Genomic DNA, 46,004 nt, shown 5'->3' with positions numbered 1-46,004 from the left:
TTGTCCACCCCCGCGAGCCCCCCCCCTACTTTAAACCATCATGCCCCGCCCGGGCGGGGCCAACTCACCCCACAATACCAAACCAAGTTCAGTCCCCGCTTCAGTTGGCTGTGACCGCGCTTCCGTGATGGCTACGCCTTGGCGGTGAGGTCGGCTCGACAGGGGGTATGCGGCCGCCCATCAACTAGGGAACTTCGTTTGGATCTGGGAGTCCTGGTGTGTGATCGCGCCGTCTGTGGCCCTGTTCGCGTGCTGGGCAATGTAGATCCAGTCGAAGCCGTCGTATCCCTCGGTGTCGAGATGCTGTGCTCGGCTGAGCCCGGCGCGCATCGCCACGCGCTGAGAAGCGAGGTTGGCTGGTCGAACACGGGCGATCAGCGGGAGGTCGGGCAGGTGATGGGAGGCCCAGGTGGCAACTGCGGCTGCGGCTTCACCGGCGAAGCCTTGGCCCCAGGCTGAGGCGGCGAAACGGTAGAAGAGGTTCAGGACTGGGACCCCGTGCAGTTCCATGGACTTGATTCCGCAGAATCCGAGCTGCTGAGCGGAGCCGTGGTGCCGGACGACCCAGTACCCGTATCCGTACTGCCGCCACTGGTCGTCCCAACGCTGGTAGAGCGCCTCTGCTTCCTCAAACCGGGCGAGTGCATCGGAGGGGTTGTGCGTGCAGGTCTGAGGATCGCGGTGGACGGTGAAGATCGCGTCGACATCGGCTGCGGTTGGGCGTCTCAGGAACAGCCGGGCGGTCTGCAGCTCCGCGGCTGCTGGTCTCCGGTCACTCATGTCACGACCGCATCACCGGTGCGGAAGATTCGGTTCAGATGGTGGTCCAGGACTGCGGTGGCGGACTCCGGGCTGCGCTGGCCGACGAGGATGCTGGTGCCGAGTCCCGCAGACATGGCAAGCAGGCCGGCCGCCTCCAACCGCGCGTCCACACCGGGCTCAAGCAGAGCTGCCTCTTGCGCCTGCCGGAGGAGTTCGGTCAGGGCGTCCTCGGCGGCATCAGGGTTCTTGATGAAGGGCTGGGCTGCGAGCGCCGGGTCGTTCACGGCCAGAACCGCGTATGAGGTGTAGAGGTGGTGGAAGGTGCGGCTCTCGTCGTCCGTCGGCAGCGCGGCCATGAGCAGCGCCTCGATCATCGCGCGCGGACCAGGACTGTCCCCGGCGGCCCGTATCCGGGCGGAGACCCGCTCGCCGAATCTCTCCGCCAGAAGTTCAAGTCCGAAGAGCAGCAGCTTTTCCTTGGTCTGGAAGTAGTACTGCACCAGCCGCAGTGATACGCCCGCCTCCGCTGCCACATCGCGCATCCCGACGGCATGCAGCCCGCGTCGTCCAGCGACCCGGACGAGGGCCTGGGCGATCTCGGTGCGCCGTTCTGCGTGGTCCACGCGCTTGGGCATCGACCGGTTCTCCGCTCGTCGTTCCTGCTACCGCTCCCATGAGGACCTTTTGATGATACAGCCGTACCAACATCGTGGTACGTTCGTATCACGAAACCGAGACGCCGGAGGTGGCCATGCCCGAGACCGCTGCCCGAACCCAGGCCGATGTCGGCCGCTACGTGAGTGATTCCTGGCGGGAGCGCCACTTCACGGCCTGCGACGCGCTCTACGCCCTGGGAGCGTCCGCGCTCGCGGAAGAGGACGTGGAGACGTCCTTCGGCACCACGCACGTCTACCGCTACGGCCCCGCGAACGAGGCCGCCCGATCCCGCACCCCCGTCGTCCTGGTGCACGGGGCGGGTTCCTGCTCCGCCATGTGGTATCCGAACACCCCCGCGCTCAGCGCGGACCGCCCGGTCTACGCGATCGACACCCCGGGTGATCCCGGCCACAGCGTGCAGCGCGAGCCGATCCACCAACCCGAACGCGCCGCACAGTGGCTGGACGAGACGCTCGCCGGGCTCGGCCTCGACCGCGTGCATCTCGTCGGCTCCTCCTACGGCGGATGGCTCGCCCTCAACCAGGCGCACCGCAGGCCCGAACGCCTCGCCTCGGTCACGCTGCTCGACCCCGGCGGCCTGGAAAAGGTGGGGCTGCGCTTCTTCGTCTGGATCTTCGCCGGCCTTTTCGCGACCTTCGCGCCCAAGGCGCTCCGCCCGCGGCTGGCGGCCTGGCTGGAACAGCCTGTGCTCGTCGTGCCGGAACTGCGCGCGATGATCAGAACGGCCGTGCGCGCCTACCGCATACGCCGCCCGTCGCCGCTTCCCCTGTCCGAGGAGGAGCTGTCCACCATCCGGACCCCGCTCTATCTGGTGCTCGGCAAGCGAAGCCTTCTCCTGCACCCGCAGCGGCAGGCGGAGCGGGTGCCGCGCCTGATCCCCGGCGCCCGAGCCGAGATCATCTCCGACACGGGCCACGGGCCGCAGATCGACCACGCGGAGGAGATCAACCGCAGGATGCTGAACTTCATGGCCACCGTCGACTGACAACCGCCCACGCCGACGGGACAGGGCGGTGCCGAGGGACGGCCCGGCCAGAGCCCGGGCCGGTAGCGCCTGGACTGCAGGACCCGTTCCACCTGGGCATCCCTGCGTCATGCGAGTAGAGACGCTTGAGGACCTCCATTTGCCCGGCCTGAATCTCATGGTGCGGCAGCTCATGACCGTCGATGGCAACTTGGCGGTCGACGCGGCGGGATGCCGGCCGCCAGGCAGGTGTCCGCAGTGCACGCATCCTGCCACGCGGGCTCACAGCCGGTATTGGCGTCAGATATCCGAGTTACCCATCGGCGGGCGGGGGTTGATCGTCCGTCTGCACATGCGTCGGTTCCTCCGTGATCAAAGCCAGTGCCCACGCCGGACGTTCGTGGAGCAGATGGCGGGTCTGACCGAATCGCCTCGCCGTTCTTCACCGGCGGCAGGGTCGGCGATGAGGGCCGTGGCGATGGAACTCGGTGGGCGCCCGGGTCAGCGTCTGTGCGCGAAGCTGCGGCTCCCGGGCCGACGAACTGCTCTGCCGAGTCAGCTGGTCGCCCCGCCCGTACCGCGGCCCAGGCGCCGCGGACACCAGGCACCGATGAGCTCGCGTTCCGTAAAGGGCGGACCTACGGCACCGTCCTCGTCGACATGGGGACCTCCAGGCCCGTAGACGTCCTGCCCGACCACTACACCGGCTCGGTTGCCGCCTGGATCCAGGAGCACCCCGGCGCCGAAATCGTGTGCCGTGACCGCCTGATGGCCTTCACCAAGGCCATCAGGCAGGCCTGCCCAGCGCCCCGAACGCCAGCACTTGGGCAAGTACCTCCCACATTCGCTCGATGTCCTCGTCCGGCACGTCGAGTTCTGCCTCGATCTCGGCGTCGTCCAGGCCCAGATCGCCCAACGAAGCGGGGTCTAGCGACACGGCGAGCAGCTTGTTCGACAGAGCGATCTCCCGGACGCAGCCATAGGCCGTTCCCTGGTCCTGCGTCACAAGGCAATGAGTGTCCAGCCCGAGCGACACGGCCTGACGGGAGGGTTCGCTGATGTTGCTCAGGAACAGAAGGATGAAGCCCTCACCGTCCCCGTCTTCGGCAACACCGGCCGTCATTACGTCGTTGTCGGGGTCGACCTCTGCCGCCACTGCACGAGCGGTGAACCGGTACGTCATAGCTGGGTTCTAGCAGGAGACGCATGCTGGCCAGCACGCAGGTCGACCACCATCAGAAACGGCGTGCAAGTGTCACGGACGTCCGTGGACCGCATCGGCGCCTGGCCGACCGATCGCCGCACTGGGCCCGGCCCGACAACCCGGCGGGCGGTGGACGTGGACGGCAAGAGCCTGCGCGGCGCCGCCAGAGCCGACACACCATGATCGTCACGGGGGTGGGTGAGTCGGCGATGTCGTGCCTGTGGAGCCGGAAAACCTGAGGTCAGCTGCTATGGATCAAGGTGACGGGCACTGGTGCGGAACGGTCATGGTCCGGTCACATTCGCCGCACGAAACGGTCATGGGCCGCTGTGAGCCTCCTGTGTGTCCCCGCGACAGGTCCGGGGAGAAGGAAAGGCTCAGACTGTGTCAGCGCTGCTCGTTCTGCCCCTGCCACGTGCGCCATGCAGGGAACCGGGGTGTGGTCCTGCGAACCATCACGCGCAGACGCACCGCGCCTTCCTCGCGCTCCCCGACGGCGCCGCCCTCGGCGCCGTTTGGTACGCGTAGCTGCGAGGGTCCAGCCGTTAATGATCAACATCTGGGGGATTCCATGTTGAAGTCACTTCGCCTGTTGCTGCTCACTTCACTGGCAGTGGGCACGCTGATGACCACTGCCGTCGGGCCGGCCAGCGCCGCGCCGGAGAAGATCAACCGGGATCAGGTGCTTTCGATCTCGGACAAAAAGACCGCCGAGTGGACGCCGATCGGCGGGTTCCAGGTTCAGCTGCGCTATGGCACCTACGACGGTTCCCAGTACGGCTGGGCCAAGTTGGACAACTTCCCGGCGGACCGGCAGGGTGCCATCTGGCTGGAGACCAGTTCCGACGGCGGCTCGAACTGGGTCACCCGGTCCATCTACAGCACGACGGTGAGCGTGTTCACCGAAGGTGTCCAAACCAGGTCGGACAGCAGCTTCGTGATGCGTGCCTGCTACCGGGGCCCGGAAACGAACAAGTGGTGCACCGACAAGTGGTGATCGGCTAACTCGATCGTTCATGAGGGGCCGTCGGCTTGCTGACGGCCCTTTGTGGTGGGTGTCGTTAAGGATCTTCGGAGTATGGGCAGGCTGATGGCCCGGTTGTCGCGTCGGGTGGGCGCCGGGTTCCACGGCTCCGGAGGGTGGTGGTGTTCGCAGAGACGGGACGCTGCTGGTCAGCCGGGGTTCGGGAGGGCATGGAGCCGTTCCAGGACATGAGTGATCACGTCGGTCCAGGGCCAGTGTCTGGCGAGGCGGAGGGAGCGGCGGCGGCCGGTGGTGATGAGCTCGACGTGTGTGGAGTCGGATGTGGTGTCGAGTTGACGACGAGAAGTTCTGATGCCACTCCGGCGGCCGGGGTTCGGTTCTGGGCTGTGTGGAGGGATGACCGGAAGTCATCTGCTGGGCAAGGCCATCCTCGTAGGGTTGGATGTGTGATCCTCTGGCTGAACGGCACCTTCGGTGCGGGCAAGACCACGACCGCCAAGGAACTGACCTCGCGCATTCCGGACTCCAGGCTCTTCGATGCCGAGAAGGTCGGCGAGATGCTCTGGCATGTGCTCGGGGTCCCTGAACGTGACTTTCAGGATTTCCCGCCGTGGCGAGGGCTCGTGGTGGAAACCGCACGGCAGGTTCTCGACTACGTGGGTGGCACTCTGGTGGTCACCCAGACAGTGCTGGTCGAGCAGTACTGGCAGGAGATTCATGACGGTTTGACTGCAGCTGGCGTTCCCGTGCACCACTTCCTGCTGGACACGGACCAGGACACGCTGGTCGAACGCATCGAGACCGACACCAAGCCAGAGAGCATCAGTGCTCGCCAGTGGCGCCTTGATCACCTGGGCGAGTACCAGCGCGCCCTGTCCTGGCTCCGTCGGGAAGCCCAGGTCATCGACACCACCGATGTCGTTCCCGCCCGCGTCGCGGAGATCGTCATGGAGAGGGTTCCAGTCGGCTGACCGGTCTGGCGAATTATCGGACGGCTTGTCCTGTGGAAGCCTGGTTCAGCCAGCTCCCGCTCGTTCCGCCTGGGCTTTGGTATGGGCGAGGCGGTAGGACTCGGTGCCGGTCTGGATGATGGCGCCGTTGAAGGGCAGCCGGTCGACAATGGCCGCGCAGAGCCGCTTCGAGGGCGGTCGCGCCGGGGAAGGCGCCCAGCTTGCGCAGGGGTTCACGTCCGCTGGAGTGCCGTCAGCCGTTTTACGGCCGTGAAACTCGCCCTGCGTGGTCGGCGCCGCGCATGTCGATGGCGGAAAGTCTCATGCGCCGAGCCCGATCCGGTCGGTGGGGTGAATGAAGGTGAAGTCGCGGGCGTCGAAGCGTGCCACCTGCGTGCGCAGCCGGCCGGTGGACCAGGGCCAGCTGAAGCTGTTGCGGCCATTGGCGTCGAGGTAGTAGCTGCGGCATCCGCCGGTGTTGTAGACGGTGCCCGCGAGGGCGGCCTGCAGTTCGGTGTTGTACGCGGTCTGCACGTCGCGGCGTACCTCAACCGACGCCCACCCCTCGGCGCGTGCCGAGCGGATCACGGCGAGGACGAGATCGAGCTGGGCTTCGAGGATGGTGAATGCGGAGCTGTGTCCGGTGCCCAGGCCGGGACCGAGAAGCAGAAACGCGTTGGGGAACCCGGCGGTGACGGTACCGAGGTACGCCTCGGGGGAGCCCTGCCACTGGTCGGCGAGGGAACGTCCTGCGCCGTCGTGGATGAGGTTCGACAGAGGCATGTCGAGGATGTGAAAGCCCGTGCCGAGGATTATTGCGTCCACTTCGGCGCTGCTGCCGTCGGCGCCGAGCACGGTGCTGCCGTCCACCGTGCGGACCGCGCAGGCGTGCACGTCCACGTTCGGGCGGGTCAGGGCCGGGTAGTAGTGGTTGGAGAACAGGATGCGCTTGCAGCCGATGGTGTAGTCGGGGGTCACCTTGCGGCGCAGTTCACGGTCGCGGATGGTGGCGCGCAGGTGTGCGCGTGCCACGGCCTGTACGCCGCGTAGCAGCGAAGGCCTGCGGAATCCGCAGCCCAGCAGTTCCATGGCCCGGTACTCCACCGCAGCCAGCGCGGCCCGGGCGCCGGGCACGTGCCGCATCACCCACCGCTCGGCCTTCGGTATGCGATGGTCCGGCTTGGGCAGCACCCACTGGGCAGTGCGCTGGAACAGGTGGAGCCGGTCGACCTGCGGGGCGATGGCCGGGACGAACTGCACGGCCGACGCCCCGGTGCCGAGCACCGCGACCCGCTTGCCGCGCAGTTCGTAGTCGTGGTTCCAGCGCGCGGAGTGGAACACCTCGCCGGGAAACTCCGCAAGGCCCGGGATATCGGGGATGCGTGGCTCGTTCCACGGCCCGGCACCGGCGATCAGGAACCGGGCGGTGAACTCGCCGGCACTGGTACCGATCCGCCATCGGGCCGCGTCGTGCTGCCAGTGCGCCTCGGTCATGCGCACGCCGAACCGGGTGTGCTCGCGCAGCCGGTGCCGGTCGGCGACCCCTTGCACGTAGGCGAGGATCTCCGGCTGATGCGCGTACACCCTCGCCCAGTCCGGGTTCGGCGCGAACGAGTAGCTGTAGAGCCGGGACGGCACATCGCACTGGCAGCCCGGATAGGTGTTGGCCCGCCATGTGCCGCCGAAGTCGTCGGCGGCCTCGATGATGAGGAAGTCCCGAATCCCGGCCTCGCGCAGCCGGACCCCCGCGCCGACCCCGGAGATGCCGGCTCCGATGACGATGACCTCGAAATGGGTGCTCATGCCGTGGTGCTCCTGTCGATGGCTCGCCGGACGCGGTCGGGTGCGGTACGCAGGGAGACGTCGAGGGTGGCCGGGCGGCGGGCGATGTCCATGAAGTTGAAGCCCATGACGGCCAGTTCCTCGGGGCCGGGCTCGATCCGGACGACGCGGGTCCCCGCTGCCCGCAGCAGGTGTTCCTCCGCGTCGAGGGTGCGGGTCATCCAGCGTCTGAGGACGCGTTCGAGGCGGCTCAGCCCGGTGGCGGGCGCGTCCTGGGACGTCGTCATCGGGGCGACGATCACCACTTCGTCCAGGCCGAGCGGGGCAACGAGGTCTGCCGACGTCGGCGACAACACCCCGCCGTCGAGGTAGGCGCGCCTGCCGATCCGTACGGGAGGGAACCACCCCGGGATCGCCCATGAGGCGGCCATCGCGCTGCCGATGTCGGCGACGGGGGCGTCGGGCGAACCGAACGCGACCCGTCTGCCGGTGCGCGTCTCGGCCGCCACCAGCCACGTATGCGACGAGTCGAGCCACGTGTGGCCGTCCGCCAGCGCGGCGCCGAAGCCCCGCAGCCACCCCGCATCCCCACGGCCGCGCGGCAGGAGGCCGAGCAGCCCCGAGCCGAGCGGGACACGGCCCCGCGCTGCCGCCGCCGCCAGCCCGGCGCCCGGCAGGCCCGGCCACGGAACCGGTGGCAGGGCGCCCGGGTGCGCGCCGACGTGCCGCAGGAGCAGCGGGTCCGCGCCGGACCGGCCCTGCAGTGCCGCGAGCAGGTCGGAGACCGACCGGCCGGACCCGAGCACGGACACGACCTCCGCCCCCGTCGACGTCCCCACCAGCACCTGTGCCGTGCGGGCATCCCAGTCGAGGCGCTCCTCCACCGCGGCCAGCGCCGCAACCGCCCATGCGAAGCCGAGGGTTCCGCCGCACCCGACGACCAGTCCGCGTCGCTGACAGTCCGCCATGGATTCTCCTGGTATTGGAATTCCAATGGAATCTGAAAGCTAGCGGTATCCTGCGGGGGTGGCAAGACTGACCCGGGCCGAGAGCCAGGCCCGCACCCGCGAACACCTCCTCGACACCGCCTACACGCTCTTCCTGGGCGACGGCTTCACTGCGACGTCAATGGAGCGTGTCGCCGAGGCGGCGGGCTACTCGAAGGGGGCGGTGTACTCCAACTTCGCCACGAAGAACGAGCTGTGCCTGGCCGTGCTCGACCGCATCGCCGCGGAACAAGTGACACAGCTGGCCTCCGCGATGGGCGACGCACCCCGCTTCGAGGACCGGATCGCGGGATTCGCCCGCTGGGCCGACGAGACCATCGGCGACAGCTCGTGGACCTCGCTGGAAGTCGAGTTCGCCACCGCCAACCGCCGCGACAAGCGGGTGTGCGAGCAGCTTGCCCAGCGTCGGCGCGCCGTCACCCGCACCCTCGCGGACCTGATCCGGGCGCAAGCGGACGAACTCGGCATCACACCTGCCCTGCCCGCCGACACCGCCGCCCTGACCCTGCTCAGCCTCGGCATCGGGCTCGGCGTCCAGCGCGCCTTCGACCCGACCGTCCCTGTGCAACCCCTCGTCGACCTGCTGCGCAGCGTCATGAGCGGGCACCCCTGAGGGTCCCGTGCTGCTGCGCCGACGGACGGGCACCCGACCGGAAGGGGCGACTTGGAGGCTAGCGGGGCGATCGGCGCGAAGGCCGCGTTGCCGAGGACGCGCCGGGGGCGTCGCACCGCTCACGGAGCCGTCGCCGACCCGGAAACCCCTGCGGGTGGCCTTGGCCATCATCTCCCGGCGCTTGCGCGTCAGCAGCCCGTACGTGACACCCCCCACGGTCAACGCGGAGGCCACGCCGATGCCGCCGGTCTCCGGCGCGGCGAGGGCCTGGTCCCGGTTCTCCCGCAGATCCTGGGCCATCTGCCAGTTGGTGTCCGGGTGCCTGCCGACCAGGTAGGCGCCCTCCCCCGCCGCTGCGAGCCAAGTGATCCGGAAGGCCGGGCGCTGCCACCCGGCCCGGTGGGAGGAACGCCCCACGCGGCGTTCGGCCTTCGCCAAGACCCGGGTACCCGAGCGTCAGACCGTGGCGTCGGTCCGCTTCACCCCGCCCCGTCCATGGGGCGCCCGGCCAGGAACCGGCCCGATACCGAACGCGAGGGATTCGGCGGTCACTTCCACCTGCTTGTCGAACCTCGTCTGCGCCATGCAGTGCCCCGGCGGTGCACTGTGTGCGGATCAGCGGGCGACCGAGATCGCGAAGGGCGCGAATCCGCTGGACCGAATCACGTGCGGTACGAAAAGTATCGCGGCCTCCGTGGCGCGGGCGGTCTGGATCCCGCCGAGATCAGTGATCCACTCCTTGCGCCAGCCGAGGTTGAGGAGCAGTTCACGGACGGCCTGCTTGGCCTGCGGGTCGTCGCCGGAGAGGAAGGCGTCGGGCGCCTGGGTGAGCGTGGCCGGCGCGGTCATCACCGGGAAGAGCATGGTGTTGAGTGTCTTGACGACGCGCGTTTCGGGGAGCGCTTCCTGAAGTTGCTCGGCGAGGCTTGAGCCGGGGTAGATCAGGTCGGCGGGCAGTCCGTCCGGTCCGTCGACGGTGGCGTTGGAGACGTCGACGAGGATCTTGTCGCGCAGTTCCTCGCGCAGGGCGACGAGCCGGTCCAGCGAGCCGGCTCCCGGGGTGGCGTTGATGACGATCTGGGCTGTCCGGGCAGCGTCGGCGGCGGCGCCCGGCGCGCGGTCCGCCACCCTCACCTCATGCCCTGCCCGGGTGAGGGCTGTGGCCAGGTTGCCGCCGACGCGGCCGTTTCCGAGAACTGCGATCGTGGTCATGATGATCTGGTCCTTCCGTGCGTGCAGGTTGTGGTGCGCGGTCAGCGGGAGAGCGTGGCGACGGCCTCGGCGTGGACGCCGGGCGCGGCGGCCAGGAAGCTCTCGCTCTGCGGGGTCCAGGGGCGGCCCTCGGCGTCGGAGATCTGTCCGCCGGCCTCGGTGACGAGCAGCGCCCCGGGCAGCAGGTCCGCGCGGGCGCCGGCGAACTGCCAGAAGGCGTCGATCCGGCCGGCGGCCACGTTCAGCAGGTGCAGGGTCGCGGGTACGGCGGTGCGGACGACGAGCGCGTCGAAGAGCATCGCGGTGATCGAGGAGCCGACGCGTCGTACGACCTTCTCGTCCTCGTCCGGCCGGGCCTGGCTGGTGGCCACGATGCTCAGGCCGAGGTCCGCGGTCCGGGAGACGTGCAGCGGACTGCCGTCGAGGTGGGCGCCCGCGCCGGTGAGCGCGGTGTAGGTCTCGCCGGTCAACGGCAGGTGGACCGCGGTGAGCACCGGCTGGTTCTCACGTACGAGGGTCGCGGTCACCGCCCACTCCGGCAGGGCGTGCAGGTGGTTGACGTTGCCTTCGGCCGGATCCACGACCCACCATTCGCCGGGTGGCAGCGCCCCGCCGCCCAGTTCGTCCTCCACCCAGCCGGCGTCCGGCCGTAGGCGCGTGAGGCGGGGGCGCAGGATGTCGAGGGCCGTGTCGTCGTTGGCGGCGAGCGCGCTCATCAGCTCTTCGCGGGTCTGGTAGCGGACCACCTCGCCGAAGCGCTCGCGCAGCGCCGAACCGGCCGCGCGCACGGCGATCGCGGTCTGGGCGAGCAGGTCGGCGTCGGAGGCTGCGACATCAGTGGTCTGAAGCGTTTCGGACATGGCAGTACTCCCGTGTGAGGAGGGGTGTTGAGGCCGGTCGGGGCAAGCTGTGCGTTCCGTCTTGCGCTCTCGTCTCGACGGTATAGAGGCCCTTCATTAACATCAAATGCATGTCAAGCACGTCTAGGATTACTCCCATGCAATTGGATTTGAACCTGCTCACCGCGCTCGACGCGCTGCTGGAGGAGGGAAGTGTGGCGGGGGCTGCCGCGCGCCTGCACGTCACCGCCCCCGCGATGAGCCGGAGTCTGGGCCGAATCCGGCGCACGACCGGGGATCAGATCCTGGTGCGCACCGGGCGCACGATGACGCCGACGCCGTATGCGATCGCCGTCCGGGAACAGGTGCACGAGCTGCTGCACCAGGTCCAGGGGGTGCTGGCACCGAGCCGTGAACTCGATCTGGCAACGCTGGAGCGCACTTTCACACTCCGCTGGCACGATTCCCTGGTCGCCTTGAGCGGCCCCGCACTGCTCACGGCCGTGCGCGGACAGGCGCCGGGCGTGCGATTGCGCTTCGTCGCGGAATCGAGCATCGACACCCCCGAGTTGCGGCGCGGCGAGGTCGACCTGGAGGCGAACGCCAATCGCCCGAGCGCACCGGACATCCGCGCCGAGAACGTGGGCGAGACCCGCCTCGTCATCGTCGTGAGGCAAGGGCACCCTTTCACCCGGGTCAGGACCGTCACCGCAAAGCGGTACGCCGCCGCTGAGCACGTCACCGTCTCGCGACGCGGAAACCTCAGCAATGCGATCGACGACGCCCTCGCGCGGCTCGGCCTCACCCGCCGCGTGGTGGCGACCGCGCCCACGGAGGCCGCCGCGCTGGAGTTCGCGCGCGGCTCCGATCTCCTGATCAGCGTCCCCGAAGCCACCACGCGGTCAGCGGTCGCCGACCTCGGCCTGGTCGTGCTCCCCCTCCCGCTCGAACTGCCTTCGGCGCCGATATACCTGTCGTGGCATCAGCGCTACGACACCGACCACGCCCACGCCTGGCTGCGCGGGCTGGCGCGAACCGCGCTGGCCATGGGCGGAGCGTCGTCGTAGTCGGCGCCGTCCGGCCGCTTCCGCCACCGCCTGCGGGAGTTCGGCGGTCACGAGACCGCCGTCAGCACGATCTTGCCTTGGAGGTGGCCCTGCGCGGCTCGCGTGTGTGCGCTACCCGCCTCGGGCAGCGGGTAGGTGCTGTCCACCCCGACCTGGAGCTTGCCTTCGTCGAACAGGCGCCCGATCTCGGCGAGCTGGGGGCCGTTGGAACGCACCTGAATGTTCGAGACCGTGATGCCCAGACTCGCCGTCTCTTCCGGGTCGTACTGGGCGAAGAACACCGGAAGCATGGTGCCGCCGCGCTTGAGCACGGTCAGGAAGCGTGAGCTGTCCGGGCCACCGACAGCGTCGATCACCAGGTCGACATCGCTGACCACGTCCGCGGCCTGCGTCCTGGTGTAGTCGATGAACTCATCGGCGCCGAGCATGCGCAGGAACTGCTCGTGCCGGCCCGAGGCCACCGCGATGACGTGTGCCCCCTTCCATTTCGCCAACTGCACCGCGAAGTGGCCCACTCCACCGGCGGCCCCGTTGACCAGCACGGTCATCCCCGGCGTGATCGGCACCGGCTGATGCACCTGGCCGGTGAAAGGAGACGGCACGTCGTGGCCGAGATCAACCAGGTACTGCCAGGCCGTGAGCACGGCCATCGGCGCCCCAGCCGCCTGCACGTGGTCGATACCGGCCGGCTTGTGAGCCAGGTCCGAAGCCGGCGCGGCCACGTACTCGGCGTATGTCCGGCCGTCGAATCCGGGGAACCGCAGCATGCCGAAGACCTCGTCACCGACGGCGAACCCCAGCACGTCCGGAGCGACCGCCTGGACCACGCCGGACATGTCCGTTCCGGGGATCAGGGGGAACTCCAGCGCCGGCCTCACCTCGGCCGGCATGACCTTCATCCCTTCACGCAGGTACCAGTCCGGCGGGTTGATGCCCGCCGCGTGCACCCGGACGAGCACCTCGCCCGGGCCGATCCCGGGAACCGGCACCTCGTCATACTGCAAAACTTCCGGCCCGCCCGCTTCGTGGAACTGGATCGCCTTCATCGCGCCTGTCGCTTTCTTGGGAAACCGTTGCTCCTTCAGTCAAGGTCCAGGACGGCACGGCCGTCCAAGACCGGTTCGGCAACCTGCCCATTCCGAAACGGCATGACGCCTACGCTGGAAGGGTGAACGATCTCGGACAGGACCTGGAACTGCGGCTGGTGCGCTACTTCACCGTGGTGGCGGCGCACCAGCACTTCGGCCGGGCCGCCGCCGACCTGCACGTGGCCCAGCCGGCGCTGAGCCGCCAGATCCAACGGCTCGAAAAGCATCTCGGCGCACGACTGCTGGACCGCGACCCCAAGGGCACCCGGCTCACTCCGGCCGGCCAGAGGTTCCTCCCCCGTGCCCAAGCCCTGCTACAGGCCGCCCGCCAGGCCGAGTTGGCCGTGCGTGAACAAGCCGAGACCGAACGAATCGCCATCGGCTACGTCGAAGACTTGGTGATCACTGCCGCCGTACGGGAACTGCGCCGCCGTTACCCGGACGCCGAGATCGCCACCCGGTACCTGAGCTGCCGCGACGTCGGGGCGCTGTCCGACAAGCGCGTCGACGCCCTGATCGCGCGGGCCCCGCTGCCGCTCGCCGCCGACGACGTGTTCACCACGCCGCTGTACGAGGAGCCCCGGATGCTCGTGGTCCCGCGCGGCCATGCCTTGGCCAACCGCACGTCGGTGACCGCGGAAGAACTGGCCGGCGAGGAGGCGGCGCCGTGCGCGTTCGAGACCGCGGACTGGACTTCGTACCGGATCCTCGGGACCGGCGTGCCGCTGATCGAGAGCTACGAGGACAAGCTTGAACTCGTCGCGAGCGGCAGGGCGATCGCCGTGCTACCGGTCGGCGATCGGCGTAGCTCACTGCGTCCCGACCTTGTCACCGTCCCGGTCGAGGGCGCTCCCACGAGCCAGGTCGTCCTGGTCAGCCGCAGGGGCGACCCGAATCCGATGATCAGGAATCTCCGGCTGGCGGCCCAGGCCGTCCTGACCGCCCCGGCAGCCTGACCGGGACCCGCTCGCTTGGCGCTGAACCGCCCCAAGCGGTGCTCACGCGCGCTGTGTTCGTCGCGCATCTGCCGGTATCGCTCGGGGTCAGGTTGTACGGGCTCAGCGTCCGGCCCTGTGGCGGCCACCAGGGCGACCTTGCCACCGTGCCCAGCAGCGGTCAGCGCAGCAAGTAGGCGGACCACACAGGTCGGGCAGTCGGCTCCGGGCATGCTCAGAGCGTCGGGACTGTCGGACAGACAGCGCACACGATCAGGTGGGCGGGGTGATCGTCGGCCGCTCTTCCCGGGCCGCGTGGGCCAGCTGATGGCGCCGAGAACGAGGCACGGTTCCTGGACGCTCGCGGACGCGGTGGTGGACAGTCGACGTACGCGTCAGCCGGCCCGAAGACCGACCGCCAGCGTCAGTTCAAGGACCCGTTGTGGCGATGCGAGATCCGGAAACAGCTCCCGCAGCTGCGACATCCGGTACCGGACGGTCTGGGGATGGACGAACAACGCCGCCGCCACCTCGTCCCGCCTGCCCTGGTGCAGCAGCCACGCCCGCAGCGTTTCCTCCAGCCGCCGTGCGGTCGCGACAGGCAAGGCCTGCAACGGTGCGAGGGCTCGGGCCCGCAGGTCTGCGAACGCGTCCGCGTCGGCGCTCAGCACCAGCTCGGGCAGGTGGTCCTCGGTGTCGCGAATATCGGAGGAGAGGGAGCGGGCGCGTACGGCTCGTGCGTACGAGGCGGACGCACGAGTCCATGGCCGGGCCGGGCCGACCACGACGGTGCGATCGGTCAGCCGCCGCAAGAGATGTGATCGGTCGGCATCGGGGACGAGCAGCACACCGGTGGCGTCCGGCAGATCGTCGAGGACGAGGGTGCTCGGGTCGAGCACGCGGTAGGCGGGCCGGGCCTGGGCGGCGGGCAGCAGGACCGCGGTCAGCGAAACCGGGGGCTGCCACCCGGCCCGTCGAACAGAGGCCAGCAGCACGTCCGGGCTCGCGCCGGCGAGGAGGTCGCGGGCCAGGTGTTCCAGGTGGCGCTCGTGGGCCCGGCCCCGGGCGGCCAGTTCATCGGCGTGGCCCGCGGCGCTCGCGGCGGAGAGCTCGTCGATGTAGGCGAAGGTCAGCTCGGCGAACTTGGCGACCTCGGCGGCGGGCAGACCCGCGGGTACGGCACCCGCTGCCAGGCATCGCCAGGCCACGCGGGCGCCCACGCGGTAGGCGCTGAGCAGGGCGTCCATGGAACGGCCGTCGCGGACCTCGCCGCGGCCCAGCTCGTAGGCCGCGTCACCGGCGTCGCCGCCCGTGGCGTTCCCGCTCGCGAGGTCCAGGTAGTGCCCCAGGGCGGTGCGGACGGCTCGGCGGATGGTGCCGCCCATGCGGCCCGAAAGGGCGTTGGCGTAGGGAGGGACCTCGTCGATGATCGCCTGGACGACCTCGTCGGCGGTGCTCTTCAGCGTGGCCCGAATCGCAGTGACCGTCGTCTCATCCAGGGCCAGTTCGCTGGCCCTCCGGATTGCATGCCCCATGTTTTGTTCCCTGCGAACAATTAAGCCGACCAGATTCACGTCCTACGGACAGGACTTTACGCCCTGAGGCGCATCAAGCTGGAGCCATGACGAGTGCAGCCCTCCGCAGCAGGGCGTGGAAGCTACTGGAGATGGTCACGACGCCGCTGCTGCCGTCGGACTACCTCGACCTGGTCAGCCCGCTGCGTGCGGGCGCTGACCTGCGTGGGCGCATCGAGGCCGTGCGCCCCGAGACGGGTGACGCCGCGACCATCGTGATCAGGCCGGGACGGGGCTGGCGCGGCCACACGGCCGGTCAGTATGTGCGGATCGGGGTCGATGTCGACGGGGTGCGCCTGTGGCGTGCCTACTCCCTCACCTCGCCGACAGACCGCCGGGACGGCCGCGTCACGATCACCGTGAAGGCGATCCCGGACGGCAAGGTCAGCAACCACCTGGTCCGCAGGGCGAAACCGGGCACGCTGATCCAGCTCGACCAGCCGACCGGTGACTTCGTGCTGCCGCAGGCCAAGCCCGCCAAGGTGCTCTACCTGACGGCCGGCAGCGGCATCACGCCTGTGATGGGCATGCTGCGCGACACCGAGTTCGACGACGTCGTCATGGTCCACTGCGCGCCGCAGCCGCAAGACGTGATCTTCCGCAAGGAACTGCACGACCTGGTCGCGGACAAGAAGCTGCAGCTCACCGAGGTGCACACCGACACAGACGGCATGCTCGACATCGCCCGTCTCGACGAACTCGTGCCGGACTGGGCCGAGCGCGAGACCTGGGCCTGCGGGCCCGCGGGCCTGCTCGACGCCGCAGAAAAGCACTGGAGCGAGCACGGCGTCCCAGAGCGCCTGCACACGGAACGCTTCCGCCCCAGCGTCGTGGGCCCCCCCGGCGGCGGGGGGGGGACGTTAAGCCCCACCCCCCCCCCCCCCCCCCCCGCCCCCCCCCCCCCGCCGCCCGCGGCGAGGTCACTTTCAGCGCCACCGGCAAGACCGTCGACGCGGACGGCGCCACGCCGTTGCTGGACGTCGGCGAGGAGGCCGGCGTGCTCATGCCCTCCGGGTGCCGCATGGGCATCTGCTTCGGCTGCGTCACACCGCTCAAGGCGGGCGCCGTCCGCGACCTGCGCACCGGCGAGATCACCGAGGCCGAGCCGGGCGTCCTCATCCAGACCTGCGTGTCCGCCGCGGCGGGCCCCTGCGACATCGAACGGTAGGAGCACCTTGACCGCCATCGACCCCACCGCCCACCTGACCGCGGAGCAGATCGAGGAGCTCGGCCGCGAGCTGGACGCGATCCGCGACGAGGTGATCGCCGGCCGCGGCGAGAAGGACGCCGCCTACATCCGCAAGGTCATCTCGGCGCAGCGCACGCTGGAGCTGGTCAGCAGGGGCGTGCTGCTGTTCTCGTTCTTCCCGCCCGCGTGGCTGCTCGGCACCGCCGGTCTGTCCGTGGCGAAGATCATGGACAACATGGAGATCGGCCACAACATCCTGCACGGCCAGTGGGACTGGATGCGGGACCCGAAGATCCACTCCACCACGTGGGAATGGGATCACGTCTCGCCGGCCGACCAGTGGAAGCACTCGCACAACGAGCTGCACCACACGTACACCAACGTGATCGGCAAGGACAACGACCTCGGCTACGGCATCATGCGCGTCGACGAGGACCAGAAGTGGCACCCGTTCCACCTCGGCCAGCCGCTGTGGAACTTCATCAACGCCTGCTTCTTCGAGTACGGCATCGCAGCGTACGACCTGGAGCTCGGCAAGAACCTGCACAAGCGCCGCCGCAAGGACCCGGAGTTCCGCGCGCGGGCCAAGGCCGTGGGCCGCAAGATCCGCAAGCAGGTGCTGAAGGACTACGTGATCCACCCGCTGCTGTCGGGCCCGTCGTTCCTCACCACGCTCGGCGCCACGTTCACCGCGAACCTGGTCCGCAACATCTGGTCCCACTCGGTGATCATGTGCGGGCACTTCCCCGAGGGCGTGCAGGTCTTCGAACGCCGGTCGATCAAGGGCGAGACGCGCGGCCAGTGGTACCTGCGCCAGATGATGGGCTCGGCGAACATCAGCGGCAGCAAGGCCATGCACTTCATGACCGGCAACCTGTCGCACCAGATCGAGCACCACCTGTTCCCGGACCTGCCGAGCAACCGGTACGCCGAGGTCGCGGTGAAGGTGCGCGCGCTGTTCGAGAAGTACGAGCTGGAGTACGTCACCGGGCCGCTGCCCAAGCAGGTGTTCTCCGCGTGGCGCAAGGTCGTCCGGCTCTCGCTGCCGAACAAGAAGCAGCCCAAGGTCAAGACACCGGACCGCGAGCAGGAGCTCGTCGCGGCCTGAACCCGATACTGGCTCAGATCTTTCCGCCGTACCGGCGGCACCGCCCCCGGGTTCGGTGAGATCCGTTGCGGACGGTGGGCGGCCGCGACATCAGGCCGTACGACATGGAGCCCGTGCAGCTGTTGAACGGTGTGAAGGTCATCGGGGTCGATGAGCACGTGTGGCGGCACACCCGCCGCGGGGACAAGTACGTCACCGTGATCATCGACCTCACGCCGGTGCGCGCCGGTACGGTCCAGCGAGACTGCTGGATAGGATCCCGGGCCGCTCCAAGGCCGCGTGGCGATCACGCCCCTGTTGCCGAACCGGGGTCAGGCGGAGAACCCGTGCACGCCTCGGCCACCGAAGACACTTTGCATTGTGAAGAGCCCCTTGTCGTCTCCTGTACGGAGCCGGCTCTGTGGCCTCACACGTCAGTGGGCGGTGAAGCCGCCATCGACGGGGAGAGCTGTTGCGGTGACGAAGCTGGCGCCGGGGCTGCACAGCCACAGGACGGCCGCTGCGACCTCGTCCGCGCTGCCGAGTCGGCCGATGGGCTGTTCCTTGAGGATCCCGGCCATGGCCTCGGCCTGGCCTTCGAGCATGTCGGCGACCATCGGGGTGTCGATGACGCCGGGGCACACGGCGTTGATGCGGATGCCGCGGGGCGCGTACTCGACCGCGGCGCTGCGGGTCAGGCCGATGACGCCGTGTTTGGAGGCGTGGTAGGCCGCGCGCTCGGGCAGTCCGACGAGCCCGCCCAGGGATGAGCAGTTGACGATGGCGCCGCTGCCCTGCTGTCGCATCTGTCGCAGTTCGTGCTTCATCGCCGCCCAGACGCCGCGCAGGTTGACGGCGTTGACCCGGTCGAAGTTCTCGGCCGTCTCGTCGGCCGCGTCGGTCGGCGGAGCCTGGATGCCGGCGTTGTTGAACGCCATGTCCAGGCGGCCGTACTCCGTCACCGCGCGCCGCACGGCCGCTTCCACGTGCTGTTCGTCGGTGACGTCGCAGACGACACCGATCGCCCGCTGTCCGCGCCCGGTGATCTCTTCGGCTGCTTTGTGGACGGCATCGGGGTCGCGGTCGGCCAGCACCACGGCGGCGCCGGAGTCGGCGAAGGCGCGAGCGGCGGCCAGGCCCATGCCGGAGGCGGCGCCGGTGATGAGGGCCACCTGCCCGGAGAAGTCGTAGGTGGGGTTCATGGGGGTTCTCCCGTCGAGATCAAAATGAGGTGGCGCCACCTGCCCGGGATGTTCGAGGTCCCGGGCGAGGGCGGCTGGGATCGGTGAGTGAGGGATCAGGGCTTGAGCAGGGTCTTGATGGCGCGGCGCTCGTCCATCGCCTTGAATCCCTCTGCGGCCTGATCGAGCGGGAGGGTGAGGTCGAAGACCTTGCCCGGGTCGATCTTGCGGTCCCAGATGAGCTGGATCAGCTCGGGCAGGAACCGGCGCACGGGAGCGGGGCCGCCGTGCAGGTGTACTTCGGAGAAGAACAGTTCCTCGCCCGGAAGCTCCACCCCGTGGGCCACGCCCACGTATCCCACGTGTCCGCCGGGACGGGTGGAGCGGATGGCCTGCATCATCGATTCCTGGGTGCCGACGGCCTCGATCACGCTGTGGGCGCCGTATCCGCCGGTGAGCTCCTTGATCCTGGCCACGCCCTCGTCGCCGCGCTCAGCGACGATGTCGGTCGCGCCGAACTCGCGCGCGAGCCTCTGCCGCGACGCATGCCGCGACATCGCGATGATCCGCTCCGCGCCCAGCTGCTTCGCGGCCAGAACGGCCAGCAGGCCCACGGCTCCGTCACCGACCACGGCCACGGTCCTGCCCGGCCCGGCCTCAGCGGCCACGGCGCCGAACCAGCCCGTCCCCAGCACATCGGAGGCGGCCAGCAGCGAGGGGATCAGATCGTCGTCCGGCATTCCGGGGGTGGCGACGAGGGTGCCGTCGGCCAGCGGCACCCGCAGGTACTCCGACTGTGCCCCGCCGGCACCGACGTACTCGGCGTGAGCGCACCGTGACTGGTAGCCGGCCTCGCAGATCTCACAGGTGTTGTCCGAGGCGAAGAACGAACCGACGACGAAGTCACCGACCGCGATGTTCTTCACCTCGTCGCCGATCTCGGTGACCACCCCGACGTACTCGTGCCCGATCGGGGTCGGTTGTGTCACGTCGTTGATCCCGCGGTAGTCCCACAGGTCCGAACCGCACACGCAGGTCGCCGACACCCGGATGATCGCATCCGTCGGCGCGACGATCGTGGGGTTCTCACGCTCTTCCACCCGGACATCACCCGGGGCATGAATGACAGCTCCACGCACTTGCAGCATTCCTTTTCACACAGATTTTCTGGGGTTGCTCCTCACCGTGCCTCGCCTCGCGGATGCCTGCCAGGCACTCTCAGGGACCCCCACACCAGGAACAGGCGTCCTAGCCTGGAAGCCATGGAGTTTCAGCAGGAGATCCGGGGCTTCCTCATGAGCCGCAGGGCGCGGATCACGCCCGAGCAGGCCGGGCTGCCCTACGTCGGAGGCAACCGCCGCGTCAAAGGACTGCGGCGCGAGGAAGTCGCGATGCTCGCCGGCCTCAGCGTCGAGTACTACACCCGTATGGAGCGCGGCCAGCTCGGTGGCGCGTCCGAGAGCGTCCTCGACGCGATCGCCCGTGCCCTGAAACTCGACGACGACGAGCGCGCCCACCTGTACGACCTGGCACGCAGCGTCGCACCCGGCGCACGCCGCAAACGCCCCCAGCGCACCTCCCCCATCACCGCATCGGTGCAGCAGGTCCTCGACTCCATGAGCGTTCCCGCCGTCGTACAGAACGGCCGCCTCGACCTCCTCGCCGCCAACGACCTGGGCCGCGCTCTGTACGCCGACCTTTTCACCATGGCCCAGCAGCCACCGAACATCGCCAGGTACGTGTTCCTCGACCCGCGTGCCGAAGATTTCTACGCCGACATCGACGAGGCGAAGACCCAGCTGGTCGCAATACTCCGCGCGACCGCCGGACGCGACCCGCTGGACAAGCAGGTGAGCGAACTCATCGGCGAACTCTCCGCCCGCAGCACCGATTTCAGCACCCGCTGGGCCAAGCACAACGTGCGCCGCCACTCGCGCGGACGCAAGGTCGTCCACCACCCGGCCGTCGGCAGGCTGGACCTCGCCTACGACGACTTCGCGCTACCCGGCGACCCGCACGTCTCCATCACCACCTACACCGCAGATCCCGGTACCCCCAGCGCGGACGGTCTCACCCTGCTGGCGACCTGGGCCGATACGCAGAAGCAGGCGCAGACGGCCAACGACGAAGTACGACCCCATAGCCCCCGTCACCCTTAGGTGCTCGATCTGCTCGGCCGGTCACCTCCTGCCCGTCGTGGTCCACCGCGACGGCACGGTCCACGCACCGCGGCTCGACTGCGATCCGCCTCTGGACGCGGCTGCTCCCCCGTCGAGACGCATGGACTGAACCTGCCGGACGAGAGCGTTCTCGTTTCTTCGACGGGCTCATCCAGCCCGCCGCCCGCGGCCCGGTACTGGCCAGCCAGGCACCGGTCCCCCACGACGCATGCGGGCGAACAACCCGGACGTCTGCCTGGCGGAACTGCCAGGCCATCTGGGGATGTTCGCTCCGTTGCCGCAGCTCTTCACCCACGCTCACGGGCAACAGATCCGGTGCAGGGACGACATCCGTGATCTGCCGACCCTGCTGGTGGTGCTGCGGGAGATGGCGAAAGGACGTGGGTTCGCGCTTTCCGAAGGAGGTTCGGCGGCGAACCGACGGGGGGGCCACTGGGCCATTGGATGAGCACGTCACCACTGAGTGGTTCGAGAAGGCGCTGCGGGTGCTGATCAACTCGGTCGTCTTCCGATCCTCCGGCCAGGACTGACTACAGCCGGCACCTACGTCGAAATGGCCTCCCGGCTCACCGAACCCGTCCTCCTCGGTCTCGCCGACCTTGCCATCCGCAGTCGCGTCAAACGCTAGATGTGCCGTCTTGGGGCGCTCTTCGAAAGGTGTAGCTCTTCCTCTGGGGAGATCCTGGACCTGGCTGTGAGGTAGTCAGCCCTGGTGGAGCTGGAGCCACTGGTCGAGGGCGGCGGAGTCGGTGTCCGTGAGGCCTTACCGCGGGTCGGTGATTTCGTCGTCGACCCAGATGAAGGTGCGGCCGGCGGCCCAGTCCGCCAGCGTGCGGGTCTTCCAATGGAGCTACTGTTTCCAGCATTTGACACCTCCACCGAGGATGGCCGCGGCGCTGGCAACGGTTCCCGGATGGCCGGCCCAATATCCTGCGCGAAGTATGGACTGGAGGCTCCGGTCGGCGGCGGAGGCCCAACACCGATGATCACCGGAGTCACCAGGGGGAGCCCGCAGCATGACCGGCACCACGGAGGCCTTTGGCGGGTCGGCTGCAGTCGACGATGCAGCACGAAGCGTCACGCGCCCGTTCTACGTATACGCCGTGCTCGCCAACACGCTGTTCCAGCGTGGCGTATTCGTTCTCTTCCTTCAGCAGCGAGGCTTCTCCGCCGGGCAGGTGGCTCTGCTGCAGACACTGCTCTACCTTGTCAGCGGACTGGCGGAGTTGCCGACGGGAGTCATCGCCGACCGTATCGGCAGGCGTGCCAGCATCGTGATCGGCCAGATCCTGATAGCTGGATGTCTGCTCGGTCAGGTGGCGTTCTCCAACTACTGGATGTTCCTGGCGCTGTTCATCGGGCAGGGCGTGGGCATGGCATGTGTGTCCGGTTCGGACACCGCCCTGCTGTACGACCTGCTCGTACGTCGAGGTGCAACAGCCGTCTACGTCAAGATCAAGTCCCGGTTCACCATGCTCGGGACGGTCACCTCGGGAGCTGCCATCGTCCTCGGCGGCCAACTGCAGCAGTTTTCCTGGGGAGTCGTCTACGTCGGTTCGGCGGCGTGCCTCGTCCTGGCCGTGGTGGTGCTGATGTCACGGGTGCCCGAGATCCGCGGCGCGGACGCGGTGGACGAGCAGGACGGAGCCGAGGAGCATGGCGACGCCACAGCATGGCGGGCGATGCTTCGGGTCGCCACGCCTGCGCTCGTGACGCTTGTCGTGGTGTCCGGATTGATGCATGCGACTTTGACGCCGTACATCATTTTTACGCAGAAGACCCTCTCCGATCAGGGAGCGGGCACGGCATTGGTCAGCGTGGTCATAGCGGCGGGATTCTTCGCCGGCGGGCTCACTCCGCTGCTGTCGGACCGCGCGGACCGGCGCATCGGGTATCGGGTCGTGGTCCCGGTGTCTCTCCTGACGCTCGCCGCGGCGCTCGGCTTCAGCGGCCTCGGTCTTGTCTGGGTCACCATCGCCGCGTTCCTGGTCCTGGTCGGGATTCCCGAGATCAGCGCCGTGATCGTGGACAACGTGTTCAACGAGGCCGTGCCGTCGCGCCACCGGGCGAGCCTGCTGTCGATGATCGCATTCGTGGAATCGGCGCTCATCGGCATCGGCTATCTCGTCCTCGGCGCGCTCATGGACGGGCTGGGCTCCAGTGTGGGCATGGCCACCTACGCCGCGGTCCCCCTGCTGGCATGTCTCCTGTGGCTCCCGGTGCTCTTCCGAGGGGCACGGGTGACCACCGAGATCGAGAAGGCCGCCGACCAAACGGCATCCTGAAACAGACCATCTCGCGCAACGTCCTGCCCGACGGCAGGGGCGTTGCTCGTTGACATGTCGCTCCCAGTCAGCGGTGGAGCAGACATCGCGACGATCAGCGCCAAACGGGAGGGGAAGAATCTCGCCACTGAGAAAACCTCACTGGCCGGCCCCGCAACATCCCACCCCAGAACGCCACCGCCGATACCAACCCGAGAAATCGCACCCGGCGCACCGGCATCGATAGGCACACTCGCAAAGAATCAGGCCATTTCGCACCCGGTCCGCGTCGGCCACGGAGCCAACCGGCGAACAGAAGGAAAGACCGCCCACCTCCTCGCCTCCTGACAGCCACTCAGTCAATCCGGCCACTCATTGAACAGGCAAACTGGTCCGAAACCAAAGCGACGGGAAAGACTCCGGCTCCTCACCCTGCAACGGGAGCAACAAAGCGGGTACTTCAACGCACCGAGCACACAAACAGAAAGGAGATACACCATGCAGCCAATGACACGCCGGGCCATGACAGGAGCCCTCATCACCGTGGCCCTGGCGGGCCCCCTGAGCATGCCCGCCCACAGCGCTCCCGCTTCGCTGTACGCCCCCTCGGCCCTGGTCCTCACCACCGGCCACGGCGAGAACGCCGCCACCACCACACCCGAGCGCGCCGTCACAGTGAACTGCGCCTACACCACATCGGGAACCCACCCCGATCCGCGGCAGGCCTGTGCGGACCTGGACCGCGTGAACGGCAACCTCGACCGCCTCGCCACACTCCGCGGTAACGCGACGGGACAGCCCTGCACAAAGGAGTACCGCCCCATCACCGTCACGCTACAAGGCGTATGGCGCGGCACACGCGTGAACTACGAGCACACCTTCGCCAACTCCTGCCTCAAGGAAACCCGAGGCGCAGCGCTGTACGCCTTCTGAGCCACACCGCTCAGGCACAGCCACCGGCGGGACCCAGCCGCCGCACCGCGACACCCTCCACTCCCCGCCCAGCCGCGACACCGACGGCACGGGTCCCGCCCACCCCAGCATCCGACAACGCCACACCGGCCTGAACCACCCAGCACCCCACAGGACACACGCCACCGGCCAGGGCAGCGAGCAGACACCCCACCACAGCCGAGCCCAGACCGGTCCCGACGGATACTCCGGCCCGACCCGGGACGCAGCGGGCCCGCACCGCCGTCCCGCCTCCCCAGCCTGGGCATCGCCCGGCGCCCCGGCAGCCGCCGCCGGCAGGCAGACCGGGACCGGCTCCGCCCGACGGTCACCGACCACCCCGCTCGCGGCCAGCCACGGCAGCCCACCCAGGGCGCGCTGCATCCGCAACAGGCAACCAGGGACGAGCGCCCGGCACTGCCGGCCAGGACCGCCGTTCTTTGACGCGCTGCACGCGGACAGGCCAACCCCCTCGAAACAACCGCCGGGGTCACCGTCACACGGCTCGGGTCGGGACCGTGCGCACCACCACCGGGAGGGCCGCTCAGTCGAGACAGAACTCGTTGCCCTCGATGTCCTGCATCACGATGCACGACTCATTGACGCCATCGGCACGCAGCAGCCGCACCCGCACCGCACCGAGCGCGACCAGCCGCGCACACTCGGCCTCAAGCGCAGCCAGACGCTCCTCGCCCACAAGCCCGGTACCGACCCGCACATCGAGATGCACTCGATTCTTGGCGACCTTCCCCTCCGGAACACGCTGGAAGTAGAGCCGCGGACCCACGCCCGAAGGATCAACACACGCAAACCACGAACCCTGGTCCCCAGACGACTGGGAACGCTCGAACTCGTCCCACGTCGCAAACCCCTCCGGCGGCGACGGGACGACGTACCCCAGCACCTCACACCAAAACCGAGCGACACGCTCAGGCTCAGCACAGTCGAAGGTCACCTGAAACTTCCTGATCACTGACATCGGCGCACCATAACAGGGAGACACAGCAGCCCATCTCCCCACACGAACCCACGAGTTGCCGGAGGAACCACCCTCGTCGGCACCGACTCCACCGAACCCGACGGCGATGCCGATGGATGGCGACGCCTATGCCTCCAATGAGTTGCCCGCCATTCCGGACCAGACCGCGGCCACGGCCCTCCCCGTGCTTCCGACAACAACCTGCCAATCACGAGCTGCTGACCCAGCAGGGGGCACTCACCGGGGGGCGCCGGGGGTGTTCGCCGAGGGGTGTTCTTGCTGCGTTGCCACGTCAGAGGGTGGCGTGTGCCTCTGCGGCGCATGCGCCCGCGCCCGGCCGACTACGTACGAGAAATCCGCCGCATCGGAATCGCCCAGATCACCCTGCCAACGGGGGAGGTCGCCGCCCGCGCACGCTCCTTTTACCGACGCATCGGCCTGAGAGCACTCCAGGGGCAATTCGAGACCACCGAGAGAGGACGGGCAGTGAGGATGGACCCTCGACAGCGCAAGAACGACAAGGCGCCGACAGAGGGGATCCAACCTTTCATGCTCAGCATCCGCAGCGCAGCAGCCGCAATGGCAGCGGCCACGATGGCAGTCGTCGGCACAGCCGGCAGCGCGGGAGCCACGGAACCGTGGTTCACCGTCGAGCAGTACGACAGCATCCACTTCGGCATGACGAAAACCGAAGTCCTCGCCATCACCGGCGACTCCCCCGGCTGCACCGTGAGCGCCACCAGTATGAGCTGCCGTGCCGAATCCGCCGACTATCCGCCCTACGGCGGCTTCAACTTCACCACCGACGGCAAACTCTACCGCAAATTTCAAGATCAACTGCACGAACCCAAGAAGCCGTCCATCACCACCGCCCAGTACAACCGCACACGCCTGGGCATGACCGAAGCGCAACTATGGGCAGTAGTGTCACCGGATTCCTGCGCGATAGGGGACGAGTCCTACCCCAACTGGCCCGCCACCAACGGACACCAAGTCCTCCACGTCTGCACCAACAAAACCGGCCTCTTCGCACCCTACGCCCGATTCCAATTCACCGACGGCATCCTCACCTGGAGTAAATCCAACCTCTAACAAAAACACACGCAAACAACAAAAGAGACCAAGAGTGAAATGAGGAACGAAGCAAGGAGCGGAGCGAGGAAAAGACAACCTCAACCCGGCCAAGGTCCGTTGGTGTCCCCTACCGAAGAACACGGGTCGTTCGCGACACCCGCAGCTCCGTGAGGTAGCGCTTGGTGATCCGGCCTCCGTATCGCCTGTCGATGAGGCCGGCGATGCACCCCAGCAGTCCCTCCCTGGCCTCCGGCGGCAGCGCCCGGTGGCCGGAGTAGGTCCGCAGCACCTCCAGGTATTCCGCCGTGGTGTATGCCAGGTCCCACTCGTAACGCCGGAAGACCACAGGGCCGAACCGGCCGCTGCGTGCGACCTCATCCGTGTGATCCGAGGTGTCGACGTCCTCGGCGGCAGGAAGCTGCAGCCCCGGAGGCGTGGCCGGATCGAAGCGCTCGTAGCAGTCCTGGACCTCGACGAAGAACTGTTCGCTGCCGCCCGCCACATGCTGCGTGGCGATCACGGCGAGGGCACCGCCGGGCCGCAGCGCATCGGCGGCCTTCGCCATCCGCACCGCCGGATCAATCCAATGGAACGCCGTCGCCGACACGACCGCGTCGAACGGCTCCCGCGGCAGCGGCCAGGTCTCGAAGTCCGCCGTCACGATCTCCACCGCCTCGAACCCGGCCAGGTTGCGCCGGGCGACGCCGGCCATGCCGGAGCCCAGCTCGACGGCGGTGATCCGGCAACCGCGCTCAGCGAGAGGCAGGGTTGCCTTTCCGGTGCCCGCCCCCACCTCAAGGACACGGCAGCCGGAGCTGACACCGGCCACATCGGCGAGGTCGTCGAACAGCTCCGGCGGGTACCCCGGCCTGGCCCGGTCGTACAGCTCCGCGTCCTCGTCGAAGGTCCGGCTCAGGGGGACACGGCGCGTCACGTCAGGTGTGTCATCGCGCACGGCAGCACACTAGAACCTGTCCGACGGTTTCCGACGGCATGCGACGGTTCCGAGCCCGTGAACCCTGGACCGGCCTGGACCGGCTCTGGTGGGCTGATCCGCAGAGCCTGTCGCAGTTGCAGGGAACTGCGACCCCGTCGCGCGCGTACGGGGTGCAAGCGAGGTGTGAAGGGCCCCGCAGTCCGGGCGTGCTGTCTGGCGGCCGGCGCTCGTCGTCGGCGAAGATGCCCCGGTGAACGACCACACCACACCCCTCATACCCGCACCCGCCCCGGCCCCCGCCCTGCGCCCTGTCCGTGGCATGGCCCGGCTCGCGGTCGCCAGCCTCGCCCTCGCCGGCGCGGTCTGGGTCGTACGGGCCATTTGGGAGATCCGGCTCGCCGTGACCGGGGAACCCGCCTCCGGACCGCCGGACCAGGGCGAGGGCGTGCACCGGCCGCTGACCTCGCTGGAGAACTCGTACCACTTGGTCAGCACTGTGGGTGCCGCCACCGTGCTGATCTGCGCGATCGTGTTCCTGCTGTGGCTGGACAACGTGCGGGACAACGCCCGCGCGCTGTCCGGGCACAGGCCGCGGTACTCCGGTTTCTGGCTCTACGCCGGCTGGTTGATCCCCGTCGCCAACCTGTGGATCCCGCGCAGCATCATCGCGGACGCCCACCAGGACAGCGCCCCGGGCCAGCGGCTGCCGGGCGCCCTGAACGTGTGGTGGGGCCTGTGGCTGATCGGGCTGTTCAGCGGGGTGGGCCTGTTGTACAGCGACGACACGGACCAGCTCATCGCCCGCGCCTACACGGACCCGTGGATGCTGCTCGCCTCTGACGCGGCCGTCATCGGCGCCGCCGTGGCCGGCATCCTCGTCGTCCGCGCCGTCACCGCCGTGCAGGAGCGACACCTCCACAGCACCGTGCGGCACGGCGATTCACCGGTTCACACGGCCTGAGGCGCGTCCGACGGATCGCGTGACCGAGCCGCGCCGGTGTCCACTCAACCACCGCAGGACCGGCCCCCACGGGAAGGAGCCAGCGCCCGTGGTCGGCACCGGCACGCGGCGCAGGCAGCCGCAGCACAGGCAGCCCATCACACCGTGGCACGCGGTGACAGAGGCGAAACAACCTCCCCCCGCAGCCCCGTCAACTTCATTCGACTGCGCCCCCGCGCTCAGTCACCCCCCTCATCCCACAGACGGCGTTCCATCCGCACACACTGCCCCGCTCACGTGAAATGCTGGACACGCGACCTGAGCGAGGCCAACAGAGGTGGAGGACACGATGGACTGGGCCCGCTTCGCACAGCAGATGGCATCCATGGCACGGGAACTCCTCGCACAGGACACCGTCGGCACCACACTGGAACGCATCACCGGCTCGGCCCTCGAACAGGTCGAGGGTTGCGACGCGGCCGGCATCCTCGTACTGCACGGCACAGAGGTCCAGACCCTCGCCGCCACCCACCAACTGGTCACCGACAGCGACCGGCTCCAGGAACACCTGCACGAAGGACCATGCTTCGAGGCGGCCCTCACCAAAGTCGGCGAACGCGTCTTCCGCATCTCGGACCTCACCCGCGAACAACCCCGCTGGCCCTCCTTCGCCCCCCAGGCCCACAAGCTCGGCATCGGCAGCATGATGGGCTTCCTCCTCTACACCGAAGACGAAGACCTCGGCGCACTGAACATCTACTCCCACCGACCCGGCGCATTCACCGAGGCCAGCGAACTCGCCGGCTGGCTCCTCGCCTCCCACGCCGCCGTCGCCTTCTCCAGCGCCCGCACCCACGCCCAGATGGAACACGCCGTCGCCACCCGCCACACCATCGGCGAAGCCATGGGCATCCTCATGGGCAGCCACGACCTCACCGAACAACAAGCCTTCGACGTGCTACGCCGCTACTCACAAGAGAACAACATCAAACTCCGCGACGTGGCCCGCCAGATCTGCGAACACGGCAGCCTCACCTAGCCACGGGGAACGGCCCCCCGGGCACACGGTCAGAACCTGAGGAGCCTTGACCGAGCCAGCCCCCTAGAGGAAACGCCGCCGACCCGGCCTGAACGCCAAGTCCCCACCCACGCCGAATTCACACAACCCGAGCACCCGCCCGACAAAGCCGCCGCCGGCCGAGCCGGATTGTCGCTGAGTTTCGTGGCCGACAGCAGTCGGCGCGGCGCGGGTAATGCGGCGCTCGACGGCATTGCGGTACGCATGCGCAGAGAGGCGGCGGCGCGAGTCGCAATGAAGCCGCATTGGACATAGGTCAGAAGGGTCTGGCGAAGAGTGCGGTCCGCGAGCGCCAGGTCACCCAGCGTGCGGGACACGAACGAATCCGCCACCTCACGGTCCCGCGTCAGTACCTCGACCAGTTCGACGTCGGCGAACCGTGGCTCGTACGGAGACCCCCGATCCCGTACGCCGTACACCCCGTCGTGGCCTGGACACCGTCCGTGCCGTCCATGCCGCTGCGGCAGTCGAGGAGTTCCTCCTCGCCCCCGGAGGGAACCAGATCCACCGGGCCGCGACACCGGTGGCCGCGACCAGCAGTCCGTGGCCGACCGGACTGGGGGCGATCTGATCCACCGCCCCGTCGGGCTTGGACCGACGTCTGGACCGTCGCCGGGCGAGCCCGCAGGGGGGTTCAGGGCCTGCGGTCGTGGAAGGTGCGGCGCAGGTCGCTCACCCAGGCGTCGGGGTTCTCCCAGGGGATGAAGTGGCCGCCGTTGTCGTGGGCGTTGACGTTGACGTGGTTGAACCAGTCGGCCTGCGGGCCGGTCTTGAATGCCTGGACGCGCTCGTCGGCGGTGTGGATGCCGGGCGGGTTCTCGTACGTGACGAAGGTGAGGCCGACCGGGGCCTGCACGACCGGGGTGCGGTCGTGGGCGGGAGTCCAGGGGTAGCGGTTGGCGTTGGCGTAGTAACGCATCGACGTGGCGATGGAGTTGTTCACCCAGTAGATCGTGGCGTGGGTGAGCAGGTCGTCCTTGGTGAAGACGGACTCGATGTCGCCGCCGTTGTCGCTCCAGGCATCCCAGCGCTTCAGCAACCAGGCGAGCAGTCCGGCCGGTGAGTCGCTCAGTCCGTGGGCCAGGGTGGCGCCGTCGAGCATGTGCACGGCGAGGTGGGACGCCCAGCGGTGGTCCAGTTCGATGATGCGGGCGCGGACGTCGGCAGGCTGGTCGTCGGTGAGGGGCCGGTTCCGGGCAAAGTCCCAGGCGCGGGGGCCGGTGAAGAAGTCGAGCGGAAGTCCGGAGCCGATGTGGATGCCGTACAGCTCGTCGGCGTACTTGTGGCCGAGCTGGCTGGAGACGATCCCGCCGATGTCGCAGCCCCCAGCGGCGTATTTCTCGTATCCCAGGGTCTCTGTCATCAGGGTGTGCCAGAGGTCGGAGACCTTCCAGAAGTTGACGTCCGGAAAGCCGGTGAGCGGGCCGGGGAAACCGAAGCCGGGCAGGGACGGCACGATGACGTCGAAGGCGTCGGCGGGATCACCGCCGAACGCGGCCGGGTCGGCGAGCGGGTCGATCACCTTCGACCAGTGCCAGAACGTCCACGGCCAGCCGTGGGTGAGGATCAACGGGATCGGGCGGGGGCCGCTGCCGGGCTTGCGCATGAAGTGCACCGGGACACCGGCGACGCTCACCTGGTAGTGCTCGTAGGCGTTGATGGCGGCCTCGGCCTTGCGCCAGTCGTAGCCGTCCCGCCAGTAGGCGACCAGCTCGCGCAGATAGCTGTCCGGGACGCCGTAGGACCAGTCACCGTTCCCCTCGTCCACCGGCGGACGGGTCAGTGTGAGACGGGCGCGCAGGTCTTCGAGGACCTCGTCGGGCACATGGACAGGGGTGGGCTCCAAGGGGAAGACGTGCGGGGCGGTCATGGCGGGGTTCCTTACCAGGTAGGGGGAAGCGGTGCCGTTGGCCTGTTGGGTGGTTGGGCGGCGAGCCGGGCCATATCAAGGGGTTCGGGCAGCGGCGCGGCGTGTGCCTGCCGGTGGTGCGGGCGGAGTCAGCCGACCAAGGCCGGCCAGTTCGGCCAGGTCGGCCAGTTCGGCCAGTTCGGCCAGGCAACCGATGCCCTCCTTTTGACGCGACTCGACCTCCTTGGCACCGGCGCGGACTCTCAGCGGCTCTGACGATGGGACATTTCCGTATCCTCCCCGGGGCGGCGTTGCATAGGCCCATCTCCAGCGCCCGGCAGCATTGATCACTCTGATCGCACGTGCCCAGCAAAGGCTCGGCGTCCTCATCGTCATCGTCGCCGTCGCTGTCGCCTTCACGGAACGCCTCCATGAAGGGTGATCTCGTCGTCGATCCACGCGAAGGGGCGTTCCCCCGCCCAGTCAAGGAGGGGGCGGGTTTTCCAGTGGAGTCCGTCCGCCGGATCGTCGTCTGTGGGGTCCGGCCAGTCCACTACGGGCAGATCCGGCAGACCGAGCCAGGGGGCGATGGCGTCGTTCGCTTCTGACATCCAGGTCGTGGCCCACACCAGGGTGCAGGGAAGCGACAGCAGCCGGGGCCCGTGGGCGGGGTTGATCCTGGTGATGAGCGGGTTGGCGTCGGCTTCTGGTGGCATGCGCCCGGTCTGGAACGTCGGATAGCCCGTAGGGAATTCGTCCTGTGTCGCTCCGAAGGGAATGAGAGGTCCATCGACGTCGAGGAAGAGAAGGGGCAGCGTAGAGCCGATCACGACTGCACCGTAGTGACATTCGGACTGTCGTGGCAGGCGGCCATCGCGCGGGCGGGCAAGCAGGCGGGCGGGCGGGCGGGCGGGGAATTCGGGGACTCGTGGGGCTTCGTCACTTTCCCCAGATCTTCCGGTACGCCTCCCGGTAGCCCGATGGGTCCCAGGCCGTGGCCCCGTGGCTGTTGTCGGTCGTGGTGATGTGGACGGGGGCCACGTAGCCGCTGGCCGGGCGGGCGGAGAAGGCGCGGTTGAATTCGTCGATGATCTGCCAGCCCTGCAGGGACAGTGGCTCGGGCACGGTGGCGGACTGGTACTGGCTGTTGTTGATCCGTTGGAAGGCGGAGGGGTCGCCGTCGCCGGCGCCGATGTTGAACGGTGGGCCGGAGCCCTTCTTGCCGGCCGCGCGGAATGCGGGGGCCGCGTCGGCGAAGTAGAGGTCGTTGATGGCGACGGAGTGGGTCCATGTGGTGCCGAAGCGGGAGAGGAGGGAGGCGATCACCCGGGGGGTGCGGCTGCTCGCGTCGGGGATCGGGATGTTCTCGTAGGCCAGCAGTTCCACGCCCGGGCAGGTGGCGAGTTCTTCTTTGATCAGCTCGGACTTGTTCTTGGCGAAGGGGATCGAGGCGTCGGTCATGAGCACGACTCCGGCGTGGCCGCCGGAGTTCGAGATGATCCACTGCGCGCTGATGTCGGCGACGTCCTCGACCCGGGTGGTCACGTTGGTGAAGAGTTCGGGCCGCCGGCTGGGCCCGGGGGCGGCGACGGCGTGCCAGCCGATGAGCGGGATGTGTGCCGCGTTGGCCCTGGAGACCTGCTGCAGCGTCGAGTTGGGGTCGAAGCCGCCGATCACGATGCCCGAGGGCCGCAGGGCGACGGCCTGGCTCATGGCCGCCTGGATGCCGGCCGGGGTGCCGCCGCCGTCGATCACCCGGACGTTCCATCCGATGACCCGCGCGGCCGCCCGCACGCCGTCCGCGGCGCCGGCGACTCCGGGATTGGTCATGGTCTGGGCGACGTAGACGATGGTCTTGCCGGAGACCGCCGGGGGGCCGCTGGTCGGCCCGTTCCATGAGACGTCCGTCAGTTCCGCCCGGCTGACCATGGCCTGGGCACGGGCGTGGACCGCGGGACAGCCGTTCGGGCCCGGGGTGGACTCCTCCGGTCCGCTCTGCGAGCCGCGTTCGCAGCCGGCGAGGACCGTTGCCGTGGTGAGCAGCAGGACGCAGGTGGCGAGCCGGGCCCTGGGGACGCCGGTGGTGGCGTTGCGGGTGCCGTGCACGAGAGCTCCTCACGGAGGCGTGAGCGGGAGGGTGCGGCCGGGCGTGGAGGTGGTGCCCGTGGTGTGGGTCAGGGAGGGGAGCCCGCGGAGCCATCGTCCTGGTACCCCGTGGTCTCATCGTCTTGGCGCCGCGTGGTGTCTTCGTCCTGGTGACCCGCGGTGTCATCGTCCCGGTGACCCGTGGAGCCATCGTCCTGGTGCGGGGAGGTCGGCGGTTTCTGCGGCGGGGCGGGGGAATCGCGGGACGCGACGGATCCGGTTCGCAGTCGGCGGCGGGCGGCGTAGCCGGCCAGGCCGACGGCGATGAGCAGGGTGCCGCCATGGAACAGCGGGACCGTCCAGAAGTCGGCGCCCAGCTGGCCGATGCCGGTCAGTCCGACGGCCAGGACGGCGACGGCGACGACCGTGCCCACGGCGTTGGGCCGGCCCGGTTTGATCGCGGTGGCGCCGAGCAGGGCGCCGACGAAGGCGGGCAGCAGGTAGTCGAGGCCGACGCTCGGGTTGCCGATCTGCTGCTGGGCGGCGAGCAGTACGCCGGCGAAGCCGACGATCAGTCCGGACGCGGTGAACGCGTAGACGGTGTACTTGCGGGTCGGGATGCCGATCAGGTCGGCGGCGCGCGGGTTCGATCCGATGACGTACAGGTAGCGGCCGAGCGGGAGCCGCTCCAGGACCAGCCAGAGGGCGACGGTGAGTGCGAGGACGTAGAAGGCGGGGACCGGCAGGCCCAGGAAGGCGGAGTCGTAGAGGTCGGTGAAGGCTGCCGGGAGGCCTTGCGGTCCGGGGACGATCCGGCCGCCGTCCGTGATCCAGCCGGTCACGGCGTACAGCATGCTGCCGGTCCCGAGGGTGGCGATGAAGGAGTCGATCCGGCCGAACACGACGATGACGCCGTTGAGGACGCCCACGACCGCTCCCCCGGCGATCACCGTCAGGCAGGCGAGCGGCCAGGGCCACCCGTCGTTGACGATGAGCTCCAGCACCATGACGTGCGCCAGGCCGAGGCCGTAGCCGATCGAGAGATCGAACGCGCCGGTCACGATGGGGACCATGGCGGCGAGGGCGAGGACGGCGGGGATCGACTGGTTGGACAGGATCGAGTCGACGGTGTCCAGGGTGGGGAAGGTCCGGGGCAGGGCCAGGGAGAAGATCAGGAAGAGTACGGCGGTGAGGGCCAGGAGGCCGTACGCGCCGATGAGGTGCCCGCCCGGTCGGGGCCGGGGCGAGGACGGTGCCGGCGAGGGAGTCATGGATTCGTCGCGGTTCCGGAGGATGGCATGGCCGAGGCCGCCCGGGTGAGTGCGGCCGTTGTGAGGGCCGGGCCGCTCAGCTCGGTCGTCACGGATCCGCCGACGAAGACCAGGGCGCGCCGGCACGCGCCGGTGACCTCCTCGAAGTCGGTGGAGATGAGCAGGACCGCGAGGCCGGCGGCGAGCGCCTCGTCGAGCAGCCGGTGGACGGCGGCCTTGCCGCCGACGTCCACGCTCGCGGTCGGCTCTTCAAGGATCAGCAGGCTGAGGCCCACCCGGAGCCATCGGCTGATCATCACCTTCTGCTGGTTTCCGCCGGACAGGACGGCGATGGGGGCCTCGGTGTCGCGGGGACGCACCGAGAATCGTTCGATCAGGGTGGTGGCCTCGGCTCGTTCGTGGCGCGGGCTGATCCACCGCGGCGTGGGAGGACTCCCGGCGCGTGGGTTGGCCAGGAGGTTCTCCCGTACGGTCAGTTCGGCGAGGCAGCCCTCTCGCTGCCGGTCCCCCGGCACCAGGCCGACACCGAGGCCGACGGCGTCCGCGACCGTACGCGGGCGGTACGATCGGCCGCCGAGCAGCACCCTTCCGGCGAGGACGGGCCGGGAGCCGGCCAGGGCCCGGCCCAGGTCCAGGTGGCCGGCGCCCGAGAGGCCGACCAGGCCCAGGGCTTCTCCGGCCCTGAGTTCCAGGCTGACCGGTCCGGCGGCGGCGGTGCGCACCCGGTCGAGCGTGAGGACGGCGGGGCCGGCGGCGGGTGTGCGGGCGGGGCGGTGGTCGGCCAGTTCCTCGCCGACGATGTCGTGCACCAGCCGGGCGGGGCTGTGGCCCGCGAGCGGGCCGTGGCCGACCAGGTGGCCGTCGCGCAGAACGGCGAAGGTGTCGGCCACCTCGTACACCTCGTCCAGGCGGTGGCTGACGTAGAGGATGCCGTGTCCCCGGTCGCGCAGCGTGAGCAGGACGCGGAAGAGCCGGGCGCAGTCCGCCGCGGGGAGGCGGGCGGTCGGCTCGTCGAGGACGATGAGCTTCGCCCGTGCGGCGAGGGCTCGGGCGATGGCGACCAGGGAACGCTCGGTGGGGGCGAGGCGGGCGATCGGTGCGTCGGGGTCGAGGTGTGCGGCGACGATCCGCAGGGCGTCGACGCAGTGCTCGCGGGTGCGCCGCCAGGAGATCAGTCCGGCGCGGCGCGCGTATCCCGTGGTCAGGGCGATGTTCTCGGCGACCGTCATCCATTCCACGAGACCGAGGTCCTGGTGGATGAAGGACATGCTGCGGGAGGCGGACTGACTGCGCAGGGGGTGCCCGTCCACGGTGATCTTTCCCGCGTCGGCGTGGTGGACGCCGGAGAGCACCTTGATGAGCGTGGACTTTCCGGCGCCGTTGGCCCCGAGGAGGGCGAGCACGCTGCCTGCGTGGATGTCGAGATCGACCCCGGCCAGCGCGACGGTGCCGCCGAACCGCTTACGGAGTCCTCGGACGCGGACGAGGGGTTCCGCTCCGCCGGGCGGCATTGCCTTGTCGGGGGTGTCGGGGGCGTCGTACACGGACATCTCCCCGGGGTCGGCCGGCAGGTGCTTCAGGTTCTTCCCGACTGCCATGACGGATATTAGCGGGTCACATCATGACATTTCAGGCATTCCGAAGTGGTGTGTGGCCGCGCCTGTCAGACCCCGGCGAGGCCGCATTCGGCCCAGATGACCTTGCCCTGCGGGATGTAGCGCGTACCCCAGCTCTGTGACAGCTGAGCGACGAGGAACAGGCCGCGACCGCCCTCGTCGGTGCTCGCCGCCCGGCGCAGGTGCGGGGCGGTGTTGCTGGAGTCGGAGACCTCGCAGATCAGGGTGCGGCCGTGCAGCAGCCGTACCCGGATGGGCCCCGCCCCGTGCCGGATGGCGTTGGTGACCAGCTCGCTGAGCATCAGTTCCGCGGCGAAAGCGGCCTCGTCGAGGCCCCACTCGGCCAGCCTGCGGACGGCGGCGGCGCGGACCTCGCTGACCCGGGCCGGGTCGGCGGGCAGATCCCAGGTGGCGATCCGGTCGGGGGGCAGGGCGTGGGTGCGGGCGACGAGCAGGGCGATGTCGTCGCCGGGGTGGGCCGACGCCACGGTGTCCAGGATGACCTGGCAGGTCTCCTCGGGCGTGCGCTCCGGGTGGGCCAGGGCTCCGCGGAGCTGGTCGAGGACCTCGTCGACGTCGCGCTGCCGGTCCTCGATGAGCCCGTCCGTGTAGAGGACGAGCCGACTGTCCTCGGGGAGGTGGACCTCGGCGGATTCGAAGGGCAGACCGCCCAGGCCGAGCGGGGGCCCGGCGGGCAGGTCGGGGAAGGACACGGTGCCGTCGGGGTGGGCCAGCGCGGGCGGCGGGTGGCCAGCCCGCGCCATGGTGCACCGCTGGGAGGTCGGGTCGTAGACGGCGTACAGGCAGGTCGCGCCGATGATGCCGGCGCCGTCGGAGTCGGGGTCGTCCCGGTCCAGGCGTTGCACGAGGCTGTCGAGGTGGGTGAGGACTTCGTCCGGAGGGAAGTCGAGTTCGGCGAAGCTGCGCGCGGCGGTGCGCAGTCGGCCCATGGTGGCGGCGGAGAGCATGCCGTGTCCGACGACGTCGCCGACGAAGAGGCCGACACGGGTTCCCGAGAGGGGGACGACGTCGTACCAGTCCCCGCCCACGTCCGATTCGGCGGGCAGGTAGCGGTGCGCGACCTCGACGGCGTCCTGATCGGGCAGACCGTGCGGGAGCAGGCTGCGCTGGAGGGCCAGGACCATGGTGCGTTCGCGGGTGTAGCGCCGGGCGTTGTCTATGGAGAGTGCGGCTCGGTTCGCGAGTTCCTGGGCCAGCGAACGGTCGTCGTCACCGAAGGGTGCGGGGTCCTGTGCCCGGTAGAAGCCGACGATGCCCAGCACGACACCGCGGGCGACCAGGGGCACCGCGATGAGGGAGTGGACGTGGCCCAGCAGTTGCCCGGTGTGCTCGGGGTCCTGCGCGAGCCAGCCCGCCGCCGCCCTCAGGTCCGGTTCCAGCACTGCCTGTCCGCTGGCCAGGCAGCGCAGCTGGGGCGTGGTCGGGCCGTAGTCGACCCGCTTGCCGACCGGTGAGAAGGGCAGGCCGTCGCGGATCCCGTGGACCACGGCACGGCGCAGGTCGCTGCCGGGATCGGCGGACTCCTCGCCGCGCAGTACGGCCTCCGGCAGGTCGATGGTGACGAAGTCGGCCAGTCGCGGCACCGCCGTCTCGGCGAGTTCCTGTGCGGTGCGGCGCACGTCCAGGGTGGTGCCTATGCGGGCGCTGACCTCGGAGAGCAGCTCCAGGCGGCGCCGCGCGGCCAGCGCATACGTCCCCACGTGCGGCTCCCCCACCATCACGAGCCCTGTCTGCGAGGGCGGGGAGCCGGGGCGATGATCCGTCGCTCCGTCGGCGGCGACGCTCATGCCGCCCCGTGCCTGGCCGGCGCCGGCCAGGTGCCCGGACGACACGGTGACGGTGGCCCGCTCGGGCGCCGGGGCGGCATGCGCGGCCTCGGGCTGCGGACCGTCGGGGGCGGCGGCACGCTCGACGGGGAGGCCCAGCGGCTCGTCGACCTGGCGTGGCACGGCGGCGAGGATCTTTCCGGGTGAAAGGCCGGGCAGTACGGCCTCGATGGCGATGCCCGCCACTCCGCAAGCGGTCGTCACCGGACGGCTCACGAGCGTGACCAGGCGGCCGTCGGACAGGTGCACGTCGACGGCGGCCCGTATCCCCAGGGCGATCAGTTCGGCGGCCTTGCCCACCAGGACCGACCGGTCCCGGGGGTGCAGTTCGAGGGCCAGTTCGTCCACCCCGATGCCGCGGTGGAGACCGGCCGCGGTGCCCGCTCCCGCGTCCAGGTACGCCCGCAGCAGAGCGCGCCCGCGCGCGGAGCTCTGTCCGAGGAGCCGCCGCTCGATGGCCTCCGCCGCCTTGCGTATCACGCTGTCCAGCGCCGGGTCCTCGGCGCTGCGTGGATATCCGAAGCACAGGACACCCTCGATACGGCCGCTGAGCGGGTCGCGGACGGGCAGTGCGCGGCAGGCGCTCCCCTGGGAACGCTCGGCGAAGTGCTCGGCGCCGTAGACCCGGATCAGCCGGCGCTCCGCGAGCGCGAGACCGATGCCGTTGGTACCGGCGACGTGCTCGGCGAACACGAATCCCGGGACGCGTTGGATCGCCGGGAGGGTTCTGGCCAGCGACGCCTCTCCGAAACGACGCAGGACAACGGTCCCGCCCGCGTCGGCGACGGAGATGTTCATCGAGGTGCCGTCGAACCGGGACTGCAGGCGGTCGAGTACGGGCAGGGCCGCGTGGACGATCGGACCGTCCGGGTCGAAGTCATCGCGGAAGGGAAGGTCGGCCTGGTCCGGCGAGAGATCCAGGGACCGGCAGCGCTGCCACGAGTTCAGGATGGACGTCCGTACGCCCGTCTCGACCGGCTCACCCTGCAGAAACCGCTCGCGGAAGCGTACGGGCCCTGCGCCGCCTGTCGCACGCCCCGTCGACATCGGTTCCCCGCCGGACCGAACCACGCTTCGCCTCACTCGTGCTTTCTGTAACCCATCTTCGGAAATACCCAGCATTAACGACAATACGGGAAATCAAAGACATGAGTCACGATCCACAAGATCACTCACGCATGGTGACCGGACGGGGTTGCAGTCACAGGACCGCGACCGGACTGACAGGTGAGCCGGTCCCGCCGGGAACGTTCAACGGCGCCACCACCAGCAGGAACTCATAACGCCCCGCCTCGGCGGTCGCCGCCGAGAGCGCCTCCAAGTCGAGGTTGTCCAGCAGCGGGACCCCCATCGCGGCCACGGCCAGGGCGTGGACCGGCGAGTGCACACCCTCCACCGGTGAGGGCCGCACATCGCTGTCGCCGTCGCCACCCAGCAGCGCGATGCCGCGCTCGCCGAGCAGGGGCAGCGCGTCCACATGGAACCCGGCGCTCGCCTCGTCGGGATCCCAGGCACCGAGTTCCGCGCGGCGGCGGGCATGTCCGGAACGCAGCAGCACCGCGTCGCCCTCGCCGATCGCCACATCGAGTGCCTTCTCGGCAGCGATGACGTCCTTCGCATGGACCGCCTGCCCCGGCTCCAGCCAGCGGATACCGAGGACGGCGGGCAGGTCGAGAAGCACCCCCTTGGTGACGAGGGGGCCGAGCGCGGACACCGCGCCGAAGCGGGCGCCCGCGGCGTCGACGACCTCGTCCGCCGCCCGGCCGTCGTAGAGGTGCCCCCGGTAGGCGATGTGGCTGAGGGCATCGAGATGGGTGACACCCTTGCCGTGGTAGTCGGCGGCAATGAAGTCCTTGTAGGTGGCGGGTTCCGGGGCTTCCCGATCGCCCAGATCGGTCATGTGGTGCAGGGCGGGCCTGCGGTTGTCGGGGCCGGGCCGGGTGTTCCAGGGCAGTGACATCGGGACGACGGTCCCGGACCGCACCATGGCCGTGGCCCGCCGTACGGATTCCGCGGTCACCCGGTTCCAGGCGCCGCGGTCGGCCGGCGCCCACCGGCCCCAGGTGCGAACCGCCTCGAAGAGTGCGTCGAACTCCCGTCGGGAGACGGCAGGACCGTTGCCGACATCGCCGGATCCGGGGTTCGGGGCCTGGGCGGAACTCGGGCTCATCTGTACTCACCGTTCCCGGCTGTGGGACGGCTCCGACGGCAGGACGTCGATGCCATGACACGGAAAAAGCATCGTCCTCGATATTCGCACCAGTAATCCGGCAAGGCTTCTCGCGTCAACGCCCTGAAACTGGCACCGTACACACGCATGGAGCTGACCAAAACAGGGCAAACCATGACATCGGTGCGATGGAGGCTCGTGCTGGCCAGCACCACCATGCTCTTCGTCGAGCTGGCGCTGATCAGATGGGCCGGTGCCAACGTCGTCCATCTCAGCTACTTTTCGAACTTCATCCTGCTGGGATCGTTCCTCGGCATCGGCATCGGATTCCTGATCCCGGCGGATCGCGGGCAGTGGCTCAAACGCTGGACGCCCATCCCCCTCGCGCTTCTCGTCGTCTTCGTGCGCGCGTACCCGGTGCAGGTGCGTCAGAGCAGCAGTGAGGTCATCTACTTCACGGCCGTGAAGACCACCGGCCTGCCCCAGTGGGTGACGCTGCCGGCCATCTTCCTGCTGACCGCGGTGATCATGGCCGGCATCGGCAAGATCACCGCCGACCTCTTCCGCCAACTCCCCTCGCTCGATGCCTACCGCTACGACCTGCTCGGCAGCATCACCGGTTCGGTCTCCTTCGCCGTACTGTCCTGGCTGCGCGCCCCGTCGGTCGTGTGGGGCGTATGCGCCGCCGCGGCCCTGCTGATCCTCGGCGGACGCCGCAACACCTTGCTGTACGGCATCCCCCTCACGGCGATGGTCGCCGCGCTGTTCTTGGAGACGACGACGGCCGGCATGTCCTGGTCGCCCTACTACAAGATCGAGCTCAAAGCCTCACCGACCGCCACCCGGACCTACTACATCTCCGCCAACGGCGTCCCGCACCAGAGCACCGCGCCGCTGCCGGTGCTGATGCGGGAGAACTCGCCCTATCGGCAGGCGTACGAGCAGACGCCCCGCAACCCGCACAAGCGCGTGCTGGTCATCGGGGCCGGTAACGGCAATGACGTCGCGGTCGCGCTGGCGCACGGAGCGGAGCACGTGGACGCGGTCGAAATCGACCCGCGCCTGCAGGAGATCGGTGCACACCTGCACCCCGCCCGGCCGTACGACGACCCACGAGTGCACGTCCACATCGACGACGGGCGGGCGTTCCTGGAACGGACGAAGGCCAAGTACGACCTGATCATTCTGGCGCTCCCGGACTCTCTGACGCTGGTGTCGGGCGCGAGCAATCTGCGGCTGGAGAGCTACCTGTTCACCCGTCAGGCGTTCGAAGCCGCCCGCGATCATCTGACGCCGGACGGCGCGTTCGCCATGTACAACTACTATCGCAAGAGCTGGCTGGTCGACCGCTTCGCCGGCGACCTCGACGACCTCTACGGCCACGCCCCCTGTATGACGACGTTCAAACGGAACGCGGCCGTGCTGGTGGCCGGGATGACCCCCGCCGACCAGGCATGCAAGCAGATCTGGCGGGCAAGCGGGCCGGTCCCCGCGGCCGCGACCGATGACCACCCCTTCCCGTATCTGCTGCACCGGACCATCCCCACGCTTTACCTGGGCGCCCTGGGCGCGATCCTGCTGGTGACGTTGCTGTCGGTGCGCCTGACCGGGGTTCGCATCCGGAGCACGCTCCGCTACACCGACATGTTTCTGCTGGGCGCGGCTTTCATGCTGCTCGAAACGAAGAACGTGATCGGCTTCGCGCTCTTCTTCGGAACGACCTGGCTGGTCAACGCCCTCGTGTTCTTCGGTGTCCTGCTCTCCGTCCTCGCAGCGGTCGAGGTCCGACGCAGATTGCGGCGGGTCAGCCAACTGGTGCTGCAACTGCTGCTCTTCGGCTCCCTCGCGGCGGCCTGGCTGGTTCCGGCGCAGGCCGTGCTCGCGCTGCCCTTCGCCGGACGGCTCGCGGCCGCGATCGCGCTGGCCTTCGCGCCGATCTTCTGCGCCAACCTCATCTTCTCGGACCGTCTCGCGCTGGCCCCCGACCCGACCTCCGCGTTCGGCGCGAATCTGCTGGGCGCGCTGACCGGGGGCGCGCTCGAATACCTGGCGCTGATGACGGGCTATCAGGCGCTGCTGCTGATCGTCGCCGCCCTGTACCTGGGGGCATGCGTCGCCATGCGCTTCACCGGTCGCGGGCCGGACCTGCGGGCAACGCCGATGCCGGAGGAGACCGTGGCCGTCAAGGCCCAGCCGAGCACGGGCCGCTGATACCGGTGCAGGGTGCGGCGGCGGGGAGAGCGCAGGATGCGGCAGCGGGGACGGTCCTGGGTGCCAAGTCCTCGGCCACCGCGCAGGCGGCTCCGGCGCATCGCCCGTACCGGAGCCGGTGGCTCAGGCGCTCGGCGCCCGTCGGGATGCCGGATGGGCGACATAGCTCCCGATGGCGGCCAGTACGCCCGCCGCGGCGACCAGCAGCGCCGCGGTGAGGCCCGCACGCAGCAACAGCGTGCCGATGGCCGCTCCGGCGAGGACCGCCAGCAGGGCGGCTCCGCGGAAGGGCTGGGAGGCATCCGACGTGCCGCCGCCCACCGCCGACTTCCTGATCCAGGTGATGAGGGTGCCGGTCACCAGCGTGGTGTTCACCTGCGCCCCGAGCTGCCACATCGTCGCGCTGCGAACCCCCATGGCCGCCGCGGTCAGCGCGATCACCGCATAGTGCCTCGGCAGCGGGTGACCCGCCGCCGCCCGCAGGCCGATCGCCGTCAATGCCGCGGCCACCAGCAGGGTGGAGGCGATGGCGGCGGAGCTCAGCAGCCATCGACGGCGGCGGGCGGCCGTGGCGGCGCCGAGGCGGCTGCCGGCAACGACACCGACCGTGAACCCGGCGAGTGCCGTGAGCGAACCGAGGGGGGCGAGCCCTTCGCCGCCCCCGAAGGCGAACCCGAGGAAAAGGATGTTGCCCGTCATGAAGGCGGTGAAGATCTGCCCGAGGCCCAGGAACGCCACCGCATCGACGATCCCGGTGACCGCGGTCAACGCGATCAGCGCCTTCGGCAGTGGGTCGGAGTCGGCCGATGCGGGCATGCGTTGTTCCCATCCATCCTGGGCGGAGCGTGCGTGATCACCTGACGGACCTTCAGTTTTCACTTCACGAAGCGGTATTTCAGGTGGGTCGCGAGGGGCGTGGCGACCATCCTGACCGGCTCCAGGTTCTGTCGTTGTGCGCCCGGGCCGTCGAAGAGCCGCAGGCCGTCGCCGAGGAGTGCGGGCACCACGTGCAGTTGCAGCTCGTCGATGAGTCCCGCGTCGAGGTACTGCCGCACCGTGCTCGCGCCGCCCGCGATGTCGACGTTCCTGTCGCCGGCCGCGGCGCGCGCCCGGTCCAGGGCGCGGTGAATGCCGTCGGTGACGAAGGTGAAGGTGGTTCCGCCTTCCTTGACCAGGGTCGGTCGGGGGCGGTGGGTGAGGACGAAGACCGGTGTGCGGAACGGGGGGTTGTCGCCCCAGAACTCCTCGCCCGTGTCGTACATCATGCGGCCCATGACCACCGCCCCGGTGGCGTCGAACCACTCGCGCATCAGCCGGGAGTCCTCGTTCTCCTCCCCGCCCGTCATGCCCTGGCGTTCCCGCCAGCTCGCCAGGTCGTGGATCCACTCGAAGAGCGGCTCGGCGCCGTCGCCTCCCGGGTTGTCGATGCCGACGTCGGTGCCGGCGACGTAGCCGTCCAGGGAGATGGCCAGATCCGCGGTCACGGTCACGATGAGTACTCCTGGGTGCTGGGGTGCGCTGCCTTCACTCTCACGTCGATCGGGAACGGGTGTATTCGACACGCCTGGCTACGCCCCCTCCGTCCGCGCCGGCACGCACCGCCACGCCAGCCCCGCCGCGATCAGATACGCGACCGCGCCCGCCGTCATGCTGAGGCGGAGCCCGGCGTCGTAGTCCGTGGCTGTGGCGAGCAGGGTGCCGCCGAGAGCCACGCCGGTGGCGCTGCCGATCTGGCGGGTGGTGTTGAACAGGGCGGACGCGGCTCCCGAGTAGGCAGGGGGTGCGGCGCCCATCACCGTGGCGGTCGAGCCGGTGAGGGCGAAGGACGTGCCGAAGCCCACGGCCATCATGGGGGCCACCAGCAGCGCGTAGGCGGGATCGGCCCCGGCCGCGGCCCAGCCGGTCAGTCCGAGGGCGGCCAGGAGCATCCCGGAGATCACGAGCGGGCGGTCACCGGTCCGGCGGGTCAGCCGTCCGGAGAGGACGGAGGCGAACATGGTCATCGCCACCGCCGGGAACAGCGCCAGCCCGGTGCCGAGGGCGCTGTAGCCGCGCTGGTGCTGGAACTGGAGGCTGGCGGTGAACACTATGCCGTAGAAGCCGAAGTTGAACAGCAGGCCGATGGCGGCTCCCCCGCTCATCTCGCGGGAGCGGAGCAGGTCCAGTGGGAGGACGGGAGAGCGGGCCAGCCGTTCGCGCACCACGAACGCCGTGGTGGTCAGTGCGGCCAGGCCCAGCCCGGCGAGCACGGCGGGATCCGACCAGCCGCGCCGTCCGGCCTCGTTGAGTGCCGCGGTCAGCAGCGCCACCGTCGCCACGACCACGCACTGCGCCGGCCAGTCCAGGGCCCGGCCGGTTCGCCGGGGCGAGCGTGCGACGTACCGCAGGGTCAGCAGTGTGCAGGCCACTCCGACGGGCAGGTTGATGAGGAAGACCCAGCGCCAGCCCACCGTGGAGACCAGCGCTCCGCCCAGCAGCGGTCCGGCGCAGGCCGCGATGCCGGCCATCGAACCCCACAGTCCGAAGGCCCGTGAGCGTACCTCCGGCTCCGGGTAGGCCTGCTGGAGCAGGGCCAGGGAGCCGGGCACGATGAGTGCCGCGCCCAGGCCCTCCACCAGCCGGGCCGCCACCAGGAACAGCGTCCCGGGCGCGAGCGCGCAGGCGGCCGAGGCCACGGTGAACACCGCCACGCCCGAGCAGAAGATCCGGCGGTTGCCCAGCCGGTCGCCGAGCGCGCCACCGGTCAGCAGGAACCCGGCGAAGACCAGGGTGTACCCGTCGGTGATCCACTGGATGCCGGTGAGGGAGGCCGACAGCTCGCGGCCGATCACGGGTACGGCGACGTTGAGGACCGTCACGTCCAGGATCACCATGAAGTACCCGGCGCACACCGCCAGCAGGGGCGCCCAGGGCTGGGCCCGTCGCTCGGGCTGCGGGGTCTCCTCGCCGGAGGGCTTGGACCGCCCGCCGTCGGCCGGCTCCGCGAACGCCACCGCCCCAGCTCCTCCCGTCCGCAGAGACCTTTGCACCAACGGGAACAATAGGGGTCATATCTCCCGAAAGTGGGGAGCTGGGGCGCTTGCGCAGTACACGGCTAGCGAGCCACCGCCTCGGCTCCCACCTGTGCGAACTTCTCGTCCAGCGCGCCGGACGGAGCACCCGCGACGCCGATGGCGGCGATCGGCGCGTTGCCCGCGGTGACGGGGACCGCGCCCGCCAGGAACAGCGTGCCGGGGATGTCCTTCAGGTTCGGGGCCTGCTCCAGGCGCTCGGCCAGCTGGGAGGTGGGGGCGTTCCAGGCCACCGCGGTGAACGCCTTGCGCTCGGCGGACTCGTAGGACTGCGGGCCGGCGCCGTCGCCGCGCAGGGTGACGATCGTGTTGCCGTTGCGGTCCACCACGGCGACCGTGACGCGCTGGTTCTCCTTCTCGGCGG

Annotated in this window: 40 protein-coding genes and 5 pseudogenes (1 of these 45 cut by a window edge); 19 read left to right on the top strand and 26 right to left on the bottom strand. The window is 69.4% G+C overall.

The window, feature by feature from the left end:
* Window positions 1-180: 180 nt before the first annotated feature.
* Both ACFWYS_RS25230 and ACFWYS_RS25225 read right to left on the bottom strand, forming a co-directional pair.
* Entirely contained in the window at window positions 181-780 is a 600-nt protein-coding gene (locus ACFWYS_RS25230) for a GNAT family N-acetyltransferase (RefSeq protein WP_384773107.1), read from the bottom strand.
* On the bottom strand, window positions 777-1,397 hold the full coding sequence (locus ACFWYS_RS25225; RefSeq protein WP_384773104.1) for a TetR/AcrR family transcriptional regulator: 621 nt from the start codon (window positions 1,395-1,397) through the stop codon (window positions 777-779). The genes ACFWYS_RS25230 and ACFWYS_RS25225 overlap by 4 nt, the downstream gene beginning before the upstream one ends.
* A gap of 116 nt (window positions 1,398-1,513) precedes the next feature.
* Here ACFWYS_RS25225 and ACFWYS_RS25220 point away from each other — a divergent pair, with 116 nt between their 5' ends.
* The 3 genes and pseudogenes from ACFWYS_RS25220 to ACFWYS_RS25210 form a co-directional block, all read left to right on the top strand.
* Window positions 1,514-2,425, top strand: a complete 912-nt coding sequence (locus ACFWYS_RS25220; protein ID WP_384773101.1) for an alpha/beta fold hydrolase — start codon at window positions 1,514-1,516, stop codon at window positions 2,423-2,425.
* 109 nt (window positions 2,426-2,534) lie between these two features.
* Window positions 2,535-3,086 carry a transposase family protein gene (locus ACFWYS_RS25215; RefSeq protein WP_384773097.1) on the top strand — a complete coding sequence of 184 codons (552 nt, stop codon included), beginning with the start codon at window positions 2,535-2,537 and terminating at the stop codon, window positions 3,084-3,086.
* Window positions 3,065-3,154 (top strand): annotated as a pseudogene (locus tag ACFWYS_RS25210) (hypothetical protein); the annotation flags it as partial. The gene ACFWYS_RS25215 and the pseudogene ACFWYS_RS25210, both read left to right, overlap by 22 nt.
* A gap of 37 nt (window positions 3,155-3,191) precedes the next feature.
* Here the strand turns inward: ACFWYS_RS25210 and ACFWYS_RS25205 are convergent.
* Complete coding sequence (locus ACFWYS_RS25205; protein WP_384773094.1) at window positions 3,192-3,587, bottom strand: Imm10 family immunity protein; 396 nt, start codon at window positions 3,585-3,587, stop codon at window positions 3,192-3,194.
* A 646-nt stretch (window positions 3,588-4,233) separates the two neighbouring features.
* Between ACFWYS_RS25205 and ACFWYS_RS25200 the strand changes: the two genes are divergently transcribed.
* Entirely contained in the window at window positions 4,234-4,605 is a 372-nt protein-coding gene (locus ACFWYS_RS25200; protein ID WP_384773091.1) for a hypothetical protein, read from the top strand.
* A 434-nt stretch (window positions 4,606-5,039) separates the two neighbouring features.
* Complete coding sequence (locus tag ACFWYS_RS25195) at window positions 5,040-5,564, top strand: AAA family ATPase (protein ID WP_384773088.1); 525 nt, start codon at window positions 5,040-5,042, stop codon at window positions 5,562-5,564.
* 45 nt (window positions 5,565-5,609) lie between these two features.
* On the opposite strand, the pseudogene ACFWYS_RS25190 reads toward ACFWYS_RS25195, so the two are convergent.
* From ACFWYS_RS25190 to ACFWYS_RS25180, 3 genes and pseudogenes are all read right to left on the bottom strand, one after another.
* Window positions 5,610-5,729, bottom strand: a pseudogene (locus ACFWYS_RS25190) (AAA family ATPase); the annotation flags it as partial.
* Window positions 5,730-5,864: 135 nt separating this feature from the next.
* Complete coding sequence (locus ACFWYS_RS25185) at window positions 5,865-7,346, bottom strand: flavin-containing monooxygenase (RefSeq protein WP_384773085.1); 1,482 nt, start codon at window positions 7,344-7,346, stop codon at window positions 5,865-5,867.
* Window positions 7,343-8,293 (bottom strand): patatin-like phospholipase family protein, encoded by a 951-nt coding sequence (locus tag ACFWYS_RS25180; protein WP_384773082.1) that lies wholly within the window; start codon window positions 8,291-8,293, stop codon window positions 7,343-7,345. The genes ACFWYS_RS25185 and ACFWYS_RS25180 overlap by 4 nt, the downstream gene beginning before the upstream one ends.
* 58 nt (window positions 8,294-8,351) lie before the next feature.
* On the opposite strand from ACFWYS_RS25180, the gene ACFWYS_RS25175 reads away from it, so the two are divergent.
* On the top strand, window positions 8,352-8,945 hold the full coding sequence (locus ACFWYS_RS25175) for a TetR/AcrR family transcriptional regulator (protein ID WP_384773080.1): 594 nt from the start codon (window positions 8,352-8,354) through the stop codon (window positions 8,943-8,945).
* A gap of 456 nt (window positions 8,946-9,401) precedes the next feature.
* Here the strand turns inward: ACFWYS_RS25175 and ACFWYS_RS25170 are convergent, their stop codons facing one another.
* The 3 genes from ACFWYS_RS25170 to ACFWYS_RS25160 are packed head-to-tail and all read right to left on the bottom strand — an operon-like array spanning window position 9,402 to window position 11,017.
* Window positions 9,402-9,530 (bottom strand): hypothetical protein, encoded by a 129-nt coding sequence (locus tag ACFWYS_RS25170; protein WP_384773077.1) that lies wholly within the window; start codon window positions 9,528-9,530, stop codon window positions 9,402-9,404.
* Window positions 9,531-9,560: 30 nt separating this feature from the next.
* Entirely contained in the window at window positions 9,561-10,157 is a 597-nt protein-coding gene (locus tag ACFWYS_RS25165; protein ID WP_384773074.1) for an NADPH-dependent F420 reductase, read from the bottom strand.
* A gap of 41 nt (window positions 10,158-10,198) precedes the next feature.
* Complete coding sequence (locus ACFWYS_RS25160) at window positions 10,199-11,017, bottom strand: 3'(2'),5'-bisphosphate nucleotidase CysQ (RefSeq protein WP_384773071.1); 819 nt, start codon at window positions 11,015-11,017, stop codon at window positions 10,199-10,201.
* Between the two features lie 137 nt (window positions 11,018-11,154).
* Between ACFWYS_RS25160 and ACFWYS_RS25155 the strand changes: the two genes are divergently transcribed.
* A complete protein-coding gene (locus ACFWYS_RS25155; protein ID WP_384773068.1) occupies window positions 11,155-12,063 on the top strand; it encodes a LysR family transcriptional regulator in 909 nt (302 codons plus the stop codon).
* A gap of 47 nt (window positions 12,064-12,110) precedes the next feature.
* Here ACFWYS_RS25155 and ACFWYS_RS25150 read toward each other — a convergent pair whose 3' ends face one another.
* A complete protein-coding gene (locus ACFWYS_RS25150) occupies window positions 12,111-13,109 on the bottom strand; it encodes an NADP-dependent oxidoreductase (RefSeq protein ID WP_384773065.1) in 999 nt (332 codons plus the stop codon).
* A gap of 122 nt (window positions 13,110-13,231) precedes the next feature.
* On the opposite strand from ACFWYS_RS25150, the gene ACFWYS_RS25145 reads away from it, so the two are divergent.
* A complete protein-coding gene (locus tag ACFWYS_RS25145; RefSeq protein WP_384773062.1) occupies window positions 13,232-14,107 on the top strand; it encodes a LysR family transcriptional regulator in 876 nt (291 codons plus the stop codon).
* Window positions 14,108-14,481: 374 nt separating this feature from the next.
* On the opposite strand, the gene ACFWYS_RS25140 is transcribed toward ACFWYS_RS25145, so the two are convergent.
* Complete coding sequence (locus ACFWYS_RS25140; RefSeq protein WP_384773059.1) at window positions 14,482-15,621, bottom strand: PucR family transcriptional regulator; 1,140 nt, start codon at window positions 15,619-15,621, stop codon at window positions 14,482-14,484.
* 131 nt (window positions 15,622-15,752) lie between these two features.
* Between ACFWYS_RS25140 and ACFWYS_RS25135 the strand changes: the two are divergent.
* From ACFWYS_RS25135 to ACFWYS_RS25125, 3 genes and pseudogenes are all read left to right on the top strand, one after another.
* Window positions 15,753-16,828: pseudogene (locus tag ACFWYS_RS25135) on the top strand (ferredoxin reductase).
* Window positions 16,829-16,835: 7 nt separating this feature from the next.
* A complete protein-coding gene (locus ACFWYS_RS25130; protein ID WP_384773056.1) occupies window positions 16,836-17,957 on the top strand; it encodes a fatty acid desaturase family protein in 1,122 nt (373 codons plus the stop codon).
* A gap of 125 nt (window positions 17,958-18,082) precedes the next feature.
* Window positions 18,083-18,246 (top strand): annotated as a pseudogene (locus tag ACFWYS_RS25125) (ISL3 family transposase); the annotation flags it as partial.
* Between the two features lie 124 nt (window positions 18,247-18,370).
* On the opposite strand, the gene ACFWYS_RS25120 reads toward ACFWYS_RS25125, so the two are convergent.
* Together ACFWYS_RS25120 and ACFWYS_RS25115 are read right to left on the bottom strand one after the other, a co-directional pair.
* Complete coding sequence (locus ACFWYS_RS25120; protein ID WP_384773053.1) at window positions 18,371-19,138, bottom strand: SDR family NAD(P)-dependent oxidoreductase; 768 nt, start codon at window positions 19,136-19,138, stop codon at window positions 18,371-18,373.
* Between the two features lie 95 nt (window positions 19,139-19,233).
* Complete coding sequence (locus ACFWYS_RS25115; protein ID WP_384773051.1) at window positions 19,234-20,256, bottom strand: zinc-dependent alcohol dehydrogenase family protein; 1,023 nt, start codon at window positions 20,254-20,256, stop codon at window positions 19,234-19,236.
* A gap of 123 nt (window positions 20,257-20,379) precedes the next feature.
* Here ACFWYS_RS25115 and ACFWYS_RS25110 point away from each other — a divergent pair, with 123 nt between their 5' ends.
* The 3 genes from ACFWYS_RS25110 (at window position 20,380) to ACFWYS_RS25100 (ending at window position 24,494) form a co-directional block, all read left to right on the top strand.
* Window positions 20,380-21,276, top strand: a complete 897-nt coding sequence (locus ACFWYS_RS25110) for a helix-turn-helix transcriptional regulator (protein ID WP_384773048.1) — start codon at window positions 20,380-20,382, stop codon at window positions 21,274-21,276.
* 1,037 nt (window positions 21,277-22,313) lie between these two features.
* The gene (locus ACFWYS_RS25105) at window positions 22,314-23,582 is read left to right on the top strand and encodes an MFS transporter (RefSeq protein WP_384773045.1); all 1,269 of its coding nucleotides are present in this window, start codon (window positions 22,314-22,316) and stop codon (window positions 23,580-23,582) included.
* 477 nt (window positions 23,583-24,059) lie between these two features.
* A complete protein-coding gene (locus ACFWYS_RS25100; RefSeq protein ID WP_384773042.1) occupies window positions 24,060-24,494 on the top strand; it encodes a subtilase-type protease inhibitor in 435 nt (144 codons plus the stop codon).
* A gap of 562 nt (window positions 24,495-25,056) precedes the next feature.
* Here ACFWYS_RS25100 and ACFWYS_RS25095 read toward each other — a convergent pair.
* Window positions 25,057-25,491 carry a VOC family protein gene (locus tag ACFWYS_RS25095; protein WP_384773039.1) on the bottom strand — a complete coding sequence of 145 codons (435 nt, stop codon included), beginning with the start codon at window positions 25,489-25,491 and terminating at the stop codon, window positions 25,057-25,059.
* Between the two features lie 492 nt (window positions 25,492-25,983).
* On the opposite strand from ACFWYS_RS25095, the gene ACFWYS_RS25090 reads away from it, so the two are divergent.
* On the top strand, window positions 25,984-26,583 hold the full coding sequence (locus ACFWYS_RS25090; RefSeq protein ID WP_384773036.1) for a BLIP family protein: 600 nt from the start codon (window positions 25,984-25,986) through the stop codon (window positions 26,581-26,583).
* Between the two features lie 109 nt (window positions 26,584-26,692).
* On the opposite strand, the gene ACFWYS_RS25085 is transcribed toward ACFWYS_RS25090, so the two are convergent.
* Window positions 26,693-27,499: a class I SAM-dependent methyltransferase gene (locus ACFWYS_RS25085; RefSeq protein WP_384773034.1), complete on the bottom strand. Its 807-nt coding sequence runs from the start codon at window positions 27,497-27,499 to the stop codon at window positions 26,693-26,695.
* 253 nt (window positions 27,500-27,752) lie between these two features.
* On the opposite strand from ACFWYS_RS25085, the gene ACFWYS_RS25080 reads away from it, so the two are divergent.
* From ACFWYS_RS25080 to ACFWYS_RS25070, 3 genes are all read left to right on the top strand, one after another.
* Window positions 27,753-28,463, top strand: coding sequence for a DUF4328 domain-containing protein (locus ACFWYS_RS25080; RefSeq protein ID WP_384773031.1), 711 nt, complete (start codon window positions 27,753-27,755; stop codon window positions 28,461-28,463).
* A 328-nt stretch (window positions 28,464-28,791) separates the two neighbouring features.
* Window positions 28,792-29,481 (top strand): GAF and ANTAR domain-containing protein, encoded by a 690-nt coding sequence (locus ACFWYS_RS25075; RefSeq protein ID WP_384773028.1) that lies wholly within the window; start codon window positions 28,792-28,794, stop codon window positions 29,479-29,481.
* 418 nt (window positions 29,482-29,899) lie between these two features.
* Entirely contained in the window at window positions 29,900-30,091 is a 192-nt protein-coding gene (locus ACFWYS_RS25070) for a hypothetical protein (protein WP_384773025.1), read from the top strand.
* Window positions 30,092-30,154: 63 nt separating this feature from the next.
* Here ACFWYS_RS25070 and ACFWYS_RS25065 read toward each other — a convergent pair whose 3' ends face one another.
* The 7 genes and pseudogenes from ACFWYS_RS25065 to ACFWYS_RS25035 form a co-directional block, all read right to left on the bottom strand.
* Window positions 30,155-31,390, bottom strand: a complete 1,236-nt coding sequence (locus ACFWYS_RS25065; protein WP_384773022.1) for an epoxide hydrolase family protein — start codon at window positions 31,388-31,390, stop codon at window positions 30,155-30,157.
* 416 nt (window positions 31,391-31,806) lie between these two features.
* A pseudogene (locus tag ACFWYS_RS25060) lies at window positions 31,807-32,199 on the bottom strand (hypothetical protein); the annotation flags it as partial.
* A gap of 109 nt (window positions 32,200-32,308) precedes the next feature.
* Window positions 32,309-33,475: a substrate-binding domain-containing protein gene (locus ACFWYS_RS25055; RefSeq protein WP_384773019.1), complete on the bottom strand. Its 1,167-nt coding sequence runs from the start codon at window positions 33,473-33,475 to the stop codon at window positions 32,309-32,311.
* 68 nt (window positions 33,476-33,543) lie between these two features.
* Window positions 33,544-34,725, bottom strand: a complete 1,182-nt coding sequence (locus ACFWYS_RS25050) for an ABC transporter permease (RefSeq protein WP_384773016.1) — start codon at window positions 34,723-34,725, stop codon at window positions 33,544-33,546.
* The gene (locus ACFWYS_RS25045) at window positions 34,722-36,275 is read right to left on the bottom strand and encodes a sugar ABC transporter ATP-binding protein (protein ID WP_384773125.1); all 1,554 of its coding nucleotides are present in this window, start codon (window positions 36,273-36,275) and stop codon (window positions 34,722-34,724) included. The genes ACFWYS_RS25050 and ACFWYS_RS25045 overlap by 4 nt, the downstream gene beginning before the upstream one ends.
* 113 nt (window positions 36,276-36,388) lie before the next feature.
* Complete coding sequence (locus tag ACFWYS_RS25040) at window positions 36,389-39,235, bottom strand: SpoIIE family protein phosphatase (RefSeq protein WP_384773013.1); 2,847 nt, start codon at window positions 39,233-39,235, stop codon at window positions 36,389-36,391.
* Between the two features lie 154 nt (window positions 39,236-39,389).
* Window positions 39,390-40,358 carry a cyclase family protein gene (locus tag ACFWYS_RS25035; RefSeq protein WP_384773010.1) on the bottom strand — a complete coding sequence of 323 codons (969 nt, stop codon included), beginning with the start codon at window positions 40,356-40,358 and terminating at the stop codon, window positions 39,390-39,392.
* Window positions 40,359-40,532: 174 nt separating this feature from the next.
* Between ACFWYS_RS25035 and ACFWYS_RS25030 the strand changes: the two genes are divergently transcribed.
* On the top strand, window positions 40,533-42,569 hold the full coding sequence (locus tag ACFWYS_RS25030; protein ID WP_384773008.1) for a spermidine synthase: 2,037 nt from the start codon (window positions 40,533-40,535) through the stop codon (window positions 42,567-42,569).
* A 123-nt stretch (window positions 42,570-42,692) separates the two neighbouring features.
* Here ACFWYS_RS25030 and ACFWYS_RS25025 read toward each other — a convergent pair whose 3' ends face one another.
* The 4 genes from ACFWYS_RS25025 to ACFWYS_RS25010 form a co-directional block, all read right to left on the bottom strand.
* Window positions 42,693-43,385, bottom strand: coding sequence for a YoaK family protein (locus ACFWYS_RS25025; protein WP_384773006.1), 693 nt, complete (start codon window positions 43,383-43,385; stop codon window positions 42,693-42,695).
* Window positions 43,386-43,444: 59 nt separating this feature from the next.
* Window positions 43,445-44,059: a dihydrofolate reductase family protein gene (locus ACFWYS_RS25020; protein ID WP_384773003.1), complete on the bottom strand. Its 615-nt coding sequence runs from the start codon at window positions 44,057-44,059 to the stop codon at window positions 43,445-43,447.
* A gap of 78 nt (window positions 44,060-44,137) precedes the next feature.
* Window positions 44,138-45,562, bottom strand: a complete 1,425-nt coding sequence (locus ACFWYS_RS25015; RefSeq protein WP_384773000.1) for an MFS transporter — start codon at window positions 45,560-45,562, stop codon at window positions 44,138-44,140.
* Window positions 45,563-45,663: 101 nt separating this feature from the next.
* Window positions 45,664-46,004: the 3' portion of a heme-binding protein gene (locus ACFWYS_RS25010; protein WP_384772997.1), read on the bottom strand. It continues 229 nt past the right edge of the window; 341 of the gene's 570 nt are visible here — the last part of the coding sequence; its start codon lies off the right edge, out of view; the stop codon is at window positions 45,664-45,666.

Source organism: Streptomyces sp. NPDC059010 (assembly GCF_042740355.1).
Lineage (GTDB): Bacteria > Actinomycetota > Actinomycetes > Streptomycetales > Streptomycetaceae > Streptomyces.
The sequence above is the reverse complement of the archived record's forward strand: the minus strand, read 5'-3'. Positions and strand labels throughout refer to the sequence as shown.

Excerpts from the sequence above, each read along its gene's own strand:
- ACFWYS_RS25150 (WP_384773065.1), bottom strand. The coding sequence starts at position 13,109 with ATGAAGGCGATCCAGTTCCACGAAGCGGGCGGGCCGGAAGTTTTGCAG.
- ACFWYS_RS25090 (WP_384773036.1), top strand. The coding sequence starts at position 25,984 with ATGGACCCTCGACAGCGCAAGAACGACAAGGCGCCGACAGAGGGGATC.
- ACFWYS_RS25200 (WP_384773091.1), top strand. The coding sequence starts at position 4,234 with ATGACCACTGCCGTCGGGCCGGCCAGCGCCGCGCCGGAGAAGATCAAC.
- ACFWYS_RS25170 (WP_384773077.1), bottom strand. The coding sequence starts at position 9,530 with ATGGCGCAGACGAGGTTCGACAAGCAGGTGGAAGTGACCGCCGAATCC.
- ACFWYS_RS25120 (WP_384773053.1), bottom strand. The coding sequence starts at position 19,138 with ATGAACCCCACCTACGACTTCTCCGGGCAGGTGGCCCTCATCACCGGC.
- ACFWYS_RS25160 (WP_384773071.1), bottom strand. The coding sequence starts at position 11,017 with ATGTCCGAAACGCTTCAGACCACTGATGTCGCAGCCTCCGACGCCGAC.
- ACFWYS_RS25025 (WP_384773006.1), bottom strand. The coding sequence starts at position 43,385 with ATGCCCGCATCGGCCGACTCCGACCCACTGCCGAAGGCGCTGATCGCG.
- ACFWYS_RS25045 (WP_384773125.1), bottom strand. The coding sequence starts at position 36,275 with ATGTCCGTGTACGACGCCCCCGACACCCCCGACAAGGCAATGCCGCCC.
- ACFWYS_RS25225 (WP_384773104.1), bottom strand. The coding sequence starts at position 1,397 with ATGCCCAAGCGCGTGGACCACGCAGAACGGCGCACCGAGATCGCCCAG.
- ACFWYS_RS25220 (WP_384773101.1), top strand. The coding sequence starts at position 1,514 with ATGCCCGAGACCGCTGCCCGAACCCAGGCCGATGTCGGCCGCTACGTG.
- ACFWYS_RS25030 (WP_384773008.1), top strand. The coding sequence starts at position 40,533 with ATGACATCGGTGCGATGGAGGCTCGTGCTGGCCAGCACCACCATGCTC.
- ACFWYS_RS25205 (WP_384773094.1), bottom strand. The coding sequence starts at position 3,587 with ATGACGTACCGGTTCACCGCTCGTGCAGTGGCGGCAGAGGTCGACCCC.
- ACFWYS_RS25095 (WP_384773039.1), bottom strand. The coding sequence starts at position 25,491 with ATGTCAGTGATCAGGAAGTTTCAGGTGACCTTCGACTGTGCTGAGCCT.
- ACFWYS_RS25185 (WP_384773085.1), bottom strand. The coding sequence starts at position 7,346 with ATGAGCACCCATTTCGAGGTCATCGTCATCGGAGCCGGCATCTCCGGG.
- ACFWYS_RS25155 (WP_384773068.1), top strand. The coding sequence starts at position 11,155 with ATGCAATTGGATTTGAACCTGCTCACCGCGCTCGACGCGCTGCTGGAG.
- ACFWYS_RS25180 (WP_384773082.1), bottom strand. The coding sequence starts at position 8,293 with ATGGCGGACTGTCAGCGACGCGGACTGGTCGTCGGGTGCGGCGGAACC.
- ACFWYS_RS25110 (WP_384773048.1), top strand. The coding sequence starts at position 20,380 with ATGGAGTTTCAGCAGGAGATCCGGGGCTTCCTCATGAGCCGCAGGGCG.
- ACFWYS_RS25035 (WP_384773010.1), bottom strand. The coding sequence starts at position 40,358 with ATGAGCCCGAGTTCCGCCCAGGCCCCGAACCCCGGATCCGGCGATGTC.
- ACFWYS_RS25215 (WP_384773097.1), top strand. The coding sequence starts at position 2,535 with ATGCGAGTAGAGACGCTTGAGGACCTCCATTTGCCCGGCCTGAATCTC.
- ACFWYS_RS25230 (WP_384773107.1), bottom strand. The coding sequence starts at position 780 with ATGAGTGACCGGAGACCAGCAGCCGCGGAGCTGCAGACCGCCCGGCTG.
- ACFWYS_RS25075 (WP_384773028.1), top strand. The coding sequence starts at position 28,792 with ATGGACTGGGCCCGCTTCGCACAGCAGATGGCATCCATGGCACGGGAA.
- ACFWYS_RS25065 (WP_384773022.1), bottom strand. The coding sequence starts at position 31,390 with ATGACCGCCCCGCACGTCTTCCCCTTGGAGCCCACCCCTGTCCATGTG.
- ACFWYS_RS25040 (WP_384773013.1), bottom strand. The coding sequence starts at position 39,235 with ATGTCGACGGGGCGTGCGACAGGCGGCGCAGGGCCCGTACGCTTCCGC.
- ACFWYS_RS25050 (WP_384773016.1), bottom strand. The coding sequence starts at position 34,725 with ATGACTCCCTCGCCGGCACCGTCCTCGCCCCGGCCCCGACCGGGCGGG.
- ACFWYS_RS25140 (WP_384773059.1), bottom strand. The coding sequence starts at position 15,621 with ATGGGGCATGCAATCCGGAGGGCCAGCGAACTGGCCCTGGATGAGACG.
- ACFWYS_RS25105 (WP_384773045.1), top strand. The coding sequence starts at position 22,314 with ATGACCGGCACCACGGAGGCCTTTGGCGGGTCGGCTGCAGTCGACGAT.
- ACFWYS_RS25100 (WP_384773042.1), top strand. The coding sequence starts at position 24,060 with ATGCAGCCAATGACACGCCGGGCCATGACAGGAGCCCTCATCACCGTG.
- ACFWYS_RS25165 (WP_384773074.1), bottom strand. The coding sequence starts at position 10,157 with ATGACCACGATCGCAGTTCTCGGAAACGGCCGCGTCGGCGGCAACCTG.